Source organism: Paenibacillus filicis (assembly GCF_038070315.1).
Classification (GTDB): Bacteria; Bacillota; Bacilli; order Paenibacillales; family NBRC-103111; genus Paenibacillus_G; species Paenibacillus_G filicis.
In genome coordinates, this window is sequence record NZ_JBBPCC010000001.1 from 344,217 (window position 1) to 401,887 (window position 57,671).

54 protein-coding genes and 2 pseudogenes (2 of these 56 cut by a window edge) are annotated in these 57,671 nt (G+C 53.6%); 15 read left to right on the forward strand and 41 right to left on the reverse strand.

The window, feature by feature from the left end; genetic code table 11:
* The 9 genes from WMW72_RS01620 to WMW72_RS01660 form a co-directional block, all read right to left on the reverse strand.
* Positions 1-724, reverse strand: the 5' portion of a protein-coding gene (locus WMW72_RS01620; RefSeq protein WP_341413654.1) for a DUF4179 domain-containing protein. 572 nt of this gene lie to the left of the window's left edge; 724 of the gene's 1,296 nt are visible here — the first part of the coding sequence; its start codon is at positions 722-724; its stop codon lies off the left edge, out of view.
* A 59-nt stretch (positions 725-783) separates the two neighbouring features.
* On the reverse strand, positions 784-2,754 hold the full coding sequence (locus tag WMW72_RS01625; RefSeq protein WP_341413655.1) for a M56 family metallopeptidase: 1,971 nt from the start codon (positions 2,752-2,754) through the stop codon (positions 784-786).
* A 6-nt stretch (positions 2,755-2,760) separates the two neighbouring features.
* Positions 2,761-3,180 carry a BlaI/MecI/CopY family transcriptional regulator gene (locus WMW72_RS01630; protein WP_341413656.1) on the reverse strand — a complete coding sequence of 140 codons (420 nt, stop codon included), beginning with the start codon at positions 3,178-3,180 and terminating at the stop codon, positions 2,761-2,763.
* 226 nt (positions 3,181-3,406) lie between these two features.
* Positions 3,407-4,276 carry a hypothetical protein gene (locus WMW72_RS01635; RefSeq protein WP_341413657.1) on the reverse strand — a complete coding sequence of 290 codons (870 nt, stop codon included), beginning with the start codon at positions 4,274-4,276 and terminating at the stop codon, positions 3,407-3,409.
* A 156-nt stretch (positions 4,277-4,432) separates the two neighbouring features.
* A complete protein-coding gene (locus tag WMW72_RS01640) occupies positions 4,433-4,771 on the reverse strand; it encodes a metal-sensitive transcriptional regulator (RefSeq protein ID WP_341413658.1) in 339 nt (112 codons plus the stop codon).
* A gap of 230 nt (positions 4,772-5,001) precedes the next feature.
* Positions 5,002-5,982 carry a PfkB family carbohydrate kinase gene (locus tag WMW72_RS01645; protein ID WP_341413659.1) on the reverse strand — a complete coding sequence of 327 codons (981 nt, stop codon included), beginning with the start codon at positions 5,980-5,982 and terminating at the stop codon, positions 5,002-5,004.
* Positions 5,983-6,060: 78 nt separating this feature from the next.
* Positions 6,061-6,792, reverse strand: a complete 732-nt coding sequence (locus WMW72_RS01650) for an SDR family NAD(P)-dependent oxidoreductase (RefSeq protein ID WP_341413660.1) — start codon at positions 6,790-6,792, stop codon at positions 6,061-6,063.
* Positions 6,793-6,839: 47 nt separating this feature from the next.
* Positions 6,840-7,901: an NAD(P)-dependent alcohol dehydrogenase gene (locus WMW72_RS01655; RefSeq protein ID WP_341413661.1), complete on the reverse strand. Its 1,062-nt coding sequence runs from the start codon at positions 7,899-7,901 to the stop codon at positions 6,840-6,842.
* 25 nt (positions 7,902-7,926) lie between these two features.
* On the reverse strand, positions 7,927-8,625 hold the full coding sequence (locus tag WMW72_RS01660) for a ThuA domain-containing protein (RefSeq protein WP_341413662.1): 699 nt from the start codon (positions 8,623-8,625) through the stop codon (positions 7,927-7,929).
* Positions 8,626-8,737: 112 nt separating this feature from the next.
* On the opposite strand from WMW72_RS01660, the gene WMW72_RS01665 reads away from it, so the two are divergent.
* The 7 genes from WMW72_RS01665 to WMW72_RS01695 all read left to right on the forward strand — a co-directional run bounded on the left by WMW72_RS01665 (position 8,738) and on the right by WMW72_RS01695 (position 17,069).
* Entirely contained in the window at positions 8,738-9,598 is an 861-nt protein-coding gene (locus tag WMW72_RS01665) for a helix-turn-helix domain-containing protein (protein ID WP_341413663.1), read from the forward strand.
* Positions 9,599-9,923: 325 nt separating this feature from the next.
* Positions 9,924-11,201, forward strand: a complete 1,278-nt coding sequence (locus tag WMW72_RS01670; RefSeq protein ID WP_341413664.1) for an ABC transporter substrate-binding protein — start codon at positions 9,924-9,926, stop codon at positions 11,199-11,201.
* Between the two features lie 71 nt (positions 11,202-11,272).
* Positions 11,273-12,154 (forward strand): carbohydrate ABC transporter permease, encoded by an 882-nt coding sequence (locus tag WMW72_RS01675; RefSeq protein WP_341413665.1) that lies wholly within the window; start codon positions 11,273-11,275, stop codon positions 12,152-12,154.
* Positions 12,154-12,981 carry a carbohydrate ABC transporter permease gene (locus WMW72_RS01680; RefSeq protein ID WP_341413666.1) on the forward strand — a complete coding sequence of 276 codons (828 nt, stop codon included), beginning with the start codon at positions 12,154-12,156 and terminating at the stop codon, positions 12,979-12,981. Before WMW72_RS01675 ends, WMW72_RS01680 begins: the two co-directional genes overlap by 1 nt.
* Positions 12,982-13,096: 115 nt before the next feature.
* The gene (locus tag WMW72_RS01685) at positions 13,097-14,881 is read left to right on the forward strand and encodes a sensor histidine kinase (RefSeq protein ID WP_341413667.1); all 1,785 of its coding nucleotides are present in this window, start codon (positions 13,097-13,099) and stop codon (positions 14,879-14,881) included.
* An 11-nt stretch (positions 14,882-14,892) separates the two neighbouring features.
* Entirely contained in the window at positions 14,893-15,969 is a 1,077-nt protein-coding gene (locus WMW72_RS01690) for a response regulator transcription factor (RefSeq protein ID WP_341413668.1), read from the forward strand.
* 227 nt (positions 15,970-16,196) lie between these two features.
* Entirely contained in the window at positions 16,197-17,069 is an 873-nt protein-coding gene (locus tag WMW72_RS01695) for an arylamine N-acetyltransferase family protein (RefSeq protein WP_341413669.1), read from the forward strand.
* Between the two features lie 13 nt (positions 17,070-17,082).
* Here WMW72_RS01695 and WMW72_RS01700 read toward each other — a convergent pair whose 3' ends face one another.
* Positions 17,083-18,024, reverse strand: coding sequence for an SDR family NAD(P)-dependent oxidoreductase (locus tag WMW72_RS01700; RefSeq protein ID WP_341413670.1), 942 nt, complete (start codon positions 18,022-18,024; stop codon positions 17,083-17,085).
* 109 nt (positions 18,025-18,133) lie between these two features.
* Here WMW72_RS01700 and WMW72_RS01705 point away from each other — a divergent pair.
* Together WMW72_RS01705 and WMW72_RS01710 are read left to right on the forward strand one after the other, a co-directional pair.
* Positions 18,134-18,733, forward strand: a pseudogene (locus tag WMW72_RS01705) (Rpn family recombination-promoting nuclease/putative transposase).
* A 66-nt stretch (positions 18,734-18,799) separates the two neighbouring features.
* Complete coding sequence (locus WMW72_RS01710; protein WP_341413671.1) at positions 18,800-19,342, forward strand: HXXEE domain-containing protein; 543 nt, start codon at positions 18,800-18,802, stop codon at positions 19,340-19,342.
* Positions 19,343-19,349: 7 nt separating this feature from the next.
* Here WMW72_RS01710 and WMW72_RS01715 read toward each other — a convergent pair whose 3' ends face one another.
* The 17 genes from WMW72_RS01715 to WMW72_RS01795 form a co-directional block, all read right to left on the reverse strand.
* Positions 19,350-20,315 carry a phosphotriesterase family protein gene (locus WMW72_RS01715; RefSeq protein ID WP_341413672.1) on the reverse strand — a complete coding sequence of 322 codons (966 nt, stop codon included), beginning with the start codon at positions 20,313-20,315 and terminating at the stop codon, positions 19,350-19,352.
* A gap of 168 nt (positions 20,316-20,483) precedes the next feature.
* Positions 20,484-21,329 (reverse strand): carbohydrate ABC transporter permease, encoded by an 846-nt coding sequence (locus WMW72_RS01720; RefSeq protein ID WP_341413673.1) that lies wholly within the window; start codon positions 21,327-21,329, stop codon positions 20,484-20,486.
* Positions 21,329-22,195 (reverse strand): carbohydrate ABC transporter permease, encoded by an 867-nt coding sequence (locus tag WMW72_RS01725; protein WP_341413674.1) that lies wholly within the window; start codon positions 22,193-22,195, stop codon positions 21,329-21,331. Before WMW72_RS01725 ends, WMW72_RS01720 begins: the two co-directional genes overlap by 1 nt.
* A 110-nt stretch (positions 22,196-22,305) precedes the next feature.
* Positions 22,306-23,706 carry an ABC transporter substrate-binding protein gene (locus WMW72_RS01730; protein WP_341413675.1) on the reverse strand — a complete coding sequence of 467 codons (1,401 nt, stop codon included), beginning with the start codon at positions 23,704-23,706 and terminating at the stop codon, positions 22,306-22,308.
* A gap of 101 nt (positions 23,707-23,807) precedes the next feature.
* Positions 23,808-25,436: a response regulator gene (locus WMW72_RS01735; protein ID WP_341413676.1), complete on the reverse strand. Its 1,629-nt coding sequence runs from the start codon at positions 25,434-25,436 to the stop codon at positions 23,808-23,810.
* Positions 25,429-27,234: a cache domain-containing sensor histidine kinase gene (locus WMW72_RS01740; protein ID WP_341413677.1), complete on the reverse strand. Its 1,806-nt coding sequence runs from the start codon at positions 27,232-27,234 to the stop codon at positions 25,429-25,431. Before WMW72_RS01740 ends, WMW72_RS01735 begins: the two co-directional genes overlap by 8 nt.
* A 131-nt stretch (positions 27,235-27,365) precedes the next feature.
* The gene (locus WMW72_RS01745) at positions 27,366-28,346 is read right to left on the reverse strand and encodes an aldo/keto reductase (RefSeq protein WP_341413678.1); all 981 of its coding nucleotides are present in this window, start codon (positions 28,344-28,346) and stop codon (positions 27,366-27,368) included.
* Positions 28,347-28,355: 9 nt separating this feature from the next.
* Entirely contained in the window at positions 28,356-28,952 is a 597-nt protein-coding gene (locus WMW72_RS01750; RefSeq protein WP_341413679.1) for a glucose-6-phosphate isomerase family protein, read from the reverse strand.
* A gap of 43 nt (positions 28,953-28,995) precedes the next feature.
* Entirely contained in the window at positions 28,996-29,934 is a 939-nt protein-coding gene (locus WMW72_RS01755; protein WP_341413680.1) for a shikimate dehydrogenase family protein, read from the reverse strand.
* A gap of 14 nt (positions 29,935-29,948) precedes the next feature.
* Positions 29,949-30,911 carry a phosphoglycerate dehydrogenase gene (locus WMW72_RS01760; RefSeq protein ID WP_341413681.1) on the reverse strand — a complete coding sequence of 321 codons (963 nt, stop codon included), beginning with the start codon at positions 30,909-30,911 and terminating at the stop codon, positions 29,949-29,951.
* Positions 30,912-30,928: 17 nt separating this feature from the next.
* Complete coding sequence (locus tag WMW72_RS01765; protein WP_341413682.1) at positions 30,929-31,915, reverse strand: SMP-30/gluconolactonase/LRE family protein; 987 nt, start codon at positions 31,913-31,915, stop codon at positions 30,929-30,931.
* A gap of 40 nt (positions 31,916-31,955) precedes the next feature.
* The gene (locus WMW72_RS01770; RefSeq protein ID WP_341413683.1) at positions 31,956-32,999 is read right to left on the reverse strand and encodes a zinc-dependent alcohol dehydrogenase; all 1,044 of its coding nucleotides are present in this window, start codon (positions 32,997-32,999) and stop codon (positions 31,956-31,958) included.
* Between the two features lie 39 nt (positions 33,000-33,038).
* Complete coding sequence (locus WMW72_RS01775) at positions 33,039-34,007, reverse strand: PfkB family carbohydrate kinase (protein WP_341413684.1); 969 nt, start codon at positions 34,005-34,007, stop codon at positions 33,039-33,041.
* Positions 34,004-35,038 carry a glycoside hydrolase family 88 protein gene (locus tag WMW72_RS01780; protein ID WP_341413685.1) on the reverse strand — a complete coding sequence of 345 codons (1,035 nt, stop codon included), beginning with the start codon at positions 35,036-35,038 and terminating at the stop codon, positions 34,004-34,006. The genes WMW72_RS01775 and WMW72_RS01780 overlap by 4 nt, the downstream gene beginning before the upstream one ends.
* 1 nt (position 35,039) lies before the next feature.
* On the reverse strand, positions 35,040-35,372 hold the full coding sequence (locus tag WMW72_RS01785) for a hypothetical protein (protein WP_341413686.1): 333 nt from the start codon (positions 35,370-35,372) through the stop codon (positions 35,040-35,042).
* Between the two features lie 477 nt (positions 35,373-35,849).
* Positions 35,850-36,215, reverse strand: a complete 366-nt coding sequence (locus WMW72_RS01790) for a spore germination protein GerW family protein (protein WP_341413687.1) — start codon at positions 36,213-36,215, stop codon at positions 35,850-35,852.
* A gap of 100 nt (positions 36,216-36,315) precedes the next feature.
* Positions 36,316-36,657, reverse strand: coding sequence for a glycine zipper domain-containing protein (locus WMW72_RS01795; protein ID WP_341413688.1), 342 nt, complete (start codon positions 36,655-36,657; stop codon positions 36,316-36,318).
* A 479-nt stretch (positions 36,658-37,136) separates the two neighbouring features.
* On the opposite strand from WMW72_RS01795, the gene WMW72_RS01800 reads away from it, so the two are divergent.
* The 4 genes and pseudogenes from WMW72_RS01800 (at position 37,137) to WMW72_RS01815 (ending at position 43,335) form a co-directional block, all read left to right on the forward strand.
* Complete coding sequence (locus WMW72_RS01800) at positions 37,137-41,882, forward strand: HAD-IC family P-type ATPase (RefSeq protein WP_341413689.1); 4,746 nt, start codon at positions 37,137-37,139, stop codon at positions 41,880-41,882.
* A gap of 46 nt (positions 41,883-41,928) precedes the next feature.
* Positions 41,929-42,228, forward strand: a complete 300-nt coding sequence (locus WMW72_RS01805) for a DUF5132 domain-containing protein (protein ID WP_341413690.1) — start codon at positions 41,929-41,931, stop codon at positions 42,226-42,228.
* The gene (locus WMW72_RS01810; RefSeq protein ID WP_341413691.1) at positions 42,209-42,433 is read left to right on the forward strand and encodes a hypothetical protein; all 225 of its coding nucleotides are present in this window, start codon (positions 42,209-42,211) and stop codon (positions 42,431-42,433) included. The genes WMW72_RS01805 and WMW72_RS01810 overlap by 20 nt, the downstream gene beginning before the upstream one ends.
* A gap of 225 nt (positions 42,434-42,658) precedes the next feature.
* Positions 42,659-43,335, forward strand: a pseudogene (locus WMW72_RS01815) (DUF421 domain-containing protein).
* Between the two features lie 53 nt (positions 43,336-43,388).
* Here the strand turns inward: WMW72_RS01815 and WMW72_RS01820 are convergent.
* Complete coding sequence (locus tag WMW72_RS01820) at positions 43,389-44,141, reverse strand: MerR family transcriptional regulator (RefSeq protein ID WP_341413692.1); 753 nt, start codon at positions 44,139-44,141, stop codon at positions 43,389-43,391.
* A 237-nt stretch (positions 44,142-44,378) separates the two neighbouring features.
* On the opposite strand from WMW72_RS01820, the gene WMW72_RS01825 reads away from it, so the two are divergent.
* Positions 44,379-44,765, forward strand: coding sequence for a YmaF family protein (locus tag WMW72_RS01825; RefSeq protein WP_341413693.1), 387 nt, complete (start codon positions 44,379-44,381; stop codon positions 44,763-44,765).
* A gap of 206 nt (positions 44,766-44,971) precedes the next feature.
* Here WMW72_RS01825 and WMW72_RS01830 read toward each other — a convergent pair whose 3' ends face one another.
* From WMW72_RS01830 to WMW72_RS01870, 9 genes are all read right to left on the reverse strand, one after another.
* The gene (locus tag WMW72_RS01830; protein ID WP_341413694.1) at positions 44,972-45,370 is read right to left on the reverse strand and encodes a hypothetical protein; all 399 of its coding nucleotides are present in this window, start codon (positions 45,368-45,370) and stop codon (positions 44,972-44,974) included.
* Between the two features lie 327 nt (positions 45,371-45,697).
* Positions 45,698-46,870: an ABC transporter permease gene (locus WMW72_RS01835; protein ID WP_341413695.1), complete on the reverse strand. Its 1,173-nt coding sequence runs from the start codon at positions 46,868-46,870 to the stop codon at positions 45,698-45,700.
* The gene (locus tag WMW72_RS01840) at positions 46,854-47,486 is read right to left on the reverse strand and encodes a biotin/lipoyl-containing protein (protein ID WP_341413696.1); all 633 of its coding nucleotides are present in this window, start codon (positions 47,484-47,486) and stop codon (positions 46,854-46,856) included. Before WMW72_RS01840 ends, WMW72_RS01835 begins: the two co-directional genes overlap by 17 nt.
* Positions 47,487-47,657: 171 nt before the next feature.
* On the reverse strand, positions 47,658-48,392 hold the full coding sequence (locus tag WMW72_RS01845) for an HD domain-containing protein (protein WP_341413697.1): 735 nt from the start codon (positions 48,390-48,392) through the stop codon (positions 47,658-47,660).
* A gap of 38 nt (positions 48,393-48,430) precedes the next feature.
* A complete protein-coding gene (locus tag WMW72_RS01850; protein WP_341413698.1) occupies positions 48,431-49,219 on the reverse strand; it encodes an MBL fold metallo-hydrolase in 789 nt (262 codons plus the stop codon).
* Positions 49,220-50,956 carry an ABC transporter ATP-binding protein gene (locus WMW72_RS01855; RefSeq protein WP_341413699.1) on the reverse strand — a complete coding sequence of 579 codons (1,737 nt, stop codon included), beginning with the start codon at positions 50,954-50,956 and terminating at the stop codon, positions 49,220-49,222.
* A gap of 20 nt (positions 50,957-50,976) precedes the next feature.
* Positions 50,977-51,756, reverse strand: a complete 780-nt coding sequence (locus WMW72_RS01860) for an energy-coupling factor transporter transmembrane component T family protein (RefSeq protein WP_341413700.1) — start codon at positions 51,754-51,756, stop codon at positions 50,977-50,979.
* A gap of 18 nt (positions 51,757-51,774) precedes the next feature.
* Complete coding sequence (locus WMW72_RS01865; RefSeq protein ID WP_341413701.1) at positions 51,775-52,365, reverse strand: hypothetical protein; 591 nt, start codon at positions 52,363-52,365, stop codon at positions 51,775-51,777.
* Between the two features lie 15 nt (positions 52,366-52,380).
* Complete coding sequence (locus WMW72_RS01870) at positions 52,381-53,061, reverse strand: Crp/Fnr family transcriptional regulator (protein WP_341413702.1); 681 nt, start codon at positions 53,059-53,061, stop codon at positions 52,381-52,383.
* Between the two features lie 321 nt (positions 53,062-53,382).
* Between WMW72_RS01870 and WMW72_RS01875 the strand changes: the two genes are divergently transcribed.
* Positions 53,383-53,949, forward strand: coding sequence for a TetR/AcrR family transcriptional regulator (locus WMW72_RS01875; RefSeq protein WP_341413703.1), 567 nt, complete (start codon positions 53,383-53,385; stop codon positions 53,947-53,949).
* Positions 53,950-54,109: 160 nt separating this feature from the next.
* Here WMW72_RS01875 and WMW72_RS01880 read toward each other — a convergent pair whose 3' ends face one another.
* From WMW72_RS01880 to WMW72_RS01895, 4 genes are all read right to left on the reverse strand, one after another.
* Entirely contained in the window at positions 54,110-55,024 is a 915-nt protein-coding gene (locus WMW72_RS01880) for a DUF4261 domain-containing protein (protein ID WP_341413704.1), read from the reverse strand.
* Between the two features lie 57 nt (positions 55,025-55,081).
* Complete coding sequence (locus tag WMW72_RS01885) at positions 55,082-55,963, reverse strand: YwqG family protein (protein ID WP_341413705.1); 882 nt, start codon at positions 55,961-55,963, stop codon at positions 55,082-55,084.
* Between the two features lie 153 nt (positions 55,964-56,116).
* Positions 56,117-57,151: a serine hydrolase domain-containing protein gene (locus WMW72_RS01890; protein ID WP_341413706.1), complete on the reverse strand. Its 1,035-nt coding sequence runs from the start codon at positions 57,149-57,151 to the stop codon at positions 56,117-56,119.
* A 36-nt stretch (positions 57,152-57,187) separates the two neighbouring features.
* On the reverse strand, positions 57,188-57,671 hold the 3' end of the coding sequence (locus WMW72_RS01895) for an alpha/beta hydrolase fold domain-containing protein (protein WP_341413707.1). Its footprint extends 881 nt past the window's final position; 484 of the gene's 1,365 nt are visible here — the last part of the coding sequence; the start codon falls outside the window, past its right edge; the stop codon is at positions 57,188-57,190.

The following is a 57,671-nucleotide window of genomic DNA, read 5'->3' on the forward strand; positions in this document are numbered from 1 at the left end:
TAATCTCATACCTGGCCGCGGTCATGTTCGGGGTCATCGCTATCTCCTTGAGCGTGTACGTGAATTCGCCCGACTTCTTGGTGATCATCGGCTTAAGCACCTTGGTTTCTTTATAAACGGATTTCTTGACAGGAATCGTCAGTTCCCACGGCTCCGGCGTACGGTTCGGGGAAGTTAGGTACAGAGAACGATAATCCTGGAACTTCATCTCAAACTCATCGGGAAACCGGCCTGCATTGGCCCAGGTTATGCTATGCATCGTGGTTTGTTTGTCAATCGGCTGGGACCAGTGGCCAATAGAACCTCCGATCTCCTTGCCACCCAGCATAATCACCGGGTTTGATGAACTAGGCTCTTGACCATGATGCTCCACATAGCCGACAGACAATCGCGCATCATCGAACAATATTTCCTTCACGGTAATCTTAACGCCGTTTTTAGTCACGCTTTGATTGATCTGGGACACCGTCCCGTTTTTGACGGCTTGTTTCAGCTCACAGTCCATGGAATGATGAAATGGAGACAACTTTCCATTCTCGCCAAGAAGATCCTGCTCAACTTCCATTAAACACTGAAGCGGAGACACCGAGGCGGAAGCTTGTGCTGCCACTACGGTGGGCGTAACGGACAAGACTTCAATTGAGGTAAAGGCGATCAGTGCAGCCGCAGAAATGGCGACCAAACGGCGTACTTTATTTTTCGTTACTTTGAATATAGCTAGCATGTACAACAATCCTTTCCCGAAGGGTTTGTTTGATGTGCAACTCATTCATTCTCTATTCCTTAAGCGGAATGTTTATCGTCTGCATATCGTTTATACATATCTGCATTCGGCTGTTTCATAGAGGAAACGATCGTTATGATTTCTTCATCCGTTACGCTGCCCGTTACTTGAAATTGATACTGGACTCCTTGATCTTCCCAAATATAGTACCGTTTTTCGCTCTGATTCGAGACTTCAGTCACCTTCATCGCATAGTGCTCCTTCATCTGCAGGAGCGTTGCGCTTACCGACCATTGGCCGCTTTTATTCGCTGATTGCTCAATATGTTTGTACACCGTTTTCAAGTCGTCGCCGCCATGAATGGCGAAAAACTCCAGATTTCCGGAAACGGTCTCTCCTTCGCGCTGAACGAAGCGTATGGCCGCTTCGGTACGGTTGCTTCCATTAACTTCTTTCGTATTCACATGAACCTGCTCCAAGTGAAACCCTGCAGGCATGGCATCTGGCACTTTAAATGTGAAGCCGGCGTCTTTAACTGCTTTCTCCAAATCGTTTGTCTTCTGGCTGGGGGGAGGAGCGCCTTGTCCTTCTTTGACGGTTGCCGCTACACTTCCTGCATGCGGTTCCGGTGGTCCCGGGTTGTCGGTCAAGCTTGGCGATGGAACGGCTTTTGCTTCCTTAACGGCTTCTGCCGCGCTTTCGGCATGCGAGCGAGCTTCGGTCGGCTTCTCATCCTCATGATCCTTAACCTCTTCACGACGAGGTTCCTGAGGCATAGCTTCTGCAATCTTCACTTCCAGCATGCCTGCAGTCAGCACCGCATCCTCCCGGTCGTCGGTTAAATACGACGATGAAGCAGCATTGCCTTCCTTCAAGGTTCCAGCCGCGCCTCTGGCATTTTTTTGGGATGCTTCCGGCTCTGCCGCATTCGTTAGCGACATGACGCTCATGACGGCGACGCATAAAACGGCAATGGTCGAAAACTTATACGTCCCTTTCTTGAACGATTTGATCATCGCAATTCTCCTTATCACTAGATTCCGATTGCTCGATCCACTGAAATAAAGCAAGCTCGGCTGATTGCGGTTCGCGGAATAGAGCTTCAAAAACTCAATAATCGTCATCCCGTACGGGATCGCCTCGTCTTCTCCAAGAACCTCCAAGGCATAGGCGTCGCAGGCCAGCTCTCTGTCTGCTTTCATTTTCGCGATGAATATCCAGATGATAGGATTCATCCAGTGAATGGCCAAAACGAAGCTGCCGATCGTATTCCAGGCGATATCTTTTCTTTTGTAGTGAGCCAGCTCATGCGAGAAAAGATGGTAAAGCTGGGCATCGTTCAGTTGGCTCCCTAGCGCATCGGGAATATAAATCCATGGAGCCATAATTCCAGAAATATATGGGCTTTTCAATTCGTATCCCGAATACAGCGGAATTGGCTGTTTAATGCCGAATTTTCTCCTGCAATCGTTCATAACGGACAGGATACGAGGATCTGTTACCATCTGGAGCGCCTTGCGTTTGCTTCTAAGCTTCCACATATAAAACAACAAGTAAAGAAGGATGGCTACCGCTCCCGCAAACCATACAACCGAAATGATTTGTAAGGCTGGCGGGTATTTATTTACGGAAGACGGTGCCGCGGTTTCAGTTTCTTGAGGTAATGGAGCTACCGGAAGCGGAGCATGGCTCTGCAGTGGCAAGATGTTCTCATTCTGAACAGGAGGCTGTTTCTCCCGATGTTGTTGAGATAACCATGTGGGCGGTTCAATTCCTTCCAAATTTTTTGTTTCTGAAGCCGCCTTTTCTGTGCTTGACGAAAATGGCAAAGCGTTAAACAAGCTTACAGGGCTGTTGGGAAAATCGGGCAGAAGCAGCCGGATCAGCACAATCAGCCACAGCGCATGCCGCATTCGCGGGCTCATCTGCCGGCGGAACAACGCTTGAATCGCCATAACCAGCAGCCCGACGACGCTTGCGGCCAATGTGGCGTAACAAAACCATAAAAAAATGCCGCTCACCATATTCATGGGCGATTACCTCTTGCTCTGATCTTCATCGGATCCTCGTTCCTTGATCTTTCTCTCTTTTTTCTCCGTCAATAACTTATGAAGCTTATCGAGCTCTTGCTGCGACAAGTCGGTTTCCTCCAAAAAGTTCGTCACCATCATATCGGCCGCACCGTTAAACACTCTTTTGAGAAACGATTGACTTTCGGCCCGAATGCATTCCTTCTCTGATAATAAAGGAAAATACAAGTAGCTTCTTCCCGATTTTTCAAACCCGATCGCCTGTTTTTTCAAAAGCCTGTTTATGAACGTACGTACCGTCTGATCGCTCCATTCAATCCCGCCGGGCAGCTGGAGTACGATTTGCTCCGCGGTCAACGGGCTTTGCTTCCATATAACCTTCATAATTTCCCATTCGGCTTCCGATATTTTCGGAACGTTGCTCATGCTTCTTCTCTCCTTCCCATTGAACTATTACGTTTGTAATTTTACTTACAGGTTTAATATTACACCTGTAATAGTTGATTGTCAATATATCCCTTCCAATTTTGTGCATATGAAAACAAGCCGGCTTCCTTAACGTACGGGATTTCCGGCTTGTATAATTAAATATTCACTTAGCGTACATTTTACCCGTTTTGTTGGCGGTACCCCGTTTGTTTGCCGCCGTTATTCACTTGACCTCTACCGTAAAGGGGGCCGTGAGCACCTTCCCCTGATGCTGGAACTGCCCCCATATCTTATAGAGGCCTGCCCTAGGGAAGGAGGTGGAGAATTGCACCACCGGTCCGGTTGCCTTCTCATCCACCGGATGAACATGCAGGTATTGCTCCGCATCGGCTGATAGGATCACGACATGCCCGGCAGTGCCCAGATAAGGCTGCAGGTTGTCGATGCCTCGCCCGGTTTTTGCGTCCGAAATTCGGAACGTCAGCATCGTATCTTGATTCGGCTTGGCGCTGCCGAGGGTAAGGTCAATCCTTATCCCTTCGGTCTCCGTCACCAGACGGGAATCGGCCTTCAACGGGGCTGAAGGTCTGGCCTCTCCCCCCACCTTCACCCACTCGCTCAAAACTGCCGGCTTCCCCCCTTCGGGGACAAAATCAGTGAACAGCTTGTAATCTCCACCTGCCGGGAATGATAGATCGACGTCAAAGACGCCTTTTCCCCGATAGACCGGGTGGATGTGGTTGAAGAACGACAGATCACGACTAACCACAATCAGGTGCATCAATTTCTCATGGTTTACACGGAACTGATAAACCGGCGCTTCATGCTCATCCTGGATACGGATCGTTAATTTTTCCTTGTTTCCAGCATGGGCGGTTCCTGAAGTGAAGCCGAATGAAACCTTCTGCTTCACAGCCTCACCTCCGGATTCATTGTGCTTGCCATGCTCGTGATGAGCAGCCGAGGGCTGACCGCCGCTGTTCAGGCTTTGACTTTCATGAGCGAGAGCAGGAATAGGCTGCTTGGCCTGTCCGCAGGCTGTCAGTAAGCCGAGAATCAGAACGCCTGACATCATGACTAGGATATGCTTCAAATCCTCAATACCTCCATTCCTGAATGGTTGCGTATAACCAACACATATAATATACCCCCCTATCCTATAAATTATGCTTGGGTTATCCCAACTCAAACAGCCTGTTAGCGGGTAGATTTCCCGTAACAGGCTGCGCATCTTGGTATAAGGACTGTTTTATTTAATCAGCTTATTCATCGTCGTCATCAGTTCGGTCAGCACATCCGTATCGCCTTCCTGGATGCGCTCGACGACACAGCTTCTCATGTGATGCTCCAGCAGCAGCTTACCGACTCCGTTCAAGGCGGACTGCACCGAAGCGATCTGATTCAAGACATCGTCACAGTACGTATCCTTCTCAATCAATCCCTTGATCCCGCGTATCTGCCCTTCGATCCGGTTCAACCGGGCCGTCAGACTCGCCTTGGTCTTCTCGGAATGATGACTTTTCCGCACCGTCTCGTCCCCGGAGCAGCAAGCTTCAGTCTCCCCATGTGTATGATTAGACGTTTCCATCTCTCTCCCCCTGTTTCTGGTTCCGGCATTCATGCTCCTAGCTCCCATTGTAAAAGACATCCGGGTTGTTTTCAACACTCGGGTCCTTCCCCATCTCGGGGAAAACAGTGAAGCTGAGCGGCTCGAATGAAATCTCAAGGGGACTAGGAAATGAAACTCACATACAGATGAGGTTAATATCAAAATTCAGGCGCCCCCGGATTAGCTCCGCTATTTCAGCGCAGGAAGGGTCATCTGTTCGCTGACTCCAGGATTCGCAAGACTTCCTCCTCAGAAGGCATGGCGGGAATAGCTCCGACCTTCGTCGTCGCGAGCGCCCCAGCCGCATTCGCGAAGCGAATCGCCTCTACGGCAACGTCGTCCACGCGCAGCTTGATCTCCCCTGTACGCTCCAGATGCTCCGTCAGCTTGGCGAGCAATCCGGCGACAAAGGCATCCCCGGCCCCGGTCGTCTCCGCCACTTGCACCTGATGGCCTGGGAAGCTTCCGCTCGTTGTCCCGTCGGTAAAAAAGCACCCGTTCCCGCCCTGTGTAATGACAACGAGCTTCGGACCTTGCGCCAAAATATCGTAAGCGCTCTCTTCCAATGAGCGGAAGCCTGTTATAAATTCCATTTCTTCCTCACTGATTTTCACAAGGTCCGCGAAACGAAATGCCGCCCGGATTTCACGCCTGGCCGTGGCTTCATCCTCCCACAAGCCCAGACGCAAATTAGGATCATACGAAATGAGCAAGCCATGCTTCTTGGCCCATTCCAGCGCTTGGTTCGTCGCGGAGCGAACCGGCTCTAAGCTGAGGCTGACCGAGCTGAAATGAAAGATCTTCCCCACGGCCACAGACGCTTCGTTCAAGTCTGAAGGCGCAAGCCGCATATCGGCGCCCGGATTGCGATAGAAGATACAATCCCGTATGCCGCTGGACCGGTTCGCAATGAAGGAGAGCGTCGTGCGCGCTTCCTCATCCACGCTCATGCCTCCTACCTCGACACCAGCGTCCTTCAGCTCCTTCGTCAAAAACTCCCCGAAAGGATCGCGCCCGACTTTTCCGATAAAGCTTGCTTTTCTGCCCAGCTTGACAAGACCGGCCGCCACATTTGCCGGCGCTCCTCCGGGGGCCTTCGTGAAACCGCTGCTTTCCGCCAAAGAACAATCTACGTCGGCGGAGACGAAATCAATCAGCAATTCGCCCAAACATACAACATCCGTTTTCATCCCTCTGCCCTTCCCCTTTGTAGGTTTTTGGCCTTGACGCGCCCGCTTCAAGCGTCTCGCCCAGCTTCAAGCTTCGGGTCACCACGCCATCCGCTCCCCTTTGTTATCCACAAATAACGGCCGGTCTCCGACCGCTTCCGCACCCAGGCGAACAATCGTCTCTGCAATGTACGCTGCCGCTTGTTTGGGGGTTAATTCCGCTGTCGTGTCAAGCTCGCCGCCGTTCATATAGGTTTGCATCCAGCCCGGGTAGATCACCAGTACCCTTCCGCCTTCTTTCTTCAAGTGGTTATGAAGAATATTCGATTGAATATTAAGCGCAGCCTTGGACATGCAGTAGCCGTACCAGCCTTTCCTCTCCTGCTGCTCAATTTGTCCTGCTTCCGAAGAGATGTTGATGATCAGCTTGCTGTCACTGTTCATGATCAGCTTGACCAGCGCCTTCGTCATCCGCAGCGGCCCCACAGCATTCACGTCAAGCTCTTTCATCATATGATTGAAATTGAGTTCATCATAGACCGTTACGTCCCTTTCCAGAAGAACTCCGGCATTGTTAATCAGCATATCGAGTTGATCGGTGTGCTGCGAGATCACCTCTCCCACTCGCTTGATGCTGTCATCGCTCGAGACATCCATCTGAATCGGAACAATCCGATCACCATACTGCTCCGCCAGATTGTCAAGCTCCTTCCATTCTGCTAGATATTTCCCTGCGAACACCTTATATCCCCGCTTGAGGAAGTTTTCGGTCAATTCGAACCCCAAGCCTCGGTCCGCTCCCGTAATGCAGATGGTTTTGATTTTGCTCATAAGTATCTTCCTCCGTCTATTTCATACTTGACCTTGCATGTGACCGTCTACACGTTATGTTTGTCCGGATAAATCATGATCTTGATGCTCGTATCTTTGTGAGTACGGGCCGTTTCAATCGCATCCTTGATCGCATGGAGAGGGAATTTGTGCGTAATCACGCGCCGGATGTCCTGCTTGCCCTTGCTCAGGGCCTGAATGGCCGCCGAATACGTATTCGCGTAACGGAACACGCCGTAAATGTCCAATTCCGAGTCCACCAGATGAGCCACATCCAGTGGGATAGTCTCCGCTGCGGGCAGACCGATGAACACAATCGTCCCTCCACGCTTCACGAGTCGTATACTATCCGATATTGCCCTGGCATTTCCTGAGGTTTCGATCAGGACGTCAAAGCCCATGAAGCCCTGAAGATGGCTAAGCTGAGCCTCCATAGGACCTTGCGAGGGGTCCACAACGCCCGTGGCCCCCATCTCCTCGGCCAATTCACGACGGAAGGCCACCACATCGCTCCCGTACAGCTCGTTCACGCCGAACAGCTTGGCGGCTTCCATCGCCAGCAGCCCGATCGGGCCTAATCCCGTCACAAGCACGGTATGCTCCGGCTTGATGTTAGCCCTTCGCATGGCATGAAACCCAACCGAAAGAGGCTCGAGCAATGCCCCCTCCTCAAAGCTCATCTCGTCAGGGAGCTTGTATAGAAAATCGCTTCTTACTGCGACAAATTCGGCCCAAGCTCCATCCACAGGGGGCGTAGCCATAAAGACAACGTCCGGGCAGAGGTTGTACCGTCCGGACTTGCAATACTCGCATCGGCCGCAGGTCACACCCGGCTCGACGGCTACCCGGTCGCCTACCTGAACGTTAGTCACTCCGCCTCCCACGCTCACGACGGTTCCCGCCAGTTCATGCCCCAGCACGATCGGCTTCTCCACCACATAGCGGCCAATCCTGCCATGCTCGTAATAATGAACATCAGAGCCGCAAATGCCGATGCAATGAACACGAATGAGTGCTTCATCCCATTGGGGCTCGGGAATGTCCACCTGCTCTACCCGGATGGACAACGGCCGGTCCATCACCGCGGCTTCCATTTTAGGCTTCTCCATCTGGCGATCCCTCCGTTTCAGATTTCTACAGTTGATGGGCCACCCAACGGACCGCTCTTCTCAGCAGCTCCTGGACTTCCGGTACGGCATACGCATGGCGGTCGTGGCCGAGCAGCGTCTGATACACGCGAGAATTACGGTAGGCGGAGGTCCAGGCCAGCGGCTCCTCCCGATTCGTTATATTCGACACCGCCGCATACAGCGGAACAATCTCTACGTCACCTTCCTGATTGAAGTAAAGCTCGTCCTGAATGTCGAAGCTGGCGATGCCTTGCGTGATCGGATGAGACTCGTCCAGCATGCGAACCCGGAAGGTGCCATAGTCGTCGTGAGCGCTTTCACCGTGATGGTTCCATGCCCGCGGCACGATGCGGCGATATTCCGGCCAGTCGGAAGCCCCGGCTTCCGGCAAGGAGAAGTGGAACGCGCCATTGGCGAAATGCAAAATGACAATGCCCTTTCCTTGTTCGCCGAAAGCGATCACATTGGCCTTTGCCTGCTCACTGAGCCCGGACGGATCATGCCAGTTGCAATAGTTAAAGGCAAGCACATCAAATTCGTCCAGATTTCCGGCTAAAGCTTCAATATCCAGAGATACAGTTACGGAAATATTCGGGTCGGCCTGCAACGCTGCTTGAATAAGAGGGGTATTTTCCTCCCAATTGTGCCAGACATGATTTTGATTACCCGAAATAAGCAATACTTTTAATACTTGGTTAGACATACGATCCATCTCCTCGATTCATTTTGTCCTGTCTCTTGGCTTGATAATTGGCATCAATTCTTCTACTATTGGAAAAAGACAATCGTCCGTTATGATAGGAGCCTATTCAAAAATGACGACATCCCAGCCATTCCCACAACTGATCGAACATACAACTTCTCACTACCTTTTTTCCCATTGCAACCATCAGACGGTCTCCTCCATCCACTTCAAGGAGTGGAGGCTTCTTCCGTATACGGTCATTGTCTCCCCGCTCGTCGGGGAATGCTACTGTGAATACGAGTCAGGCGAAGTGGTCACCGCTGGCAGCGGAAGTACCCTGATCGTCCCGCCTTACGTCAAGCACAAGTACAAGATGGATATTGGAACGGTTCACTATGCGCATATTCATTACACCTTCATGCACAACATCGATATTTTGTCGCTATTTCATGTGCCGTCGGTCATCAAGGGGCCGGATAGCGACTCGATCGCCCGACTATTGAAGCGGCTATCCGAATCTGCGGAAAGCGTCTCTACGGACAAAATTTCGATCAAGACCATCATTCTTACTAAAGCGCTGGCTCTGGAGCTGCTCGTAGCCATTCTCGACGTTTCGAAAATTAAACAGGAAAGCACCGAATTCTTCTTTCATTTCTCGAAAATTTCCGCCGTTCTCGCCTACATCGATCAGAACATTGACAAGCCTATTACCCGCGAGGAATTGGCTGATTTGCTTGCGGTTTCAACGACACGCTTCCATTACATTTTCAACAATATAATGAAAATGTCCCCGATTCTTTATGTGAACAAAATTCGGTTGCAAAAAGCCCAAACACTTCTTGCGTCTACCGATTTGTCGGTCGGCGAGGTCGCGCTGAAAGCCGGATTTCCGGATATTCACCATTTCAGTAAGCAATTCAAGAAATGGACTGGCGTCTCCCCTTCTAAGTATAAAGAGAATTCGCGCGCTTCCTTCCTTCATATCGAATAACGCGGCACCCCTTGCCTCCGTACTCCCCTCCTTATCCTCTCTTTCCTGCCGACAGTGCCATTCTAATCGATCATTCCGTCTGCTGAAAATGGAACATCCGATTCAAGTTTTGTATTTTCCTCATGCGGTTTGTACATTCGTACTCCGCATTTGTTTTCTTGTACTGCCATGGCGTTAGTCTCCCCCTAACAAACAAATATCTGGGAAATGCTAATTAATTTATTACAGTCAGACAAACTAATTTTGTCCAGTTACAAACGTATGCCTCATTTATATAATTGCTCTGTAAACGCTCACAAAAAGTGAAATAAAGGGAGGCAACTTTGTGAAACAAATCCTAAAGCTCGTTACGGTACTGACGATTGTCCCGACTGTACTGGCTGCCTGCTCCAGCGGTTCCGGCTCCGAGGGCGGAAACTCGAAAGACGGGGTCAGAAAAGTAAAGCTGTCTATCATGCTCCCCCTAGCCGGCCGGTTCAAGGAACAGTTTGACGGATATTTGAAGCAATTCGCGGCCAAGCAGCTTGCGGAGAAAAACATCGAGGTCACCTACAATTTGGAGCTGCCTTCCGATGAGAACCTTCTTGCTACGAGACTGGTCAGCGGAGACGCTCCCGATATCTTCTCCTACAACTTCGCGACCAAAGGCGCTGAGTTCGTCAAAGGCGGCTACACGGCGGATCTTTCCGACCAGCCCTTCGTCGCCAAGCTGACGGACAGCATGCGCGAGGCTTCCAAAATCAACGGTAAAATATACGGCGTGCCGTTGGAAACCTTCTCTTGGAGCTACTTGTACAACAAGGACATCTTCGCGGCGAACAACGTGACGCCTCCGAAGACGCTGTCCGAACTGAAGGCGGTGACCGAAAAGCTGAAAAGCAACAAGGTCACGCCATTCGTCCTCGCGTACAAAGACAGCTTCGTCGCAGGCTGGCCGTTCTTCCTTAGTATGCAGTCCATTGTCAATACGAAGCTGCCGACCTGGTGGAACGATATGGCAACGGATAAAGCCTCCTTCAAGGATTTGCAGAATAACGGCTTGTTCGATGTCGTCGATCTGATCAATGCCAACGGCAACGCCAATGCCCTTGAGCTTGGCGCCGAGGACGGAATTGCCGACTTCGCGAACGGCAAAGCCGCCATGTTCGTCACCGGTCCCTGGTATTCCGAGAGCATCCTGAAGGTGAATCCCAAATTCAATCTAGGGCTCGGAGCCCTGCCGATCAACGACGATCCCCAATCGACCAAAGTTGTGCTCGCCATCACGACAACGCTGACCGCTTACCCGGAGGGCAAGAACAAAGACGTTGCGCTCGATTTCCTGAACTATATTCTTGACGACAAAGACTCTTCGGCTTTCTTCGAAAGCCTGAAATTCAACCAAGTGGCCAAGAACCAGAAGCTCCAAACGTTCCCTTGGAACGAAGAAGCGCAAAAAATCGTCGATGCCGGTCAAGGCTTCCTCGGCTTGACGCTTCCGGTCTCTGCGGATCAGGACAAGGATAAACTAGCACAAGCGTATTACGCCAAGTCCATCACCAGAGACCAGTATGTCGAAGCCGTTAACAAAACGTGGAAAAAATCCGTAGGCGCCGGTAAGTAAACGCAAGATTCGAAAAAAACGGCGATCGACTTTCGATTGCCGTTTTTATTCCTGACAGGTGGTGAAGCATCGTGAGCTACAAAACTAAACCTTGGATTACATTATTGGCTTTTTGCGCGCCAGCGCTGCTGTTCTATTCGGTTTTTCTGGTATATCCGACGCTCGGCGGTTTCTATTACAGCCTAACCGATTGGAACGGATTGTTTAAGGATTATACATTCATCGGCCTCAGCAATTATATCCATGCTTTTACATCCGATCCGCAGTTCATCCACTCGCTATTCTATACGCTGAAATATGTGGTCGTGATGGTGATTTTGCAAAATGCGATTGGATTGGGCCTCGCCTTAATCATCGAAACGCTGACCAAATCCAAGACCATATTCCGCACGCTCATTTTCATGCCGAATATGGTCAGTATTTACATTAGCACGTTGATGTGGGCATTCATCTTCTCCAGAGTCGCACCCAAGCTAGCGGAGTATACGCTTCTCAGCTTTCTCAACCAAGGCTGGCTCAGCACGCCCGGCATGGCATTTCTCTCAACCGTGATCGTGACCGTCTGGCAAGGCGCAGGCTACCTGATGATTATCTACATCGCCGCGCTGCAAGGCGTCCCCAAAGACTTGAAAGAAGCCGCCATGATTGACGGCGCTTCCACGCTTCAGCGGTTTTACCACATCATTCTGCCTTTGGTCATGCCGGCTATTACGATCTGCGTCTTCCTGACACTCAACAGCTCGTTTAAAGTGTTCGAGGTGGTGTATGCCTTAACCGGCGGCGGCCCAGGCTACAGTACGGAAGTCATCGCGCTTAATGTCTACCAAGAGGGCTTTTCAAGAGATCGGCAATTCGGATATGCCACCGCTAAAGCGATGATTCTGTTCTTTATGATCATTGTCATCACCTTTGTTCAAGTTACGTTTTTCAAAAAGAAAGAGGTGGAAGCCTAATGAAACCCAATCGCCTCTTGTCGTTCCTTGTGCTCCTCGTATTGCTGGTCGTATCGGTATTTTTCATGTTTCCAATCGTGCTGGCCGTGATCAACTCCTTCAAGACGCAAGGTGAGATGTTCAAATCCGTTCTTAGTTTCCCGACCCGCCTTCTACTTGATAATTACAAGTATGTGCTAACCGAAATCCATCTGTTGAACAATCTGTACAACACGACCGTTATCACGGTTCTTTCTGTAGTCGGCATTATCGCCTGCGGCTCGCTTGCCGGGTATAAAATTTCACGGACATCGGGAAAGCTTAGTCAACTGCTCTTTTTCCTGTTTTTCTCATCCATGCTCGTGCCATTTTATGCGATCATGTTTTCCCTGATTCAAGTAGCCAAGGTATTTCATGTTCAAGGCTCCGTGTACGGACTGCCGTTGATTTACATTGGACTAGGCGTCAACTTTGCGGTCTTCCTCTATCATGGTTTCGTCAAATCCATTCCTAGAGAGTTGGAGGAATCCGCCCATATGGACGGATGCGGCCAGTTGAAAACATTTACGCGCATTATTTTTCCACTTCTGCTTCCGATCACGGTCACGATCGCCATTTTGAACATTCTTTGGATCTGGAATGACTTTATGCTTCCTTTGATTATGCTGACCAATTATAAAAACTACACGCTGATTTTGGCGGCCAGCGTATTTTTCGGACAATATTCGACGGAGTGGTCTTATATCCTGAGTATTCTAGTGCTGACCTCTCTGCCTGTCGTCGTCATTTACCTTTTCTTTCAGCGTTTCATTATCCAAGGCATAGCAGATGGCGCCGTTAAAGGGTAATCTACGAAGGTATGGCAAGTTTGCGCAACCCGGTTAGTTGTGGTCTACTGTACAGTGAGGAGCGGAGGATCGTTGCGAGTTCACGCTTTATTGGACTGGGGGTAGGTGTAGACCGATGACCAATCACATCAAAAACAAGCTCATCTCTTCAAGCATCTCCTTCATCGAATATTTCTCAAGCAGCATCAAGAAAAAATTAATGCTCATGATGATGCTGATTACTTGCATCCCCGTCATTGCCGTCACGATCGTGGCGATCTCGGAGTCGAGGAGAAATTTGGAAGCGGAAATCCGTACCTCGAATCAATCCAATATCGAGTGGTCGGGAAAGTTCGTGGATGAGAAGCTGGATATGCTAGACAAACTGATGTTCTCCGTCATGGCGGATCTGACGATTACACGTTATTTGGAAGGTGATCTTGAAGCCAATTTACAATCCAAATACATGAATCAGTCCTATATTCTGAACAAGCTTCAATTGGTGTATTTGCCCAATTTGAGTTTTTTTGATGAAATTAGTCTATACAGCAGCTATGAAAACAAAAGCTACTCGATGATTAACGGTGATAGTCGGATTACCTCATATTCGTCCGGCTCTTTGCCGCTGCCGTGGGGAAGATTGGGAAATACGAAGCTCACCTTCCATATGGAGGGACAGCCATCCCCCCATTTCCTTATGTATCGTACGATGTTCAAATTTATCGACAAATCCGTCTTGGGCGGCGTGTCGATCAGCGTCAATTGGAGCATGCTTGACCCCATTCTGCAATCCATGAGAAGCGAGAAAGAAAGCCTGATCTTGATTATGGACCAGGCAGGCCGCGTGGTGCACTCGCTTCCGGAGTCTGATTACGATGCGCTAGAGCTTCAGAGCATTCAGACCGCCCTGTCTTCTGAAACATCCGACACTTTCGTCAAAACAAATACTCACTATATCTTCCAACAACCTGTCGGGAACGGCAATATGCGGCTTGTCAAGGCCATCCCGACAAGAGTCGTGTTGGAAAGCAATCGCGGCACGTTTTGGTTCAGCGTCTGCCTGGGTATCGGATTGCTCTTCATCTCGCTGGCCGCCTCTGTGATGCTGGCCAATAAAGCGACAAATCCGATCCTGAAGCTGGCGCGCGCTATTTCCTTCACCGCCGAATCCAACCATGACGGATACATCGAGACGACAAGAAACGACGAGATCGGATGGCTGGAGCAGAAATATTCGGAGATGATTCGAGCCCGTTACAGCATCTATATCGAAAAAAGAAACGCACAGTTCAAGGCTCTGCAGGCGCAGATCAATCCGCATTTTCTTCATAACACGCTGCAAAGTGTTGGAGCCATGGCCGTCTCCAAAAACGTGCCCGAAATCTATCAGATTATCCAAACGATCAGCAGTAATTTCAGATACACCATGTCTACGGGAAATGATTTTGTCACCTTGACCCAGGAATTGGAGCACGTTGACAACTATTTGAAAATCCAGAATTTCCGGTTCAGAGACAAAGTGGAGAAGCACTTTTACATCGACAAAACCGCGAGAAACGCTTCATTGCCGATTCTTATTTTGCAGCCGATTGTGGAGAATGCATTCGAACACGGCTTTCCTTATACGAAAGCGCCATGGATCATCCGAATCGACGTCGCCCGCCAGGCGGACAAAATCTGGATTATCATCGAAGACAATGGCATAGGCATAAGCCCGGAAAGACAAGAGGAAATTAATAAAAGACTGCTTGAGGACCCGGGTGATGTGATTGTGTCTACCGACAACATGGCCTTGCGGAACATTAACGCTCGAATCGGCATTCATTTCGGAAGGCCCTACGGCCTCATGATTGTGGCCAATTCGGAGAGACAAGGAACCATCGTCATCGTCACGCTCCCTTACATCCAATACAACGAATGAGGTCATGCCCGATGTTTACACTCATCGTCATAGAAGACGAGTATTGGACAAGAGAATTAATCAAGCAGTTCGTCTACGATACGAAGCTGGACATTCAGGTTGTCGGCGAGGAAGAAAACGGCGAGGACGGCTTTCGACTCATAGACAAGCACAAGCCCGATATTGTCATTACGGATATGCAGATGCCGCAGATGAATGGCGTTGAATTGCTGAAGCTCCTGGAACAGTATCATCCGGAAATCAAGCTGATCGTGCTGAGCGGACATGACGACTTCATCTATACGAAGCAAGCGATCCGTTCAGGGGCCATCGAATATCTGCTCAAGCCATTGGATAGGGAAAGCTTGAAGCAGGCTCTGCTGGCTTGTCTTGTCCGCATCACCAAAGAACGAGCCGGGCGGGCCGCAAGCTCGCTCATCATGCTTCCATCCGATATCCTGAATATTGTCGTACAGCACAAGAGAAGCATCAGTATCTATGTCAATGTAGGGAATATAGAAGCGATTCGTCAACTATTTGCCGAATGCTTCGAGCAGTTGAATACGAGGATCGAGGCTTACTCTTATCAATGGTGGCGCATCTATCAGGAATTCCTCAAGGAATTGGAGGAATTTCTATCCCTTTCCGACATCGACATGAAGGAGGTTTTTGCCGAGCTGCCATTCCTGCAGGGGGAGCAGGCTAAACTAACGACCGGCCCACAGGTTCATGGGGAACTGATAGCCTTGTACGAACAAGCCATCGCCCACATGGAGGCGCTTCGCAAAGCCAGGAAAAAAATTGATCTCAAAGAAATTCAGCAATACATCGTCGTTCATTATAGAGAACCGATCTCGCTGGAGATGCTCGCCACGAAATTTCACGTCAGCAAAGAGTACTTGTGTAAGGCGTACAAAACCCAGATCGGCGAAACCATGATGGATAACATTACTCGGCTGCGCATGGAAGCGGCCAAAGAAGCCATCCTGGAGGGCCGGCTTCCGATCCATTCTATTGCAGCCTCTGTTGGCTATAACGACGCTTCCTATTTCCATAAGGTTTTTAAAAAGTATTACGGCATGTCGCCTCTGGCGCTGCGTGAAACTTAGCCTAACTTTCAGCCCTAACAAAAATTATTTCCAACCAAGTTCTCAATATACGGTCATCCCCCGGCCCCCTTTTTCCTGGAGCATAGGAATTCACATTCACCAGTCTGTACCGGTACAGATACATGCTTTTCAAGTTGTAACGGACCTGCGATGCCATTACTATGAGAGTAACCATAGGTGTCTAACAGACAGCTGCAGGTCATACACCCAGGTAAGGGGGAAATGATATGTTGACCAAAGAAGAAATCAAAGCTTATTTAATGAGAATAGGGATCGCGGACATTCAGCCTCCCACTCTGTCCTATTTGTTCGAGCTGCACCGTGCCCATGTCCGGTCTGCCTCCTGGCAAACCATCGATATCGTGGCCGGCCGACATACACCGATCGGTGTTCACGAGTCCGTACAGCTGCTGAGCAGCGGCAGAAGCGGCTATTGCTTTCACTTAAATGGAGCGTTCAGCGAGCTGCTTCGATCACTTGGCTATCAGGTTGCCTGGCACCGGGCCGGTGTTCAGCCTCTGGGGCAGGAGCCGCGGATCAATTCCTTCCATCTGAGCTTGACGGTCACTCTGCCGGATGAGCATCAGCAGGAACAGCGGTGGATCGTCGATGTAGGACTGGGCGACATGCCTTACGAGCCTCTTCCACTTGAGATGGGAAGCTACGATCAGGGTTCCTTTTTGTATAAAGTCACCCCGTCAGGTGTGGCCCGTCACGGATGGCGGCTGGAGCATGATCCGCTCGCTTCGTTCCCGGGTGTCGATATTGCGCCTGAAGTTCTGACGACCTTGGACGAGTTCCAACAAAAGCATGACTTCTACAGCCAATCGCTGGAATCTCCTTGGCATCAATTGTTCCTGGTCCGGCAGAGACATGCGACAGGAAGCAATGAGCTTAGAGGCTGCGTGTGGAGCAGACGGGAGCTTCGCGATACGGTGAAGACCGAGATTACGACCCAATCGGTGTGGCGCGAAGTGCTTGCGGATGTATTTCAAGAGCATCTGGTCGCCTATAGCAAGGAGGAGCGGGATGATTTGTGGAACCGGGTTTGGAGCTTGCACGAAGAGTGGAAAAGAGCTAAGGCTGCTGTGAAGGAATAAAGATGGCAGTAGCTCAGCTTCCTTCAATCAGTGACAGGCTTAAGTCCCAAATTCTTTGCATGTTCCTGATATCCGAGGCGTGCCGAGGATAAGCCGTGGAGCCTAAGATGTTCGTCAATTGGGCAAAGCCCTGCTCGGTTGCAGCCACCTGCATCATCTCGCGCTTGTGATTGAACAATTGGCCGGTTACCTGCTTCAGCTCGTCGGAGGTAACAAGATAGTAGTAGGTATCAGCCATTCCGGATGATGGAGGGTTGATGAGATTTTGAGCCCGTGCCAGCATTCTCCAGGCCGGGCTCATTTTTTGAATGGTCTCTTTGGACAAGCGGACACGGTTAATTTGCAGTGCATTCACGTTGATACCCCGGTCTTTGAGCTCGTCCGCGAGCTTGAAACTGAGCATCAGCAGCGCCATCTTGGAGTCGCCGTACATTTTATAGGTGCTGTATGGCCTGCTGCCACTGTATTCCCCGCGCAGGTTATCGAACTCGATTTGTCTCTTCGGGTCAAAAAAATGCTTGATATTGGTCGTGCACGCGTGCAATACTCTTGGGTCCTGTGAGGCCGCCAGCCTCTCCGTAAGCAGCCGGGTCATCAGCAAGGGACCGAACGTATTGGTAGCAAAGGTCAGCTCGATCCCTTCGGGGCTGAGCTTGTATTCCTTTTCTCCATGGTTCAGGTAGGCGGCATTATGGATCAAGATGTCCAGTCGCGGATATTTGGCTTCATAAGCGGCGCAGAAAGCTCGGATGGAGGCAAAAGAAGACATATCCACCTGCAGCAGGTCTACATTCGGATTATTGGAAGCCCGGATAATCGCTTGCTGTGCCACTCTGCTGATCTCCAGGTTGCGGCAGGCCATGATCACATGATGTCCCTCTGTTGCGAATTTTAACGCGGCTGCTTTACCGATCCCGGAATTAGCTCCGGTGATGATCACTGTACGCTCTCTCATCGTGGGCCTCCTTTTTTATTCTGAATTAAGATCCAACGCTTGTTTATTACGCGCATCCAAACGATAAACATGATACAATAGAAGGGATAATGACTGGAGTTGATGCGCCATGCACGATCTGCTGGACCCCAAAAATGATTTTGTACTTAAGCGCATTTCGGAAGCGAAGAAAACAAGGACATTCTGCTGGCCTTCTTAAATCATACGTTCAAAGAAGCTGGAAAACCTCCTCTTGCCGAAATTATTTTAATGAATCCTTATACCGACAAGGATTCACCCCGAGACAAGCAATCTATCTTCGACATTCGGGCTAAAACCGCGGCAGGCGAGTTGATCAATATTGAAATGCAGCTGTTCCGGAGGGCTGCTGAACTGGCTGTTGTTCTTGAAAGGAATCGACCCTATAAGCTGGGAGGTGCTGACCATGAATGAGCCTGTACTGCGTAAGGCATTGAACACGCTGGAGTTTCTGAGCCAGGATGCGGAAGCCCGCCGTATGTACGAGATGCGTCAGAAAGCTCTGCATGACGAGGCTTCGATGATCGAGGGTGCGCGCGAAGAGGGCCGGGAACAAGGCCGAGAACAAGGCAGCCATCAGAAGGCTGTGGAAATAGCCAAGAAAATGCTCGCCAAGGGTGTAGACATAGAAGAAATCTCTGACTACTCCGGGCTGACAGTAGAAGAAGTTCTTCGATTAAAGGCTCATTAACAGACAAGGCTGCCGAGACCGGCAGCCTTGTCTGTTATAGCTATGATTGGAGGGGATGTTCGAAGCATGCATGAGCTTATCCATCTGGAGACGTTAATCTGGCTGCTGCCCGTCGCTTTTTTCATCCATGATGCCGAGGAAATACTAACCGTCGAGCAGCAAGCACATAAGCACAGGGACCACCCGGCTTTCGCTTCTCAGATCCGACTGCTGGACTGGAACAAGTCCGTAACCCTTCAGTTTACGGTGGCCGTGCTTCTCATGGGCTCCATCCTGCTTCTGGTGACGTCTTGGCAGGCCGCTCATTTTGATGGCATCCGCCCATTGCATGCGCTTTTTCTAGGCATCGTAGCCGTGGTGCTGCTCGACGGGGTTAAGCATGTGGGGGTTACGGTTGCCATTAGGTCATACACGCCGGGCGTCATCACAGCCCTGTTCGTCGAAATTCCGTACGGGGCGTATGCCTTGTACCGCTTTTACGAGGCAGGTCTGGCCCCTCCCGGAACGATCCTCCTAGGCATCGCTATGGCGCTGCCTCTCGTGGCTTTACTGATCTGGACCGGATTAACGGTCGGGAATAAGATCTCCCCTCGCCGGAAGCCTCTCTAACCTTGGCCTATAGGATCAACTCACGTCTCATGGCAAACGCATCTGCCGGATTCAGCACCATCATCCGGTGCACCTGCTTCTCCGTAACGCCGTACTGTCGCAGCAGGGGAATAAATCGCTCCGCGATAAAGTCCAAGCCTATTGCACCGCCGTAGCTTTTCATCCGCTGGCGAGTCGTATCCAGTCCGAGCAGCACCTGGCGCTCCAGCCCCCAGTCCATCATCTGCCGGATGAGCGCAGCCTCTTCCTCATCGCCGTGGTACTTGTACCGCGCGATCGTGTCATACTCGAGGTAAAGGCCCTGCTCGGCCAGTCTGCGATGGGCGAGCGGCTGGTCCAGGCTCCGGTCCAGATGGCAGATGATGATCTGCCCGGCCGGCACGCCGCGCTCCATGTAGAAGCTCGCCAGCGCCTCCGCCTGCTCGTAGGATTCGATATGACACAGGATCGGGGCTCCCGTGCGCAGCGCAGCATCCGCAGCAGCGTAGAACCAGCGCTTATCGGGATCGTTCATCCGCTGCTCGTCCATCGCCGTCTTGATGATGCCTGCCCTGGCCGGAATGAAGTCCCCGGGCTCCTCTCTATCCGTGCCCACATACATCCCGATGGTCAGCTCGTGGATGAAAATCTCCGTTAGCCGCTCCTGATCGTACCTGCGTATCCAGTGATGCTCGTTGTAAAAGTCCAATTTGTGAAAGCCGGTGGACGCGATCAGATGCATCCCCGTCTCGACCGAAGCGTCGAGCAGCGATGCTTCCATACGCCCGCAGCCCAGCGGCTGGGCATCCACAACCGCCCGTCCTCCGACGCCGCGCAGCAGGCGCAGCTCGGCCAGCGTCTTGTCGTAGTCGTCCAGGCAGAGTGCTGGATTGAGCGAGGATGGATGACCCGCCTCCAGAAACAAATGCTCGTGGCTGTGACAAAAGCCCAGCTCCCCGCTGTCGATCACTCCCCGAACCGTCTGAATGAACATACCGAAGTCCTCCCTTTATTCTCCTCAAGCCACAAGAAGCCTCAAGAAGCCCTAAGTAAAAAAAGCCGTCCTTCGGCAGAAGCTCTGCACTCCGGACAGCGTCATAAGTCAGCCCTGACCGCCCCACTCGCCTGAGCGCTTAATAGGGCCACTCTCACCTAACTGATCCTAGCCCTTGACCGCACCAGCCGTCAAGCTGCTCGTAATCTGTTCCGTAAACAACATATACAACAGAACCGACGGCAGCGCAATAATCGTCATAACCGCAAACTGCGCGCCATAGTTGGATGCATACTGCCCGGTAAACTGGATAAGCGAGAACGGCAGCGTCTTGAACGTATCCGAGCGGATATAGGTGATCGCCATGATGAACTCATTCCACGTATTCAGGAACGCAAGCACCGCGACAGAGGCAATGACAGGCCGCGAGATCGGGAAAATAATCCGGAACACGACCCCAAGCAGATTCAGCCCGTCGATGACGGCCGCTTCCTCGATCGCCCGCGGCGTCGTCTCCATAAAGCCGATGAAGATAAATACGCTGATCGGAATCAGAAACGCGATATTCGGCAATATGATAGCGAAATACGTATCGATCCATTGAATTTTATTGAATATGAAGAAATTCGGCAGCAGCGTCGAGTATATCGGCACGATCATGCAAACCATAACCAGCCCGGCCAAATATTTATTCCATTTCCAATCGATGCGCGCGATTACGTAGCTGAGCATGACCGACACCACGACCGTGACTGCGATAACGACCGCAGCGACGATTGCGCTGTTCAGCAGGTAAGCCGGCACGTGGCCTAGGGTGAACGCGTCGATGTAGTTTTTCCATTGAAAGGGGGCCGGCCACTTCAGAATATCACTGCCGAAGAAATCCCCGCTTTTCAGCAGCGAAAAGTTAATCATCCAGAGCAAAGGAAAGATCTGGGCAAGCCCGACCGCCAGTAAACAAATCAACAAAATCGCATGAACGACGCGGGTATAAGGCTTCATCGCTGTCTTCATCAGAATTCACCTACATCTTTCTTCAGCAAGCGGTTCATCACCAGCGTAATTAACAGACAGAAGATGACGAACAGAACGGAGACTGCGCTGCCGTAACCGAACAAGCCTTCGCGGAAAGCTTTGGAATACAAGTAAGTCGCCAGAAACTGCGTGCTATTGGCGGGTCCGCCGCCCGTCATCAGGAAGACAGTCTCCATCTGCTTGAACCCGGCCACAATCGCGAGCACCACATTAATACGGATCACCGGCGACATCAGCGGAAGCACGACACGCGTGTTGAACTGCCAGCGGTTCGCACCGTCGACGATCGCCGCTTCGCTCAGCTCAGCAGGAATACCCTTGATCCCAGCGTAGTACAGCAGATACGCATAACCGAACCCCTGCCACATCGCGACGAAAATAATCGAGTAGATCGCGATCTCCGGATTGCCCAGCCAGTCCTGCTTCCAGGAGGCGAGGCCGATCCCGCTCAGAATGCGGTTCAACAGCCCGTATTGGACCGATAAGATACTCACCCACATTTGCGAAGTGACGAATGTGGAAATAATGGACGGGATGAAAATCACCACACGCAGGATGCGCTCCAATTTCCCCGTATACGGCGTTATGATGGCCATGAACATCGCCAGTGGATGCTGCAGCAGCACGAAGGCCAATCCGAGAAGCACCGCATGGCGGAGCGAGCTCCAAAACACAGGGTCATGGAAAAACAGTTCCTTGTAGTTGTCCCAGCCTTGAAACTGGTAGTCCACGCCGTCGTAGTTGGTAAAGCTGAGATACAGGGCAACCAGAATAGGCAGCAGGATCATGCCGAGAATGAACAGCAGGCCCGGGGTAATCAGAACGGCGATATTCCGTTTCTCCATCCAAAGTTTATTCATATCCACCACTTCCATTTCTCTTTCTCTGCAAAAAGGGAGCAAAACGTATCCATCCCGCTTTGCTCCCTGGGTGTCCGTCCGATTAGGCTTATGTCTTAAGGATTCAGTTCTTTATTCGATTTGTCGGCGATGCCATCGATCACTTCGGCGAATTTCTCAGGCGTCGATTTGAGTGCCAGCAGTTCGGTAATCGCATCCAGGTATCCTTTGGACGTGGAAGCGGAGAAACGGTCCTGGGAGTTCGCGCCGCTGATGTTCTTAGCCGATTTGAGGATGTTTGTCAGATCCTTCTGCACCTGCGTTTCCTTGCCTGTCGCAAACTCGTCATACGATTGAGCCGGGAACGTGATGCCGTTCTGCCATACGGTCTTGGCCCAGTTCTCCTTCTTGAACATCCAGATGGCGAATTTCTTCGCTTCCTCGGTATTCTTGGACTTGCTGGATACGCTGTAGCCGCCGCCGAACCAAGCGAGCAGATCGGTCGTCGGGCTCTTGCCATCATCGGAAGCCGGATAAGGAATCGCAATCATATTGTCGCGGACGTCCTGCGGGAAGTTGGCGTCGGTCGAGAGGCCCATCTCCCATTGTCCCATCAGATACATCGCCGCCTTGCCTTGACCGAACAGGTTGCGCGCTGCGCCGTAGTCAAGGTTCAGGAAGCCTTCGCCGAACACGCCGCTCTTGACCATATCCTGCAGCTTCTTGGCCGAAGTGACGACAGCCGGGTCCTTGAACGAACCGGTACGGTCGATCGCCTTGTGGTACAGATCGAATCCGCCGGACTGACGGGAGACGACGGCATCGAACAAGAGACCCAGCGGCCAAGCGTCACGCCCGTCAAGCGAGATCGGCACAACACCGGTGCCCTTCAGCTTCTCAGCAATTTTGAACAAATCAGACTCCGTCTTCGGCGGCTCGAGGCCGCGATCGGCGAGCAGTTTTTTATTTACGTAGAGGACGAGGAAGTCCGTATTTTTCGGAATGCCGTAAATCTTGCCGTTCATGGAGAAGGAGTCGAAGGCCGCGTCGATAAAGCCTTGTCCCTTGAAGTCATCCTTCGTAAAGGAGACGAGCGCATTATTTTTGACGAACGGTCCGAGGTAGCGCGCGCCGCCCCACATCATCGTCACCTCGGGAAGGACGCCCGAGACGTTGTAAATTTTCAGCTTATCCTGGAATTGCGGATCTGGGGAAAGCGTTTCCACGGTGATCTTGACATTGGGGTTCTCTTTCATATACTGATCGATCAGCATTTGCTCCGCTTTACCTTGGCCGCCCGTACGATCCGGGTTGTTACTGAAGAACTTGATCTCCGCCTTCTGGCCTGTGTCCGTCTTCGTGTCCGTCTTCGTCTCCGTAGCCGGCGCTGTAGCCTTGGTATCCGGCTTAGCCGCCCCTTTGTCGGCTGGCTGGCTGGTTGTTGTTCCGCCGCCACAAGCCGTGGCAACGCTTGCAAGAGCCACAATCGCGGTAACGGTGCTAAGTAACTTTTTCAAAAGAACCCCTCCTCTAATATCTTGCTTAGCGCTATATCTTGATTATAAAGGACACCAAATGAGGGGGTAACCTATGATTCTTCGGTAAAGCTGTACGTTTATTAGAAGCCGATTTGCTTTTTATACTGGGAAGGCAGCATACCGGTCCACTTCTTGAAAAAACGGACGAAATGCGCCTCATCGTAGTACCCGACCTCCCGCGCCACCGTGTACACCTTGCTGCCCTCGTGCTTGAACAGCTGCTTCGCCTTTTCGATCCGGTACTGGTGCAGATAGTCGAGGAAGTTAATCCCCATCTCTTGACGGAACAGCGTCGACAGATGCGACTGGGAGATGAAGACCTCCTCCGCGATCGACTTGAGCGTCAGGTTAGTCATATACTTCTCATCGATCAGACAGAGTACATACTGGATCGTTTTGTGCGGCTGCTTCTTCGTATGGCGGTACTCCACAAACTTCTGGATCACGACGGTCAGCAGCGTGGACAGCTCCTCGAACGTTTCCTGGTGCTGAACCTGCTCCGCAAAGCCCTCGAACTGCTTGACTGCTTCCTTAACCAGCTCGCCGTTCGCCGCCTTAATCTCCCGGATCAAGGAGTCGATAAACGCATACGAGTGCAGATGGATGCGCCGGATCGACAGATCCTGCTCCTTGAACGTATGCAGCCATTCCTCAACCTCCACGACAAAATCCGAGTAGTTGCTGGCCGCCAGCGCTTCGCGGATACGCTGCTCCAAATCGGCGAAGTCCTCCTGGAACTTGGGCGTCAGGGTGGCCGCAGGCGCAGACTCCACCGTATCTCCGGCGAGAAACACGCCCTTGCCGCCATGGAAGAAGCGCTGGGACAGCACCTCCTGCGCATCGCGGTACGACTGGTGCAGGTGGGTCAGCTGCGTCTCTCCGCCGACTCCTATGCTGATGCTGACCTTCAGGAAGGTGGACAAATTCCGCTGGATCGGCTCCAGACGCTCCTGAATGTCTGTATGCCGCAGCCCATCCGGGCTGCCCGCGATCAGCACGAATTGATCCTCCAGCGTCAGCAGCTCATGCCGGCCGCCGAACCGGTCGCCGATGCTCTCCTCCATAATATTGGCCGCCGCGTAACGGATCAGCGGAAGATCGGACTCGGTGTAGGAGAGCGCATTCAGTGCCTTCTTGTCGAAGCGGAAGACGATGACGAGCGCCGGATTGTCCGTCAGCTTGATGCCGTACTCCCCGATCTCCGCCAGACATTCGGCCATCGTACGAGGCTTGGCGGCGCGCAGCCACTTCATCAGCCGGTCCTCCTTGATCGCCCGCACATTAGCATTCCATTGACGCTCCAGCCGGTCGACCTGCTGATGCTGGCTGCGCGTGTAGATCAGCTTGACCTTCGCCCGCGCGATCGCTTCCCGGACCTGCTTCGGACTGCACGGCTTCAGGATATAGTCCAGCACCCCGAGCTTGACCGCCTGCTGCGCGTATTCGAACTCGCTATGCCCCGTCAGCAGGACGGGGATCAGGTCCCAGCCCCGGCCGGACACCTCGGCGATCAGCTCCAGCCCCGACATCTGCGGCATGCGGATGTCCGTGAGCAGAATATCCGGCTGCTCCAGCTCCATCAACTCCAGTGCCTTGCGGCCGTTCGATGCCGTACCCAGGATGCGGATATCCTCCGACTCCCAGTCGATCATCGTCAAGATCCCTTCACGGAAGGCCGGTTCATCCTCCACGATTAATAATTTATGCATCTCGCTCATCTCCTCCCGCCACACTCACCCGATCCATATTCACTTTGATTTTGACCGACGTGCCAAAGTTCAAGCGACTGTTTACCTCAATAGCCACTTCGTCACCGAAATAGTTGCGAAGCCGCTCCCGTGTATTGAATAAGGCAAAGCCATCTGCCTGATCGGGCGCCACGGCACGCTGTCTCGCCTGTACCGCCGCCCTCATCTGCTCCAGCTTCTCCGCTGGGATGCCCATCCCATTGTCCGTTACCTCCAGCACGAGCTGCCCCTCGGATTCGTAGACAAAGAGATGAATAAAGCCCTGACCCTCCATCTGCTCGATGCCGTGGACGACCGCATTCTCCACCAGCGGCTGCAGGAGCAGCTTGGGAATGCGCATCTGCGTGAGATGAGGCTCGACCTCAATCGCATACGTCAGCTTGTCGCCAAAGCGGATTTGGCTGAGGAACAAGTAATTTTCGACAATCGTCAGCTCCTTCTCGATCGTGATGATATCCGCACCTTGGCTTAGATTGAAGCGGAAAAACACCGACAAACGCTGAATCATATCCGCCGTCTTGTCCGCGCCCTCCCGATAGGACATCCAGGCAATCGAATTGAGTGTATTGTAGAGAAAATGAGGATTGATCTGGGATTGCAGCATTCGAAGCCTGGCTTCCTTCTCCGACAGCTCAGACTCATACACATCTTGGATAAGCTCCCGGATTCGCTCGACCATGATGTTGTAGCCCCGGCCGAGCTGGCCGATCTCGTCCCGCAGCTCGATCTCAACCGACTGTCTGAAGTCGCCGGCCTGCAGCTCGCGCATCGACTTGAGCAGCTGCTTGAGGGGATTCAGCAGCAGCTTGGAGACAACCCAGCTCAGCGGTACGTTGACGAGCAGGATCATGATGACGAAGGCAACGGTCAGCCAGCGGATCTGACCTAGCTGCTGCAACTCCTGCGTCCGGGGCTGAATGACCAACACATGCCACCCGGTCGCCGACGACGCGGAGTGGGAGATCAGCCACTGCTCATCGTGCTGCTTCCAGTCCACCTGCTCCATCGGGGTATGGTTGTAATATGGCAGGTCGGTGAACGACTGCCCGCTCCACTTCCCGCTCGAGTCCGATACGATGGTTCCGCTTTCATTCATGACCACGATCTCTACATTGTCGCGAGCCGGGATGATGGAACGTCGGAAATCCTCCTCCGTCATGCCGATGATCATCAGCCCCTCCTGCACCAGAGTCTCAGGATTGACGAGCACCTTGCTGTAGAACACCTTCTTGCGCTGGTCCCCGATGAACAGCTTGAGCGGGCCCGCCTCCACGCCCCAGGCGCCCTTGATGACATTCGCTACCGTATACTTGTAAATATCGCTCTGCTTGTAGGTGTCGTAGCTGATAATCTCGTTGTTGTTCAGGCTGTTGAACTTGATCGTCGGAAAATGATCTGAGAAAATAAGCAGCGACTGGAAAAACTGCCGGGTGCTGAGCAGCCGGTTGATCATCGAGTTGACGACCTGCGCCGAGTTGTAGCTCGCATCGGGCGACAGCAGATCATGCAGCTCGGAAGACAGCGACAGGTAGCTGTAGATATCGTAAATATCCTTGGCGAGATAATCCAGATGTGCAACCGTCTGTGAGGAGATATTGTCCTGCGCCTGCGAGATTTTATCCAGTACCTGATTGGACGCCGTCGTGTAGGACATATAGCCGATGCTGGCCGCCGTTACCACAAGCAGGGGCATGAACCAGAGCTGAAATTTGCCGCGAAGGGGCAGCTCCAGATAAAGGGTTTTCATTTTAGCCAACATAAAAGGACCTCCCGCATGGGCGTGTCGAGCCGAGTGGTTTTATGTATAAGCTTACTCGAAACCCTGCGGATTTTGAATAAGAAAAGATAGACAGCCCGATTCCTCGAAGGAACCGGGCTTCATCTGTTGATTTACCACGAATAAGACTCCGGCGCAGGACCGCCAGGTCCCGGGAAGATCTCGTCCAGACGCTGCAGCGTCGCGGCGTCGAGCTTGATCTCTACGGCGCGGAGCACATCGCGCAGCTGCTCCACCGTGCGCGGCCCGATGATCGGACCGGTCAGCGCCGGATTGGCCAGCACCCACGCTAGCGCGACATTGGATTCCTTCTCGCCGAGCTCGCGGCACAAGGCCGAGAACGCCTCCAAGCTGGCGCGGTGACGCTCGATCACCGCCGTCTGCTGCGCGGTGCGGTTGCTCACCTGCGGGTTCAGCGCATTGCCGCCGAGCACGCCGCCTGCGAGCGGGCTCCAGGCGACGACGCCGAGGCCTAGGTCCTGGGCGGCCGGGAGCACCTCCAGCTCCGGCGTGCGATTGAGCAGGCTGTAGATATGCTGCTCGACGACGAGACCCATGAACTTGCGCTCCTTGGCCGCAGCTTGCGCCTTCACCAGATGCCAGCCCGCGAAGTTGCTGGAGCCGATGTAGTCGACCTTGCCCTGACGAACGACGCCCTCCAGCGCCTCCCACAGCTCCTCCCATGGCGTCCGCCAGTCAATATGATGCATGAAGAACAGCTCGACATGATCGGTCTGAAGCCGGCGGAGCGAGCCCTCCAGGTGACGGCGGATCTTGTACAGCGACAGTCCTTTCTCGTCATTGGGGCCGTCCAGCGGGTCGGACATCTTCTCGTAAGCCTTGGTCGCGAGGATCACGCGCTCGCGCCGCTGGCCTCCCTGTGCCAGCCAGCGGCCGATCAGCCGCTCCGTGGTGCCGGCATTTTCACCCCAGCCGTATATATTAGCCGTGTCGAAGAAATTGATCCCCGCATCCAGCGCCTCGTCCATGATGCGGAACGCTTCCTTCTCATCCGTCGACACGCCGAAGTTCATCGTCCCGAGGCAGAGACGGCTGACCTTCATCCCGGTTCTTCCTAGGTAAGTGTATTCCATCGTAGTCCGTTAGCTCCCTTCCGGGGCGTTCCACTTCGGATTGTCCACGATAACGGCCTGGCCGTCCTCCTCGACAATCAGCTTGCGGAAGCCCTTGCTCTCGATCGTGCCGTAATCATGGCCAGAGTCGGCCCGGTACACGAAGAACGTCACGAGCGGCACACTGCCCGTGTTGATGCTGCGGTGCGCATAGCGCGGCGGCACATACACCGCCTGGCCCGGCGCGAAGCGCTCGGCCTTCCAGTCTCCCTCCGGGTTCTCCATCAGCATGAAACCTTCCCCGCTCAGGCAGTAGTACACCTCGGGCGTATCGAGAATCGTATGAAAATGCCCCTTGGTCATCGCATATTCGCGTCCGACCTTGCCCGGCTGCAGAATGCTGGTGCCGAACAGCAGCTCGTTAGGCGACTCCGGCATCGTCAGCTCATAAAATTCGTACGTCAGCGGATCACCCGCTGCCACCAGCTCGGCCAGCGCTTCGGCATTCTCGTACATGCCGGTCATTTTGGAAAAATACCGCCGCGTAGGCGTGTAATCGTTAGATAATCCGCTCAGCAAATCGAAATGGGCGGAAAAAGGGACCGTGCCCGCTTGCAGACTCATCATAAGTTCCTCTCCATTCTGCTCTGGTCTGGTAAGTCGTCCACGGCTACCGCAGTGTACCCGCAATCCGCTCCAGCTCGGCGAAGGTCGCTGCATCGATGTCCAAGTGGAACACCTCCTGGATGACCTGTGTCCAGCCATGGATGAAGTAAATCCAGCCATCCTCCACATACAGGCTACGGTCCGCCTTCTGACGGTTCGCCTGATGCAGGAAGTCGAGCGCTCCCCGGTAGTTCAGCTCCCAGACGAGGCTATTGGCCGGGAATGCCCCGTCGTCCGTAATCGGTGAGCCCGGCTGATCCTTGCCGAGACCGGTCGCATTGATCACCAGCGACAGCGGCTTCACCCCGGCCATGACCTTATCGTTGTCTCCAGCCAGCGGTGTGAGGTGATACTCGGCCGGCACATCGGGCGCAACCTCGTTCATGATCCGCTCGATCTCGTCCAGACGCGGCTTGCTGCGGTTGGTGACGATCAGCTTGCTCGGGCGGCTTGCTTTCTTCGGATCAAGCAGATACGCCGAGATGGCGATCGCGCTTCCGCCAGCGCCCATCACGAACAACTCCCCGCCGTGCTCCTGCCAGTAGCCATCCGGAACGAAGGCTTCCAGCGCGAGTCCGCTGGAGATCGGGTCCTTGGCGTAGCCCTCGAGCTTGCCGTCCCTCTTGGAGATGCAGCTCAGCTCGCCGAACATCGTCGCGTACGGGTCGAGATAGTCGAACATATCCTTGGCCGCGTTGTACAGGTCGATCTTGTGCGTCGTCACCAGTGCGCCGAGCGACAGCTCATCGTCCTTGATGAACTGGACAGCCTGCCGGTACAACGCAGGGTCGGCGTGGATGCCGATGTCGATACCGCGGATGACCGCGTCCTCAAGGCCCAATGCCTGCGCCCAGAGCGGAAACAGCTTCATGATCGAGGATTGGGTCGTGGTGACTCCGATGAAATATAAAGTAGGCTGCTCAGCCTTTTGCAGATTCAGCATAGGTCAGGCTCCTTTCATGATGTCCGTGTTCGTGCCGGAAGCTCGTTCAGCAAGTCCAGCAGATTGTGCGTCGATAGTGTCGCCATCCTAGCCACCGCCTCCCGGGTGAAGGCGCCCGTATGCGACGTCAGCAGGAAGCGGTCCAGTTGAAGCAGCGGATGTCCGCCGTCTGGAGGCTCGACGGAGAACACGTCCTGCGCCGCTCCGGCAAGTGCGCCGCCGGTCAGCGCGCGGTAGAGCGCATCCTCGTCCACCAGCTCGCCGCGGGATGTGTTGATCAGAATCGCCGATGGCTTCATTAGCCCGAGCGTCCGTTCGCCGATTAGATGCTTCGTCTCCGGCGTATACGGGACATGCAGCGAGATCACGTCCGCTTGCTCCAGCAGCCGGTCCAGGTCATGCTCGCGCCGGATACCATGCGCCTCCAGGAACGATTCGTCCCGCAGGAAGGGATCGTAGATGACCGGCTGCATACCGAGGCCTTTGGCCCGGATCGCTACCTCGCGGCCGATCTGGCCGCCACCGACGAGGCCGATTATCTTGCCGGTCAGCTCGATGCCCATCGCCCGCTCCCAATGTCCTTGCTTCACAGAAGCGACATTATGCGGAATATGCCGGGCGATCGCGAACAGCAAGCCGATCGCATGCTCCGCTACAGAAATATGATTAGAGCCTGCGGCGTTCCGCACACCGATGCCGAGCTCCTTCGCTTTGTCCAGGTCGATGTTATCCATGCCCATGCCATACTTGGAGATGGCTCGCACGTCGCGGCACTGCTCCAGCACGGAGCCCGGCAGCGGATCGACGCCGATGATGATGCCGGCGACACCCTCGCCGGCCAGCTCCACGATCTCGGCCTCGGTCAGCGTCCGCCCGGTCGTGTTCTCGATAATTTCATACCCCTGCTCCAGGATCAGCGGGTAGACGGCTTCTTTATAGTTGGCGAAGGATTTGGGGGTAATCAGTATTTTCGTCATAGGAGCCTCGATCCGCCTTACAAGTCCAGCTCGGACATCGTAGCTGGCAGCTCATGCTTGGTATTGACCTTGCCGGGACCCGTCACCAGGTCGAAGCAAGAGACAACCAGCTTGCCTTCCCAGATGAACGCTTCGCTCGGCTGGTCCAGCTCGCCCTGGAAGCCGTCCGTATCCGGGCTTTGAGCGTAGCGCTCAACCGTTCCGTCGGGGTATACCTTGGCGATCGCGTTGGCCGAAAAGTCGGCGATGTACAGGTTGCCAGCTTCATCCATGATCATGCCGTCCGTGGTCTGCAGTTGCTCCGGGTTTTTCGCCCACACGACATTGTCTTTCACTGTGCCATCTTCATTGAAGGTGATCTTATGAACCGCACCGTCGCCGAAGTTGCCGACATACAGGTTGCCTTCCGGATCGAACTCGATTCCGTCTGCTCCGTATTGGTCATTCTCGTTGAGCGTCAGCATCGAGGTCAGCATATGCGGATCGTCCAGCGTATTAGTAATTTGGATCCCCTCTTCGTCGAGGCCGAAACGATAGACGCAGCTGCGGAGCAAGCCGGTCGGGTCTTCCACCTTGGTGAGCACGCTTTGCGTGACATACATATACGAGCCGCGGATTCGGATGCCGTTCGGATGCTCCATGCCTTCCGCGACGACGGTTGTCGAGACGACCTCGTCGTTCTCGATCCGCAGACGCAGGATGCGGCCCTCAAAGCTGCCCTCCGGCGAGCCTGACCAGCCTTGGTTGTCACAGATGTACAGATCGCCGTCCGGTCCGAACGCGATGCCCATCGGGCATGCGACGCCGGTCACGGAATGGACGGGCACGTCCACCCATTTGCGAACCTGGCGGTCCCTATTAATGCGGACGAGACAGCCCGGGCGGGACTGGTCGGCAAAGTTCGGGCAGGACAGCACCAGATCGCCATCCGGTCCAAGCGCCATACCGTCGGGCGTCGTGACATACTCTTCAGGCAATAATGTAAACAATCGCGGTGTCTTCATGGGGAACCCCTCCTAGGTCATCAGGCAGTCACTGCCTGGATTAGTCGAATGTAATGATGGTCTTCCTCATGCCGCGGCCGTGCTCGGCCTGCTCGAAGGCTTCGAGTATCTGCTCGAACGGATAGACGTTGGAGATAAACTGGTCCGCCTTGAGCACGCCGGCGGCCATCCAGCTCAGCACCTGGCGGTGGCTTTCGGACTCCTCCTGCTTGGACGGCCATTGATTGAAGTCCAGATGCCAGTTGTACGGCGCCTTGCTCCAGTCCAGCTCCATCCGCGTCTCGGGGGATATGCCGTAGCAGCAAATATGCCCATAAGGAGCGAGCAGCTCCATGCTCTGGTTGATGATCTCGTTCTTGCCGACCGCATCGACGGTGAAGTCGACGCCTGCGGGACAGATGCTGCGAACTTCGGCGGCGAGGTCCTGCGTCTTGCTGTTGATCACCACATCCGCACCGGCCTGCAGTGCCTCCGCAGCCTTCGACTCGCTGGTGACCGAGGCGATGACCGGCCCTAGCCCAAGCAGCTTGGCGAAGGTCAAGAACGACAGGCCGACCGGACCAGCTCCGAAGACGACGACGCTCGCATTGGGCCTGAATCCGAAGCGCTTGCATGCGCTCAGCACCTCGCGGAACGTGACGATCATGGGGGCAGCTGTCGTGTCGATATCCGCCGGCAGCTTCTGCTGGGCGTAGTACGCCTCAGAGAATTCCGGCGCTCCCGGCCCCTTGCCGTCCTCCAGCAGAGACTCAATATCGCCGACCACCGCGTATTCCGAGAACGCGCCCCAGCCGGAATGAATGCCGTCCGTTTCCTGCTCCAGAAACGGCAGCAGCACGAGATCCCCAGCCTGCAAGTGGCGTGCGTTCGCACCGGTCTCGACGACGCGGCCTACACCCTCATGGCCTAGCGCCGCCGGATACGTATCGAAGCCCTTGAACTCGCCGTGAATCAGCTTGAGGTCCGTGCCTCGGCAGATGCCGCAGCTGACCATCTTCACGAGCGCCTGATACGGGCCGTAGGAGGGCCTGGCGATGTCGCGGACGGAGAGCTGGCCGTCCCGATCGACGATCAGACTTTTCATAGCAGTAGTCTCCTCTCTAGCTAGCGTCTCTAGCGTCGTTCAATCCGCGCTGTCCAGCAGCGCCAGCACCTCATCTTGGGTCGGCAGGGACGGAATCGCGCCGATGCGCGTCGTAGCGAGCGCTCCTGCGGCATTGGCGAACCGCAGCACCGCTGGCAGCTCCTCGTCCTGCACCGTCGACCCGGCTCTTCGGCGCTCCGCGAAGGTGTGCAGCACCGCCGCCACGAAGGCGTCTCCCGCTCCGGTCGTCTCAACCACCTCCGCCTGAAAGCCCGCAATAAAGCCGCTGGTCCGGCCGTTCGTATAGTAGCAGCCGTCCTTGCCCAGCGTGACGATCACAAGCCCCGGTCCGCGCTCCAGGATATAGCGGCCGCAGTCTTCGACCGTCGTGCAGCCGGTGATGAAGCGGTACTCCTCCTCGCTGATCTTGACCACATCGGCATGCGCGAAACCCGCGTTGATCTCCTCGCGTGCATGCTCCGGATCAGGCCACAGGTCCGTCCGCAGATTCGGATCGTACGAGATCAGCAGCCCATGCTTCCGTGCGTAAGCAATCGCCTGCAGCGTCGCGGCCTTGCTGCTCGGGCTGCCCAAGCTGATGGAGCCGTAGTGAAAGACCGAACCTTGAGCGATATAGTCCTCGGCGATATCCTCGGCCGCCAGCCGCATATCCGCCCCCGGATGGCGGTAGAACATACACTCCCGGTCGCCATCCGGCCTCTGTGCGACGAAGGACAGCGTCGTCCGCGCCTCGCGGTCCAGCGCCAGGCAGGATGTCTCTACCGTCAGTTGGTTCAGCACCTGCTTCAGATAGAGGCCGAACGGATCATCGCCGACCTTGCCGATGAAGCCTGCCGTGCCGCCCAGCTTCACGACGCCTGCAGCCACATTGGCCGGCGCTCCGCCCGGCGCCTTGAGGAAACCGGGGCTTTCGATCAGCGACACGTCCTTGGCCATCGAGACGAAGTCGATCAGCAGCTCCCCTAGGCAAATGACATCCGTCTTCATGCGGCGCCCCCTTCCTCCTGTGAAGCGCCGGTTTCTGCTTCCGTGCCCACAGCATCCCGGTAGCGGCTCGCCGCACTCTCCATCAGCAGGAAGAATGCCTGGCTCTCAGGGGCCGTGCCCGGCCGGTCGAAGAACGGCGCCGCGCAGGAGCCCTGGACAAGTCCGCGCTCGTCGACGCGCCCATGCGCCGCCGTTCGCATACGTTCCGCCGCCCGAATATACCTGCGGTCCAGCAGACCCAGCGTCACCCCGCGGTAGATCGCGTAACTAAGCATCTGTGCCGCATTCGTCTCGACGAAGGTCGACGAGTCATCGATCACGTCGTGGAGCAAGCCGTCCTCCCGCAGATGGGCCAGGCAGCCCTCCAGCACATCGAGCAGGTAGCCGAGGATACGCTCCCGTTCCTCGCTCATCGACTCCGGCAACCTCTCCAGCACCCGCACCATGCCTGCGGCCGCCCAGCCGTTGCCGACGCCCCAGTGTGCTTGCCGGACATAGGCCTTCGCCTCGTCGTCCCAGATATGGCCGAACAGCCGCGCTTCCGGGTCCCACAGCAGCTGCCGGTAGCCGTCGATCTGCTTCACCGCCTCCTCGTAATGCCCGGACACCGCCAGGAAGGGCGGCGCCATATAGAACGAGTCGATCCACACCTGCGGCTTGTCGATCACGTGGCGCAGCGTACCCTCCGCCGTGCGCGGAGCGTGATGCAGGAGCCAATCCAGCATGCGGGCGGCGCCCTGCTCGAAGAGCGGATCACCGGTCGCCTGCGCCGCGCGGGCCACGGCTTCGCCGTTGGCCGCCGAGTCGGTGACCGAGTAGCCGTCATTCATAACGCCGAGCTTGCCGGCGGCGTCCTGCCGGTTCACCGCGTCCCGCGCGAACAGAATCGCGAGCTCCATGTCGCCGGACTCCAGCATCGCCTGCGCGGCCACGCCCTGCTCCCAGGAATACCGCTGCATGCTGAGCAGCGCCAGCTTGACCTTCTCGGTCCGCTGTGCGTCCTCCAGTTGTACCTTCACTGTGTCGGTCATTTTATCCCAGCCTCCCTTGACTCTTCGATTCCCCTGCGCCACAGCACCAGGACAAGCCTCCGCCCTCGCGGACATAGGCTTCGATGGCTTCCTCGACCGCTTCCGTCATCCATCCAGCCTGTTTATCTCCCTCGGGGTCCGTCCGGTTTTCCTTGAACAGCACGACGGCATCCGGCCGATCGGCCAGCGCCTGCGGCAGCCCCGCAGCGTCTACCTCCCGGACTTGAACGGCATCCTCGCCGCCGAAAACGGAGCTCACCGCTTCCTGGAATGCCGCCCGGATCACCTCAGCTTGGTGATAATAATCCCCTAGTACAGCAACGATTGTATACATAAGTCACCCCTTCGTGATGATCGATGACGATGAACGTTGTGCATGCTGCTTGCTCATGTAAACTCATCATAAGGGCATTTCCAGGCAGGCAGAACCCTACATCATTCGCAAAACCTGTACGTTTCTTGGATGGCCCGGAACGGCAAACGTAAACACAAATAAGCCGCCCTGCCCTCTGTACGGCTCGAGGGACAAGGCGGTTTGTCGGGATCAACTGCTACGGGGCAGCCTAACACGATGAATAGATTGACTCTATAAGTTACGTGCGGCTGACCGGCTGATGCATGGTATAGATCAGAAAGGGAATAATTTTATAAGATCGGACACTCCCGTCCGACCTTTACTAGTAAGGGCAGGTGAGATTATGGAGGATGACAAGACAACGGAGACAATGATAACGGTCTCTGTTCGTAAGGGAATTACATGGCGTTTGCTGCGTAAGTGCTATTCCTTAGTATTTAAGAGATAACCGCCTGGTTATCGGCCCAACAAATCTTTCAATTTATCGATAAGCTGCGGACTCAACTCGAGGACGCGGCTGTATATGTCTTTGGGAGCTTCAAGCGATAGCGTTTGAACCCCAGCTGGTCCGATAATAACCAACGCAACGGGAATTAAGGACACACCTCCCCCTACCCCTCCACCAAATGGCAGCATCGGAGAAGCGGTACTTGAAAATTCAGTCCCCCCCGTGACAAATGCAAGATTTGTTCGGCAAATGGGGATCACGACGGTACCGTCTGGCGTCTGGATCGGTTTTCCGATGACGGAATCAGCATCGACAATGCCTTTTAACTGATGCAATGCGCCTTCCAGCAAATGATGAATTGGATGCTCTGACATGTTAGCACCTCCTATTTGTCAGTGCTAATTAGTTTAGACAATATAGGATCTCTTCAAACGGGAAAAAAAAAGCGGAACCTCTATGGCCCCGCCTTTCTTGTTAACGAATCGCCTCTACCGCCGGTTCAACAACCTTGTTTACTAGCGGGTTTTGACTTAACATATGGCCGGCCTGCCCGCCTACCATTCGGCCCACCCGGTCGCCCAGCACGCCCCCAAGCACCGCTCCAACCACAGTACCTACGCCGGGCAGCATTGCACTGCCGAGCACCGCTCCATACTCCACTCCAGTCATAACCCCGACCGCCCCGGTTACATTCTCTACCGTTTGTACCGTATACTCCTTTTTACCCATCTGCCCTTGCTGCAAGCTCTTGGTATCTTGAAGCTGCGACATGCCTCCGGAGAGAAGACCTGCCCATAAGGAGCCGTTTTGGAACATAGAAAATCCTCCATTCTTCATGCTCTAATAACTACAGCTTACCGCGTTTGCGGTCATTTCAGATTTTGCCCCGATTTGATCTAAAATCATCGTTCTGTTTCGCTGGAAACTATTTCATCATCGCGCTTCGTTAGGTGCTGTATTTTGCTTTGAGCCGCGGCCCCTGCGCCCTTCGCCATATCGGTTAAATCGAGAACGGTCTCCGTTCCCTTGACAGCCCAGTTTCTTACTGTTTTTCTAGCGTTCGGCGACAATGCTAGCCATAAAGCCGCACCGCCCAATATGAAACCCACTCGTGACTTTATCATGAGAATCCCCCAAATAATGGATTAGTTGAAGCGGATTAAATTATTCCTCAAAGCGCGGCGGTTTATGCGTAAATTCTCCACCAATAATGGTTGCATAATCATTTCCAACCTGTGCATACTATTTTTTACGCTCTAAAATCGCAGTATTTGTCTCTTGAGAGGAGTTACTCCATGCCGTTTACCACTCATCGCAGAAGGTTTATCCGCTTTATGCCGGGACGTATTCGTCTTGAATTTGCCGGTCTGCTGAGTAACAAGCAAACAGAATTGTCTTTAAATCGGGACTTTGCGAGCCTGACGGGTGTCATTAAAGCCCAAGCCTCCGCGATCTCCGGCCGAGTACTCGTTATATATGATGAACAACAAACATCCGCCCGTGAGCTGCTGCATCAGCTAGAGCTGCTAGAGAGCCAATACACCGGGCAAGGTCAAGAAGAAACAAGCTTCCAGACATGCGAGGAAATGCCCGTGCCAGCGGCCGCCGAGTCAGGGGCACACGTCGAGGCCGCCGCCTCTGTGGAGATGCCGACGCTGCATCAACCTGCGCAGGTTGTGAATTCCTTCGAGGATTCGAGCGCTGTGCCCGAATCGCTGAGAGCGATACCGGTTTCGGTCGATCCCCGATCCCCTTTGCTGCCAGGTGTACCCCTTCCGCTCACGCTTGCGATGGGCGGACTCTTAGTGCTTGGAGCTAAACAGCTGTTCTTTGGCAAATCTGCATTAGCGCAAAGCCCAATTCCCTTCTACATGTCAGGGCTGGTAGCAGCCGTTACCGGGTACCCTTTTCTACGTAGAGGTCTTACCCAGCTCAGCGAGCGGGGCAAGCTAAATCCCGACCTTGTTCTAGGCACCGCTGCATTAGGACTTGCACTGGTCCGGGAGAATCTCGTGGTACTAGGGGCCTTAAGCATTCTGCAATATGTTAATTGGAGACGCAGCCAGATCGGACTTGATGAAGCAGATTCTCTGCCGCTTTCTCCTGAAATTCAAGCCTATAGCGAACGTGCCGGCCGCTGGGGCATGGTGGGTGCTGCAGCCACCTGGCTGATAACCCGCAGTCCTCTGAGGGCTATCGCTGTGCTGCTTGCTGCGAATCCTCGGCCGGCCACGATTCCGGTGAAGACGGCTTGGCAGCAGGCGGAGCTTTATTCCAAGGAAGCACAGCCGACTTTTCCGAAGGTAGCGTCATTAGCGCATGTGGCCCAAACCGGTACACTGTTGCTGGAAAACACGTCTCTGCTTATGCAGGCGAATATCCAGGAAATGGAGTACGTGTCACACGAAGAAGATCCGGATAAGATCATTTGCCTAACGGCTAGCTTAATGGGGAAATCCGAGCATCCGTGGAAGGAGGATGTGCTGCGGAAAGCAAAGCTAACGTGCCGTACGATACGCTCGGCCTTCCGCGTCGCTGATGAGGAGAACGGAATTCGCGGCATGATCAGCAATACGTCTTATTGCATCGGCAATCTTACTTATTGCAAACGGAACGGGGTTTCATTCGAACGGTATTACCTTGAAGCTAAACGGATTGAGAACAGTGGCTGCGAGGTGCTTTATCTAGCAAAGCAAACCGGCGGGAACTGGATATGCCAAGGTCTGATCTATCGCGGACAACAGTTCGATCCCGAGCGGAGATCTCTGCTCGCGCAGGCACGGAAGCAAGGTATTCAGGTCGCCGTACTAGAGGACAGCTCTGGCATGAGCCGGGAAGAGCTAGTCCGGCTTGGCGTGCATACGGATTGGCTGACCACTCCTATCGGCGAAGCGGTGGAGCGTATCGCAGCGCTTCATCATCAAGGAAACCGCGTGCTCCTCGTAAGTGAGTCTTCCAGCCAGTACAGCCGTTATTTAATGGAGGCCGGCGTCGCTGGAGTCACGTTCGATCAGCTCAAACCGATCTTGGACACCAGACAGTCCGCCAAAAAGATCGAGAGCACAGTAAACGAGCATCTCCTGGTTACCAAGAGGTGGAATTTATTCGGATCGCTGCTTGCCGCCATCGGCGTGCTCAGTGCCCCGATAGCTAATTTAGCGAGTGATGCCCTCTCGCTGGTCTTCCTTTCGCGTTCGCAAAAGCTGGCGCAGCGACTATTTCCTGCTGGCACAGCTCATACCACGGATGCTGCCGCCCTTTCTCCAAACGAGGTAGCCGCGACAGCAGAAGCTGTTGCATGGCACGGCTTGCCCTGGGAGCGCGTCACCGAGCGGTTCCAGGTTCACGTGCAGCACGGCTTAACAAGGTCTCAAGTGAACGAATCGCGCGGCCAATACGGCATCAATCAGCTGGCTGAGAAGCAGCACACCCCCTGGATCGTCTCCTATGCCGGCCAGTTTAAAGAATTTACGACGCTGATTCTGCTTGGCACCTCGGTGCTCGCCTTGTTTACGGGTGGACTGTTTGACGGATTAGCCATGGGCACTGTACTGCTCGCAAACGCAGCGATCGGCACGTTCCAGGAACGTAAAGCCGAACGGATCGTGGATAGCTTGAATCAGTTTCAGCCCCCGGTCAGCAAGGTCATCCGTGACGGCGTGGAACAGCACATAAGCGCCATCGATCTTGTGCCAGGAGACATGGTATGCCTCGAGCCGGGTGACCGTGTGCCTGCCGATATTCGCCTGGTTCGCGCGTGGAACCTGGAAGTCAATGAATCGGCGTTAACCGGTGAGTCGGTTCCTGTCATGAAGAAAGAGACCGAGGCCGAAGGCGATTGTCCGCTGCCGGAGCGCAGCTGCATGCTGTATATGGGCACCGATATCTCACGCGGTAAAGCCTTGGGTGTCGTCGTCCAAACCGGCATGAATACGGAGTTCGGCCACCTGATGTCACTGCTCAAAGTCAATGAGAAAACGACAACGCCGCTTCAGGAAAAGGTTACATCCATCAGTAAAACATTTATCAAATGGGCGTTCATCGCAGGGGGTATTGTATTTGCTTCCGGGCTTCTTCGCGGCATTCCGTTTTCTCAGCTCGTGAGCACTTCGATCACGCTGGTCGCTTCGGCGATTCCCGAGGGGCTTCCGGTTACCATTACGATCGCGCTGAGTGCGGGCATTTACCGCATGGCGAAGAAAAACGTGCTCGTCCGCAAGCTGTCGGCTTTAGAGACACTGGGGCGCGCAACCATCATCTGTACGGACAAAACCGGTACGCTGACGAAAAATGAAATGACGGTCAAGCAAATTGCAGCCATCGGCCACGCCTGGGAAGTTTCCGGCAGCGGATACGACCCTGAGGGTATTTTCTTGGCTAAGACCTCTACAGACAACCGCTCCGGTTTGCCGGATGGCATGAAGAACGCAAGCTCCGAAACGCAGCCGGAGCTGCAGCGCATCCTGCAGATTGCTTGCTTATGCAATAACAGCAAATTGATCAAGCAAGGGGAGCATTGGTCGATGCAAGGAGATCCGACCGAGGGTGCTCTGCTGGCGATGGCCTTTAAAGGCGGGGTCAAGCCGGAGAATATGGTCCATTGGCATCGCGGTGCAGAGATGCCTTTTGACTCCGGTACTGGAAAAATGAGCGTGGTGTGCAAGGATACTTCGTCTGGTCATGCTTGTTACATATTCTCTAAGGGCTCTGTAGAATCCATCCTTCACCGCTGCAGCAGGTACCAGCAGAACGGGGAGGTGCACAAGCTTACCGATGAGATTCGCACAGGCGTCCTAGAGCAAAGCGAAAGTCTCGCCTCTAACGCTTTGCGTGTTCTCGGCTTCGCTTACCGAGAGATGCAAGCGGACGAGCATGACGGGCAAGCGGATCTCGACGAGCGGGATATGATCTATGTCGGCATGGCCGGCATGCTTGATCCGCCGAAGGAAGATGTGCGGAAAAGCATAAAAGAGGCGATTGCCCTCGGCGTGAAGCCGATCATGATTACCGGGGATCATCCCATCACGGCCATCGCTATCGCCGAGCAAATTGGAATTACGGACGGCAGCCAGCCGGGTCAAGTACTCTCGGGTCACGAACTTGACCGCTTGAGCGATGAGGAACTTGAACAGTCCGTAGAACGGGTGTCCATCTTCGCCCGGATGACACCGGAGCATAAGCTGCGTATCGTAAGCATACTACGCAAAAAAGGGCATATCGTTGCCATGACCGGAGACGGCGTGAATGACAGTCCTGCAATCAAGCAGGCTAACGTTGGGATCGCAATGGGACGAGCTGGCACCGAGGTCAGCAAAGCGACGGCTGATATTGTGCTGAAGGAAGATCACTTCGGTTCGATTGTAGACGCCGTTAAGGAGGGCCGCACGATTATCGGTAATATCCGCAAGGCACTCGGCTGCTTGCTGACCGGCAATCTCGCGGAAATACTCGTGACGAGCGTTGCGGTTGTTGCGGGTATGCCGATTCCACTCGTGCCTATTCAAATTTTGCTGATGAACATGCTGACCGACGCGCTGCCGGCCATGATTCTAGCCATCAATCCAGGCAGTAAATCGAAGCAGACAAAACGGATGGATATTGTAGACAAGACACTTTACCGGAAGGTAATCACCCGTGGAGCGCTTCTTGGAGCCGGGTCGCTCGCGCTGTACGGTCTGGCTTTGGTCAACGGACAGCCGATACAGGTGGCACAAAGCATCGCATTCGCGACGCTGGTGGCAGGACAGCTGATACAAACGTTCTCTTGGCGGCAGGAAGGCACCGAGCAAACCGTAGGCGATTGGAGCAAAGACCGCTTCCTCGTCGGCGCTATGAGCATCTCTTGGCTTGCTTTACTGGGTGCCTTGTATGTGCCATCGCTCAACCGTTTTTTCCATACCGTGCCGCTCTCCCTGTCTCACTGGGGCCCGATCCTGCTCGTCGCAGGTTCCATTTCTTGGCTCTCCAAGCCGATTCTGTCCTTGCTCGAAATGAAAAACGCAACAACGAGCACGGCAGCTCTCTCCTATTCCGCGGCCTAGCTGCGGAGTAGATTTTTTCATTCAACTTTTTGGAGGTTGCTCTATCATGCTGGAAAGAAACACGGAAAAGCTCATCGTGGGAGCTGCGCTCGCATTTGCAACCTCGACGCTTTGGCCGATCGTGAAAAATACCTTAAAGCCGCTTGCAGAAACCGGGATGCACGGCGCTGCCGGTCTAACAGACCGGATTCAATACGTCCTGCAGGTGGCTCGCGATGAGGTCGAGGATATTGTCGCCGAAGCTCAATTCGAACGGATGAGAAAGAAGCTAGATCGCGATATCGCTGCGGAACTCCCTTCATTCGAAGAGACAGGAGACTTGACGGATGCAGAATCAAACCATTGACCATCATCTTCAGGAAGCTCTGGCGCATCTGGAGCAAGCCATCAATCAAAGCATACATACGGTTCAAGAAAATCAGGCAACAAGCAAAGAGATAGGCGGCAAGTGGGAGCAATTTTTGGGGGCGTTTTACGGTATGGTCAAGGACAAGGGTAAAAAGACACGGATCAACCTGCTTAGCTGGATTTCTTTCGCTAAAATCCGCTAACTTTTTCATCCCTAGCGCATTATTTAACGAGATGACCGGTTATTCGACTCCCTTTAACATCATGAGGCGTAGAATTGTGGATTTACCAGACCACGGCTGGTCTCCATCTTGTAAATCCACAACCTCATGCGGTACTTATGTAACTCTTGTATTGATCATCATTTTTGGGGAATAGATAGTATGACTACTTAACTTGAAGAATCAAATCTGGGGGAAATAAGCTTCGTGAAATTTATAAACTTAGCTTGTGAACTTGTTGTGGGGTTTTTCCTGCTATTCATCATAGTTAGATCGTAGGAAGGAAAATCATCACCCAAGTAACACCTTTCACCTTTATTACGGCTATTGTTATAGGAGAAATCCTAGGGAATGCACTTTATGATCCTCAAATCGGGATTGTGGATATTATCTTTTCCATGTGCGTATGGGGGCTTTTGCTGCTTATTGTCGAGTACATTGGACAGAAATCATTATGGTTTCGAGGTTTAGTTGAAGGAAAACCGGCTGCTCTCATAAAAAACGGGATAATCGATAGGAAAGAATTGAAAAAGAATCGGATGAACCTCAATCAGTTACAAAGTTTGCTTAGGCAGAGCGAAACCTTTTCTATTCGAGAAGTTGCCTTTTGCTATCTGGAGCCGAACGGCTCGATCAGTATACTTAAAAAGGCCAGCTATCAGAAAACAACATTGGAGGATTTCAACATTCCGGGAAAGCCGGTTTATGTTCCTGTTACTCTCATTCGAGATGGAAAAGTGTTGTGGGATGAGGTCAAAGATTTGGGATTTGACGAATCCTGGTTAAAGAAGCAGCTCTTATCCCAACATGTGTCTGATTACAAAGACGTTTTAATCGCTGAATGGTTGGTTGGCGATGGAATTTATGTGCAAACCTTTACTTGAAAAAAACACCCCCTTCCAGCGAACCAGCAGGAGGTGGTGGACTGTAGCTTCCCCTAAACTGAAGCCTGAGCCCATGCATCCGCCGCGGCGGATAAATAATAAGCGAGTCCCGTCTGCTGCTCTTCGAGCATCCGCAGATGAAAGTCATCGTTCAGGAAGAAGCTCGTTTGCGCGGCAAAATCGGCGGCTGATAGCACATGTCCCTGCCGGTTCAGAAAATCGATATGGCTGCGAAGCAAGCCGCAGACGCTTTCGTCCGTATGCTTGACTCCTCCGCGCAGCGCCTCAGCCATTGCTTGCATGAACCGGGTCGCTTCCGCGGCCATGTCATTCATTCGCTGAATATCCAATGCTGCCGAATCCGGCCACTCCACCTCGTACGTTTCCTTCAAATATTCCTGCTGCTCCTTTAACGCCTCTTTCCAAGCTTCCTCGCTCTCGAATCCCTGGAACATCGTCTTCTCGTCCATCGTTTCTCCTCTCTCCGCACTTGCCACGGATGCTCTTAAGGTTTCTAGAATCTTCTCCAGCCTTTGCTTGCGAAGTTGCAGCAGCTCCATCTGGCTAGCGAGTATGAAGGTTCGGTCCGTTTCCCCGGCCAGCAGGCGCTTGATCTGCTCCAGCGGAAAATCCAGCTCTCGGTACAGCAAAATTTCCTGCAGGCGCTCCAGTTCCCGAATCCCATACAGCCGGTATCCCGCCTCGGTGATCTCGTGAGGCAGCAGCAGGCCGATTTTATGGTAATGATGCAACGCTTTGACGGTGACCTTGGAAAGCTCAGATACTTCCTTCACCGTATACAACATCGGCTATCGCTCCTTTCTGGTTGTAGTGTAAGGGCTGACCTTGGAGGAGAGTCAAGACCCTCTTCATGTAAGCGGGATAATCTAACGCCCACATCGAGACAAGCAGAAAAACTTGTACCGCTATAATGCGGACAGCCATTCCGCCGTACCTGCCTAAAAATTAAGCGAATACCTAGAACGAATGGGTTTTCGTTTACATAATTTAGCCTGAGATTCTATGGTAAAGGAGCTGCTGCAATGAAAAAAATTCCCGTTAAAGGTTTCGTTCGTCATGCAAATACCACAGGGGATCAACATGCCCATGGGCTGTACATTACTTCTTGGGACGGTCGCCCGGTTTATCACGTCCACCCTTTCTCCGGGGTAACCTCTTATGACGATGGGCATGTCCATCAGTATGTCGGCCTTACTGAACCGGCCCCCTTTGGGGTCCCTCATGTTCATCAGTATTATACCGTTACTTCCGTCAACAATGATCACAAGCATGTGATTCAAGGGGTCACCGGGCCGGCCATAGCTATGCCAAGAGGCGGACACATCCATTACTTCGAAGGCTTTACGACCGTCAATGGCATGAGACCCCATCGGCATCATTACCAAGGGGCAACTGGCAACGAAGCGTAGCATGACATAAAGAGGCGCACAAGTCGTCTCTTTTCTTCGCTTGACCGATCAGCAGCTTGGACTATAGCTACTCCCTTGGAAACAGTGAAGGACTGCCCAGTGGCACATCTAGCCCGTTCTGCCAAAAAAATCGCCTTGCCTCTTCCAGGAAGAGCAGGCGATTGAATATGAAGCGCAGTTCGAATAGGTCGGCAATCTCCTTTTCGTCATCCGCAATCAGAATACCACCATAAGCCGTTTATTTTCCAACCGGAGCTTGTGAAGATGATCTGGATCTGTTCCTCATGTGCCGGGTACAGGCCGTTCTCTACCCGGTGGATGACGGTAACTCCCTCACGGGTTTGCTCGACCCGGGTACGATCATCGAAGGAAGTGTCATAATACGTCCCATACCCCAGCTCGGACTCCGGAAAAGCGACTTGCCAGCGTCCATTCTCCTGTTTCAGGTTGCTCAAAATAATATGATCTACGTAATTCTTCGTAAAATGCGAATCGAAATAATCGTACAACTCCTTTTGCGTATAGGACCGGTTGGAGTTATATGGCTCCATCAATCGGCTGGCTGCCTCCAGCAGCGCTAGAACTTCAGTACGGTTCAAGGACATAGCCGGTTTTTCCGCATCAGGCTGCGTTATGAGGTTAATTGGAGCGAGGGTAACCGCAGCTACATTAGAGCTGCTGCAAAGGATGGCAAAAAGCAGAACCGAGGATGAACCCACAGGAATGAACGGCATTGGCAAACTCCTTTTTCTTCATCATAATCCAAATTTGATTAATTCACATCCCCCAACTTGCAGCATTCATCCGAAGAGCCGGAAGACCGGAATTTACGGGAAACTCCCACCCGCCATGCACGGACAAAGCGCATGCGAAATCGCCGCACCCGTAGGGTATGGACGCGGCGATTCCGTGACCTGGACACTCAATTATAGCTAGCTGCTTGCCGGCACTCTCTGCCCATCAGCAAGGAGCTCCCGGGAGGTATCCACCTGTCGTGCTTCCTTAAGCATCAGCAAGCCGATCAGCAGGGAAGAAACGCCAATAATGATGAGCAGCGCCCCCAGCTCCAGACCGTAGGAGGTCAGTCCTCCGCTCCGGAAGGCCATACCGCGAATGAGGCGGTTGAGCCAGTTCATCGGCAAGGCCCAAGCCGTCACCTGGAAAAATAGCGGGAAGGCGAGTGGGGTTAGCTGAATCCCCGTTGCTAGAAACGATGGGTACAAGACCAAGCTTGTGCGCGCGCTGACCTTCGACGAATCCTTCGCCGTGTAGCCGAGCAGCATCCCCACGAGCGACAAGGCGAACGAATAGATCAGCAAGGGGAGGATAAACACATACGGCTCCGCTTCAAATCGCATGCCCCCCACCTGCTTCAATAGCCCATAGCTCAGAAACAGCGAGAGGGTAGTCAGTACCGCGTACGGCACGCTTCGAACCCAGAACTGCATGGGCGACGTGCCATTCGCAAACAGCCTCCCTTCTTGTCTGAGCCGAGATGCGACGGAGCCGGCCGCACTGGTCGTGATCATCAGTGCGATGATATTCACAAATCCGAGAACCATAAAGCTGACGTAGCTAGTGGTCGGGTTAAACAGCATCCGCTGCTGGAGAGCTAGCGGAGAGACGATCCCTTTGGACGTTTCAGCGTCCATCCCCCTTTGAACGAGACGGGTCGTGGAAAGCGTCATATTTTCCGTTGTGACGATCTCCTGGATAGCCGTCCGGATACCGGTTAATGCGGAGGGCATCGTATTGTCCATCAAAATTCCGATATTCGAAGACACCCCCTGCAGCTGACGCAGCTCCAGTTGATCCGGAATCATGATAACCGCTACAGCCTGCTCGTTGGCCAGTAAGGTTTCGGGGTCCATCCGGCTGGCAAAGACGTTCGTGACGTGCATGTATGGAGACGCATCGATCTTAGAGATCAGCTGCCGCGAATAAGCGCTATGGTCCTCGTCAATGACAACGACAGGCGTCTCATTGATTTGGTTTTTCGAGAACATCAGGCCGAAAAACACGGCCGCTATCAGCGGAGCGAGAAAGATGCCCTTCAAAAATTTGCTGCCGGCTACATACTTCCATTCCTCAATCAGCGAGTTCATCAAGCTTCACCTCTGCAGTCATGCCCGGCAGCAGGCCGGCAGCGGAGTCTACGGATACTCGGACCTGAAACATGCTCAAATCCGCCTGGCCTTTCTCCCTCGTCATGCGCAGACTGGCAAATTGAGGGGCCGCTGCAATCGAGGTCACAACGCCGGTGACCTCAGCAGGATGGTCCAGGTATGGGAAATGAACCTTCACTTGTTGATTCACTTCGAGCTTATGAATGTCGCCTTCCTGTACATAAACGTCCGTATAGAAGGTGTTCTTCCGGACGATGGCCACCGGCATCCCTTGGCCGACCTGATCTCCAGGCTTGACTGCGATTCGGCTAATTTGACCGTCGGCCGTCGCAGGGATATTTACTTCATTGCCTTCAGCAGACTTGACTATAAACAGAATATCTCCTTTTTTTACAGCATCGCTTACCGCTGCGTTAACGTTAATGACGGTTCCCGGCTTATCCGTATAAATAACAGCGGTTTGCTCCGCCTCAAGCACGCCTTGTTTTCTGCTTTCCGCCTGGCTGACCGCGTCTTTTCCCTTGACGGCAAGAAGCGTACCTCCTGCGATAAGCACGACAGCAAGACCTGCGTATAACCCCATCCTAAGCTTCATTGTTCGATTTCTCCCTCTCTCAGATCGTTTATAGGCACGATCAAAATATGATGATCATAATATATTATAGTCATCATATTTTGAAACGTCAACTGTCCGAGCAAGCATCGCATTGTTAGGAGGGTTTTGAACAACAAAGAAACCTCCCAGCTGGAGGTTTCTGATCGAACGTTATAGGGCGCTTGCATATGAAGTTCTACCTTTGTCCATTTCCAGCTCAGCCTCCAGCCGCTCCACGAACATCAGCATAAAGCGGTGCCGCTCCTCAGCTAGCTCTCGGCCAGGAAGGGTATGCATGCCGTCTTTTACATGCAGCAGCTTCTCGTAGAAGTGACGGTGTACCGAGCCTTGCGGACGAAGGCCCGGATCGAATCGTGTGTCCGGGGAGATATCCCGGTCGTCTGCGAGCTGCAGGCCGTGAGCGCCTCCGAACATAAACGTTCGGGCGACACCAACGGCTCCGATGGCTTCGATCCGGTCTGCGTCCTGCAAGATTTGCAGCAGCAGAGGCAGGGGCTGGCGTTCCTTTTCGACACGGTCAAATCTATCTTCTTCATGCCGGGCTATGGCTGCCAGCACCTGTTCCCAGGTCGCTGCCTGGAAGTGAGGCACCAGCTGATGACCAAACTCCCGGTCCAAGTCTGCCATCGCTTCGGGACCGTAATGCAAGCGTCCCGTCTGTTTCTCTTCCTTGCGGTAATAATCATGCAGAAGTCCGGCAGCCATCGCGGCGTCTGCGTCCTCGCCAAGCTGCCTCGCAAACGCTCCGGCGAGTTCCATCACCCGAACGACATGCAGGAAATCATGCCCGGTGGCATCATCGGACATTTTGGCTTCCACTTTCTCAAGCACAGGTTCGAACCATATAGGCAGGGCCGCGCGGACAAAAGGAAATGAACGGTTCACTCTGATTGCTCCTTTACATTCGAATTCAATACTTCAGATTAGTCCCATTTTCTCCACTCATGCTGCCTGAGCAGCTTCATACCGCCGAGATCTTTCTCCTCGATGGCGGCTGGTTTCTCCCCGTAGTGCATCAGATAGATGCGCTCGCGGATCTCAGCGGGGTACTGGCATAATTGCAAGACATCGGCATGAACCGGATTGCCGGCAAAGCAGGCATCATGATAGAACGTCTCGATACCCTGGTCATGCAGCAGCCCCATCAGTTCAGGATTGGCCTGCATATCCGCACTGTAGAAGAAGCGCTCGCCGATGACGAGGGAGCAGCTGAATTTGGACGGCACATGCGGCGTCTGCATCCAGAACGCGTTTAGCCCGGAAGGATCGGCAGCGGAGCTCCCGTTACTTGTTCCCCGGTCGGCACCGAAAGCGAATCTCACCCCTTCCTCCACCCCTTGCACTTCGAAATAATCCTGCAGCGATCGTTTACCCTCAGCCACATTCTCCAGAGTCCCGGACAAGCAGTTGTCCCACAGAACAGAGCGAAGAGGAGCAGGGAGGATCAGCTTCATCTTGCGCTTGGCCGCATAAGCGCCATAGAGCGCCGCCTCGTCCAGACCGCCGCAATGGTCGTAATGGAGATGGGTGATGAAGATAGCTTCGATATCCTCAAAGCCTAGCCCAATTTCGTGAAGGCTATGCCAGGCTGTCGTGCCGCAGTCGATCAGATAGAGCTTCCCGTCGGTCCTCAGCAGTGCATTATTCTGGTAAGTCGTTTTGACGAACCCGTTCCCGACACCCAGCATCATGATTTCAATCGGAGACCTCATCTACCGCTCCCCCGATACAGCCAAGAAGGCAGACTTGTCTGTGCTTAACGCACGTGTAACAAACTCGTCGGAAGTGAGAGCGGGAGCCGGCCAGCCTAGCATCCGGGACAGCTCAACGACCGGCGGAGCGCTGATGTGATAGCGCTGGAGGACATCCTCGCTTTTCATAAATACATCTCGTGTCGTTTCATCCCAGATGATCTGTCCTTCCGACAGCAGAATGGTTCTCGGGATATGGTCGGCGACGACCCTCATATCATGCGTCAGCATAATAATGGTGCGGCCCTGCTTCCACAGGTCGTTCAGATACTTCATCAATTCGCGGCAGCGGACCGAGTCAAGCCCGGTCGTCGGCTCGTCCAGAATAAGAACGTCCGGCTCCATCACTAGGACCGAGGCGATCGCAACTCTTCTCCGTTCCCCTCTGCTCAAGAAATGAGGGTGCTCCTGTAAGTAGGCGTCAATTTGCAAGAGGGCGGTCACTTCCCGGACCTTGGCGTCAATCTCGTGCTTGTCCAGCTTCTGAATCTGAAGCCCGTAAGCCACCTCGTCGTACACGGTTTTGCGGACAAACTGGTAATCGGGGTTCTGAAAAACAAAGCCGACATGCCGCACCCTATCCTCGGCCCGATAGTGCCCGGACGGCTTGCCGTGAATCAGCACCGCTCCGCTATGCGGCTTCAGCAGCCCGGTAATCAGCTTGCACAAGGTCGACTTGCCCGCTCCGTTACTGCCGATCACGGAGACGAACTCGCCCTTGCCGATCTTGAGGTCCATCGGCTTGATCGTCAGCTCTTCCTCGCTCTTCCGGTAGCGGAACATGACCCGCCTGAGCTCGATGACGGGAGGCGTCACAGCACCCGCTGTCGGCAACGGTACGACAGACGAACCTCTAGGCACCACTCTGCCAGCCATAGCTGCGCTCAGCTCTGTAACTGTAAGCGGATCTCCCTCGCCTTGCTCTTCATTCGTGACCCTTACTCCCATTCTCCGGGCCAGCTCGATCACTTGCGGCATAGGGACCCATGTGTCTATATCTGGCACATCATAGAGCTGGGCCGGCGGCACATCCGCTATGATCTGCCCGTCCGCGACGACAATGACCCGATCCGCGTACGGAATCGTCACGTCCAGGTTATGATCGACGAATACGATGGTATACCCCCACTTGCGGTGCAGCTCGCAGATCGTTTCCAGCACCATCGCTTTGCCGATCGGGTCCAGCTCCGCGGTAGGCTCGTCCAGCACAATCACCTTCGGCTTCATCATCAGACAAGCTGCAATCGCCACCCTCTGCTTCTGACCCCCCGATAGCTCCAGCGTGGAGCGAAGCAGCAGCGGCTTGATCTGGACCCTCTCCACCACTTCCTCCAGACGCCGGTCGATTTCGTCTGCGGATACCCCCATGTTTTCCAGAGCAAACGTCAGCTCTTCCTTCACCGTACCTCGGACGAGCTGCCATTCGGGGTCCTGGAGCACCGTTCCGACCACGGAAATCAGATCGAACGGATACGTTTCGTGCACCTGCACGCCGTCTACGACCACATTCCCTTCGCAGGCAGAGCCCTGCAGCTCATTCGGAATCAGGCCGTTGATGGAGAAACAGAGCGTAGACTTCCCGCCTCCGCTGGGCCCTGTGACAAATACAAACTCACCTGGCTTAATATGAAGATTAAGCTTCCGAAGAAGCACGTTTTTGGCCGCATACCGGCAGCTATAATCATGAAAATGAATCATGGATCTCCCGCCTCTTTGCGCTATAATTCGTAGATAGATCTGACAATGAACCACGCAACCAGTATGATAGCGCCCAGCCCGATCATTCGTTTATCCAGCGCGGTCAGCTTAGGACTGTAATAATAGGTCCGTTTGTTGGCGCGGCCGACACCTCGCAGGGTGAGGGCATAGCTGGTCGTCCGGAAGCGCTTGAGGAATACGAATAACACAGGCACCAGCACGCTGGCGAATTGCTTGGACCGGGTCCAGAGACTGCCGGAACGAAAATTAACGCCTCTGACATACTGCGCGTCCATCACGGTCTTGACATCGAAAATCATCATACTCCAGTAACGCAGCGTTAAGGCCGCGGATAGCGTGACGAATTCGGGCAGACCGAATGTTTTCAGCCCGATGACCACATCTTCATCACTCGTCGTAAACAGGATCAGAAAGAACAATATGCACCAAATCAGCATTCTGAGTATCAAAATCAACGCAGATTGGATATTGCCGGATGAAATCTGGAATATCCAGTACCCCAGGTCAACCCGGACATATACCTCTCCGCCCATATCGGCAAAGAAGTAAGACAAACTCATCGAAGCGGCAAGGACAAGGCCCGGAATAAGGAGCAGCCACCGCTGACGAGGGGGACGAATGTACATCAATAGAGCAAGGCATATCAGCAGCATGATCAAGAGACTGGATACCCGGTCCATGAATAAGGGCAGCATACTGAAAATGAGTCCAAATGTCAGAATTTTCGAAAAACCGTGCATATAGTGAAGCAATGAATTAGACGGATAGTACAATTTCATCAACCGTTCCCCCTACGATTAACCGAGAAACCTTCTGAAGAAGAGACCGGATTTGTTCATATAATCGGACATCCAGGCAAAGAGCAGCGGACTGAATACGGCAGCCGTCAACGTATTGCTCACCTGCATCCAAGGCCATACCGTTCCCCAGACGACGTTAGCGGGAAGTTTCTGAATCCATACCAGGTTCAACGCCACCAAGATCGTAGCGATGACCATACCGACCACGACGGCAGCGACAAACCGCACGCGGTCTTTTCCGGTCTCGAAGCCAGCCTTGCGATAAGCAATTCCCGGCACAAATCCCATGACGAATTGCGCCAGCAGAGCGAGCGGGTAGACGGCCGGGTTCATCCCGACGACGATCATGGACAGCACATTGCCGATCACCAGTCCAGCCGAACCCCAAACTCCGAACCAAATGCCGAACAATGGAGCGAAAATCGCCGCGGGATAAAGCACTTGAATCGTTCCGAGCTTGATCGGGACGAACCGGGACAAATAAATCGTCGCCCCGAAGATAAGCGCGCTGATGACGGTTGCCACGATATGGCGAGCTGAGATTCCTTTGTGGGTTAACCCTGTTTTCATTGCTTGAGCCGGCTCCATGCTGTGAACACTCCCTTAGTGTAAGTTTTCAATGTCCGCAAGTTCCTTTTCGATCAGATAACGGCTGGTTTCATTACAGATGATTTGATTTTTTTTGACATAGATCATCTGCCTGTCTTTCAGTTCTTTGAACACCCGGTTGACACTGCGGAGCGTAACACCCCACTCAGAGGCCAACTCTTCACGGGCGATCGGAGCAATCAGCGCGATATGCTCATTGAAATTGTAAGACTCGAGCATGTTGTATACATAACGAAGCACTTTGTGCCGCAGCGACATGGTGACTTGATCGATTGATTTTTTGGAGCCTGCATACAATTTCCCTGCAAGCTGGGTGGTCAGAAATTGCAGAAACCGATTGTCATTCCCAACCCACTTGCGGTACATATCTGCTTTCAGCGCAAGCGCGCTGGACTTGGTAACGGCGACCGTTTTGCAGACGTAAGGCCGCCCCAGAGCCAGCTCAATATCGCTAATCAATTCACCAGGCGATAGATAAGCAATAATTAACTTGCTCCCGTCCTCGGCGGTATGCTCCACCTTTAACATGCCTTCCAGCAAAATATAAAAATAGACGGGAATGCCTTCCTGTTCACATATCGTATCGCCGGAGCGATATTGTCGTACTTCCCAGTGCTTATACAAGTCCGCCGGCATACCCTCTAGCATGTCTCGCAGCCAGTTGTGGGTGTTCATAAGGTTAGTTAGAGCAGCGCTGTCCACCGAGCAACCCCCGATTCGTATTCATAACCTTATCATGGCAGGATCAAGCATGATTTACTACTGGATGAGCAAGCGTTGATTTCAGTCAAGTCACCTCCACTATTCAAGTCTTGCTCTCAGACTAGCTTCGCTGCTCGTCAGCAGCTTGTATCTTGATTCTATTCACGGAAGCCGCGCGGCAAAAGGACAAACGTCCAAAACAACAAAACCTTTACATGGGGCAGAAATTGACACTGCTTATTATGATGACTATAATATTTTGATAAAGACGGATTATGTAACGAGGTGATGGCGATGCCTTATCCCGAAGGTCATAAGCTCAAAGTTCGAGGCAAGATTATCGAAAGCGCGGCCCAGGCTTTTCGTACACATGGAATTCGCGACATCAGTGTACCGAACATTATGAAAGGCGCCGGTCTAACGCATGGCGGTTTCTATTCACACTTTGACAATAAAGAACAACTGGTGGCTGAAGCGTGCCGGTATGCGATCAACGATACGATTGCGCTGCTCCAGGAGGCCGCTGGCCAAGAGCAGCAAGGTCCCGGCATTCATGCGGTCATTGATTATTATCTGAGCCAGGAACACCGTGATATCACAGAGCTGGGCTGTATTCTCCCGGCTCTATCCGCCGAGATATCGCGATCCTCGGATGAGGTTCGTCAGGTTTTCACCCGCGAGCTGGAGAGGATGATCGAGTTTATCTCCCTTACCGCGGGAATCGACAAGGACAAGGGCGGCGTAGTGCTCAGTACGCTGGTCGGAACGCTGGTGCTAGCTCGTTCGGTGAATGACCCTGTACTCAGCGATAGTCTCCTCTCGTCAGGCAAGCAGCAGGCCAAAGCGCTGATCAGCGCGTAGGCAGCAGAAGGGGCAGGCCCTTTCTCCTTCGCCTAACAGAAAGAGGTCGAGTCCGGGCCTATACTTAACCCCAAACTCGACCTTTTTGTTGTACGATGGCCGCCACTGCACAGTGAGGACGGTCATTTATGGCCATACAAACCCTTATGCACTTCCCCTGTTATGTAGAGGAGCCCTGTCTGCCGGCATAATAAGGCTCGCCCGGATCCATATCAATCACGACCCGCCTGGGTGCCGCCAGGGCAAGTTGATGCTCGCAGCGCCAACGCATCTCTTCGGAGAAACCTACCGTTTCCCCATCAGCGATCACATCTCCCTGGTTAAACAAATAATAAGCAATATCCGTTAATTGTCCAGCCACCTCCGAAGGCTCCAGATCATAGAAGTGACACTGAACATCAGGAATACCCAGCGCAGCAAGTCCCAGGGAGTCCATCAACCCTTCCGGCCGGCCGCTTCCCGTCCCTTCCACATTGTAGAAACGGATATTCATCGCTCCGAACAGCAGGGCGCCCTCTTCCACCTCAGCCAGATAAGTCCCAGGCTCGACTAGCTTGTCGCTCTCCCGGAAATAAATCGCATTGCAAGGCGCGGACTCCAGTACTGCCCGGAGCGCACCGGAGAATAGCCTTAATCGGGCTTGCGGCTCCAGTCCCGATGCCATCATATCGACCAGAAGCAGCGAATGGCTGCACTCGCTAACGGTTTGAGCCGCTTCCTGCCAATGCCAAGATTGCTGGATAGCCGTCTCGTAGTCGCTGGCAGGCCGGTTGTCCATAGGCATCAGACTCGTCTGGGCCGGCAACTCGCCCTCCGCATAGCTAAGCATATAGTTCAGATGAAAAAAATGAAGCAGGTTCTCCTGATCTGCTTCACCAGCTTCGTTAGGTTCCCAGACAGCCAGTCCCGGGACTTCCTCTCCCGATTGCTCCGGATGTCCGATTTTACCTGTGTACAGCTCCATCTTCCGGTAGAGCGCTTCGCGATCCAGCTTGGGCTTCTGCCTGTATTTCAACTCAACGGCATAGACCCCTGCAAACCCGAATTCATTCTCGTCCTCAAGCACATCGCTCATCGTCCGTATAGTCTCCTTCACCCATTCTTTTGTTCGACCAGCCGCAGGCAAAACGGTTTAGCTGGAATACAACGAGCAGTAGGTACGGTCAAACCGCCCTGCCAGCAAATCCTCCCTGCGGATAAAAAATTGCAGCATGCCGGCATCCCACCAGCAGAAGCCGACATCGTCATCCGAATCCAATTCAAGAAGCACGAGGGTGTCCTGAATCTCTTGCTTAGCCTTCTCCTCATCCCCTCCGAAATGAGAGGTTATCTGCTGAAGCGCCTCATTTTTATGGTAGCTGTAGGTCGTGCCGGTCAGCAGCATCAGAGCCGCTTCGTATTCCGCGTCGTCATGCTGGCCCGCCGGGTAGCCAAAGAGCCGGGCAACCTCGTCATGCTCACGGTGACCTAGCGCAAAGCATAAATCCTCGTATTCTTCATAGCCCACGTTCTCGGCTTCAATCTGCTCTTCATCGACATAAGCATAATTAGGAGGCTCCAGCGACGCCATGGCTTCCAGCCCGTATCCGTTATAGACCTCTTCCAGCGCAGTCACCTCAGGAGCTATGCGGCGCACAGCGGCAGCAAGCCGGTCCTCATGTATGAATAATACGCGATGCTCGATATCGTAGGCCGGTTCGGGGATACCGACAAAAAAAGAAAGCATGCCCCGTGCCGGAAGCAGCGCCGCTTCGTCCTGCCCGGCCAGCTCTCGGAGATTCAACTGCACCAAAAAAGTCATAGGTTCACCGTCCGTCGTCAAAGGCCACTCGACCTCGGGCGGCAGGTCGGGATCTCCTCCGACTCTCGAAGCACTCGGAGTCCCGTAATCCGCAGGTCCTGCTTTCACACAAGAGATAGCTTGCCGGGTGTTCGCTATTAGATACGGCAGCGCATGCGTGAACCCATGCTCCTCAGCTAAGGTTTCTAATTTCTTGAGATTTGACTCTTTCAAACTTCGTTCATTCTCCCTTCCTATACATATAGATCTATTTTATATGATCCTTCCAGCCCCTTCCATCGTGCCTTGTACCTACGTCCTTGGGGCTTTTTAGCTCTTCGGTCCATATGACGCGAAAAAACCACATCCGTAGATGTGGCTTCTCGACTAGCTTAAAGCCTCGGTTCCCATATCCAACAGCACCGACCTTCCGATTTGATCGGCCGGAAGCTTGGAGAACCCCAGCATTCTCCATAGAGAGACACCATGATTCACAAGCACGGCTACCCCAGTCCGTGTATCGGGATCGAATGCCAAGAAGCTATGGGAGCCGTAGGTTGCCCCGTTATGCCAGAGTATGGTCCTGCCGTTCTCCAAGGTTTGGTTCATCCAGCCCAGCCCGATTTTCATACCTATCAAGCTCGATGGATGCTCCGCATGACAGAGGCGGAAAGCAGAGGTCAAAGGCTCCGCGGCTGGATCGGAGCCCATATTGGCTTCAAGAAAGAGAAGCAAATCACCAGCCGTGGAACGCAGTGCGCCCGCACCGGCCAAAGCGTCCATGTCCCAATGCTTGACAGGCTTGCCCGAAGCGGAGTAGACCGGATGCAGGAAGCTCTCTTCCGTGCCTGTTTTCGCCATGCCGAGCTGAGCCGTAATCCGCTCGCGAATGGCTTCCACCAATGGCAGCCCCGCTGTCCGCGCTACGATATAACCCAGTAGGCCGAAGCCATAATTGGAATACGAGTAAGAGCTGCCATAGAGCTTTCTCCCACTGTTCAACGCTTCCAGCAAATCGCGCTCCGTGAAATCGCTGTACGGGTTCATTTTATCCGTCATCGTCGCCTTCAGATTAGGCGGGAGCCGGGGCAGACCGGAGGTATGGGTGGAAAGCTGCTGCAGCGTCACCCCTGCTGCTGGAGAATGCTTATTTACTTCGGGCACGTGATCTGCTACCGTGTCCGTCAGCTTGAGCCTTCCTTCTTCCACCAGCACAGCCAGGAGAGAAGCGACGAAAACCTTCGTTATCGATCCGATCTCGAAGCGGAAGTTTTCCCCCGGACTCTGACTGATCCCAGTCCCATTCACGGTCCATACCTTCCTGCCTTCCGGCCCGGTAACCCCGACAGCAACGGCCGCATTAGGCAGATGCTTAAAATATTTCCTTATCCACAACTGCAACGTGTGTTCCAACTGCTCCATGCCTCCGCTCATCCCCCTAGCCCTTCATCCATCACATTATGGCTTCATATGCTTGTTCAGGAATTCAGACATGTCCGCATAGGCGGCCTTCCCTTCGGGCGAGAATTCGCCGAGAATCTGAAACACATGGCCTACCCCTTCGAATATTTTCACAGATACATCGACGCCCGCCTTCTCAGCCTTCTCGGCAATCCACTTGGCATCGTCACGGAATACTTCCTTCTCTCCGGCTTGAATAAGCAGGGGCGGGAACCCACTATAATCTCCATAGAACGGCGATACCAGAGGATTCTTGGGATCTTCATTGCCTGCATAGAGCTTGGCCGCCATCTTGATCGATTCCTTGGACAGCATAAAGTCGCTGGCCAGATCCACAGACTTCTGCGTGATCGTCAGATCGGAGAACGAAGACAGGGAGATGATCGCCCCTGGCATCGGCTCCCCCTTCTCTTTGAGCTTCAGCGCTGTGGCCAGCACCAATCCTCCTCCGGCAGACTCTCCGAATAATACGATGTCGGAG

Coding starts and splice junctions, on each gene's coding strand:
- WMW72_RS01660 (WP_341413662.1), bottom strand. CDS start 8,625: ATGTCTAACCAAGTATTAAAAGTATTGCTTATTTCGGGTAATCAAAAT.
- WMW72_RS01645 (WP_341413659.1), bottom strand. CDS start 5,982: ATGAAAACGGATGTTGTATGTTTGGGCGAATTGCTGATTGATTTCGTC.
- WMW72_RS01835 (WP_341413695.1), bottom strand. CDS start 46,870: ATGAACTCGCTGATTGAGGAATGGAAGTATGTAGCCGGCAGCAAATTT.
- WMW72_RS01880 (WP_341413704.1), bottom strand. CDS start 55,024: ATGAGCGATGTGCTTGAGGACGAGAATGAATTCGGGTTTGCAGGGGTC.
- WMW72_RS01750 (WP_341413679.1), bottom strand. CDS start 28,952: ATGATGAGTCTGCAAGCGGGCACGGTCCCTTTTTCCGCCCATTTCGAT.
- WMW72_RS01725 (WP_341413674.1), bottom strand. CDS start 22,195: ATGGAGAAACGGAATATCGCCGTTCTGATTACCCCGGGCCTGCTGTTC.
- WMW72_RS01805 (WP_341413690.1), top strand. CDS start 41,929: ATGCTGGAAAGAAACACGGAAAAGCTCATCGTGGGAGCTGCGCTCGCA.
- WMW72_RS01665 (WP_341413663.1), top strand. CDS start 8,738: ATGACGACATCCCAGCCATTCCCACAACTGATCGAACATACAACTTCT.
- WMW72_RS01680 (WP_341413666.1), top strand. CDS start 12,154: ATGAAACCCAATCGCCTCTTGTCGTTCCTTGTGCTCCTCGTATTGCTG.
- WMW72_RS01630 (WP_341413656.1), bottom strand. CDS start 3,180: ATGAGCAACGTTCCGAAAATATCGGAAGCCGAATGGGAAATTATGAAG.
- WMW72_RS01740 (WP_341413677.1), bottom strand. CDS start 27,234: ATGTTGGCTAAAATGAAAACCCTTTATCTGGAGCTGCCCCTTCGCGGC.
- WMW72_RS01840 (WP_341413696.1), bottom strand. CDS start 47,486: ATGAAGCTTAGGATGGGGTTATACGCAGGTCTTGCTGTCGTGCTTATC.
- WMW72_RS01755 (WP_341413680.1), bottom strand. CDS start 29,934: ATGCTGAATCTGCAAAAGGCTGAGCAGCCTACTTTATATTTCATCGGA.
- WMW72_RS01830 (WP_341413694.1), bottom strand. CDS start 45,370: ATGTCCTTGAACCGTACTGAAGTTCTAGCGCTGCTGGAGGCAGCCAGC.
- WMW72_RS01785 (WP_341413686.1), bottom strand. CDS start 35,372: ATGTATACAATCGTTGCTGTACTAGGGGATTATTATCACCAAGCTGAG.
- WMW72_RS01870 (WP_341413702.1), bottom strand. CDS start 53,061: ATGAACACCCACAACTGGCTGCGAGACATGCTAGAGGGTATGCCGGCG.
- WMW72_RS01860 (WP_341413700.1), bottom strand. CDS start 51,756: ATGAAATTGTACTATCCGTCTAATTCATTGCTTCACTATATGCACGGT.
- WMW72_RS01780 (WP_341413685.1), bottom strand. CDS start 35,038: ATGACCGACACAGTGAAGGTACAACTGGAGGACGCACAGCGGACCGAG.
- WMW72_RS01850 (WP_341413698.1), bottom strand. CDS start 49,219: ATGAGGTCTCCGATTGAAATCATGATGCTGGGTGTCGGGAACGGGTTC.
- WMW72_RS01795 (WP_341413688.1), bottom strand. CDS start 36,657: ATGTTCCAAAACGGCTCCTTATGGGCAGGTCTTCTCTCCGGAGGCATG.
- WMW72_RS01710 (WP_341413671.1), top strand. CDS start 18,800: ATGCATGAGCTTATCCATCTGGAGACGTTAATCTGGCTGCTGCCCGTC.
- WMW72_RS01760 (WP_341413681.1), bottom strand. CDS start 30,911: ATGACGAAAATACTGATTACCCCCAAATCCTTCGCCAACTATAAAGAA.
- WMW72_RS01715 (WP_341413672.1), bottom strand. CDS start 20,315: ATGTTCATTCAGACGGTTCGGGGAGTGATCGACAGCGGGGAGCTGGGC.
- WMW72_RS01735 (WP_341413676.1), bottom strand. CDS start 25,436: ATGCATAAATTATTAATCGTGGAGGATGAACCGGCCTTCCGTGAAGGG.
- WMW72_RS01720 (WP_341413673.1), bottom strand. CDS start 21,329: ATGAAGACAGCGATGAAGCCTTATACCCGCGTCGTTCATGCGATTTTG.
- WMW72_RS01685 (WP_341413667.1), top strand. CDS start 13,097: ATGACCAATCACATCAAAAACAAGCTCATCTCTTCAAGCATCTCCTTC.
- WMW72_RS01695 (WP_341413669.1), top strand. CDS start 16,197: ATGTTGACCAAAGAAGAAATCAAAGCTTATTTAATGAGAATAGGGATC.
- WMW72_RS01770 (WP_341413683.1), bottom strand. CDS start 32,999: ATGAAAAGTCTGATCGTCGATCGGGACGGCCAGCTCTCCGTCCGCGAC.
- WMW72_RS01650 (WP_341413660.1), bottom strand. CDS start 6,792: ATGAGCAAAATCAAAACCATCTGCATTACGGGAGCGGACCGAGGCTTG.
- WMW72_RS01745 (WP_341413678.1), bottom strand. CDS start 28,346: ATGGAATACACTTACCTAGGAAGAACCGGGATGAAGGTCAGCCGTCTC.
- WMW72_RS01825 (WP_341413693.1), top strand. CDS start 44,379: ATGAAAAAAATTCCCGTTAAAGGTTTCGTTCGTCATGCAAATACCACA.
- WMW72_RS01700 (WP_341413670.1), bottom strand. CDS start 18,024: ATGAGAGAGCGTACAGTGATCATCACCGGAGCTAATTCCGGGATCGGT.
- WMW72_RS01865 (WP_341413701.1), bottom strand. CDS start 52,365: ATGGAGCCGGCTCAAGCAATGAAAACAGGGTTAACCCACAAAGGAATC.
- WMW72_RS01690 (WP_341413668.1), top strand. CDS start 14,893: ATGTTTACACTCATCGTCATAGAAGACGAGTATTGGACAAGAGAATTA.
- WMW72_RS01640 (WP_341413658.1), bottom strand. CDS start 4,771: ATGGAAACGTCTAATCATACACATGGGGAGACTGAAGCTTGCTGCTCC.
- WMW72_RS01820 (WP_341413692.1), bottom strand. CDS start 44,141: ATGTTGTATACGGTGAAGGAAGTATCTGAGCTTTCCAAGGTCACCGTC.
- WMW72_RS01655 (WP_341413661.1), bottom strand. CDS start 7,901: ATGGAGAAGCCTAAAATGGAAGCCGCGGTGATGGACCGGCCGTTGTCC.
- WMW72_RS01765 (WP_341413682.1), bottom strand. CDS start 31,915: ATGAAGACACCGCGATTGTTTACATTATTGCCTGAAGAGTATGTCACG.
- WMW72_RS01855 (WP_341413699.1), bottom strand. CDS start 50,956: ATGATTCATTTTCATGATTATAGCTGCCGGTATGCGGCCAAAAACGTG.
- WMW72_RS01775 (WP_341413684.1), bottom strand. CDS start 34,007: ATGAAGACGGATGTCATTTGCCTAGGGGAGCTGCTGATCGACTTCGTC.
- WMW72_RS01810 (WP_341413691.1), top strand. CDS start 42,209: ATGCAGAATCAAACCATTGACCATCATCTTCAGGAAGCTCTGGCGCAT.
- WMW72_RS01890 (WP_341413706.1), bottom strand. CDS start 57,151: ATGGAGCAGTTGGAACACACGTTGCAGTTGTGGATAAGGAAATATTTT.
- WMW72_RS01875 (WP_341413703.1), top strand. CDS start 53,383: ATGCCTTATCCCGAAGGTCATAAGCTCAAAGTTCGAGGCAAGATTATC.
- WMW72_RS01800 (WP_341413689.1), top strand. CDS start 37,137: ATGCCGTTTACCACTCATCGCAGAAGGTTTATCCGCTTTATGCCGGGA.
- WMW72_RS01625 (WP_341413655.1), bottom strand. CDS start 2,754: ATGAATATGGTGAGCGGCATTTTTTTATGGTTTTGTTACGCCACATTG.
- WMW72_RS01790 (WP_341413687.1), bottom strand. CDS start 36,215: ATGTCAGAGCATCCAATTCATCATTTGCTGGAAGGCGCATTGCATCAG.